Annotated in this window: 50 protein-coding genes, 1 other RNA gene and 2 pseudogenes (1 of these 53 running past the window's edge); 21 read left to right on the forward strand and 32 right to left on the reverse strand. The window is 38.7% G+C overall.

What is annotated here, in order from left to right:
* Positions 1-104: 104 nt before the first annotated feature.
* Positions 105-485, reverse strand: coding sequence for an IS630 transposase-related protein (locus tag CFPU101_RS15795; RefSeq protein ID WP_206816300.1), 381 nt, complete (start codon positions 483-485; stop codon positions 105-107).
* Positions 486-546: 61 nt separating this feature from the next.
* Here CFPU101_RS15795 and CFPU101_RS15800 point away from each other — a divergent pair.
* Positions 547-841, forward strand: a pseudogene (locus tag CFPU101_RS15800) (transposase); the annotation flags it as partial.
* 17 nt (positions 842-858) lie between these two features.
* On the opposite strand, the gene CFPU101_RS15805 reads toward CFPU101_RS15800, so the two are convergent.
* From CFPU101_RS15805 to CFPU101_RS15850, 10 genes are all read right to left on the reverse strand, one after another.
* Positions 859-1,707, reverse strand: a complete 849-nt coding sequence (locus tag CFPU101_RS15805; RefSeq protein WP_206816301.1) for a tetratricopeptide repeat protein — start codon at positions 1,705-1,707, stop codon at positions 859-861.
* Between the two features lie 42 nt (positions 1,708-1,749).
* Positions 1,750-2,073 (reverse strand): 2Fe-2S iron-sulfur cluster-binding protein, encoded by a 324-nt coding sequence (locus tag CFPU101_RS15810; protein WP_206816302.1) that lies wholly within the window; start codon positions 2,071-2,073, stop codon positions 1,750-1,752.
* A 50-nt stretch (positions 2,074-2,123) separates the two neighbouring features.
* On the reverse strand, positions 2,124-2,594 hold the full coding sequence (locus CFPU101_RS15815) for a hypothetical protein (protein ID WP_206816303.1): 471 nt from the start codon (positions 2,592-2,594) through the stop codon (positions 2,124-2,126).
* A gap of 32 nt (positions 2,595-2,626) precedes the next feature.
* Positions 2,627-3,109, reverse strand: a complete 483-nt coding sequence (locus CFPU101_RS15820; RefSeq protein WP_206816304.1) for a 2Fe-2S iron-sulfur cluster-binding protein — start codon at positions 3,107-3,109, stop codon at positions 2,627-2,629.
* A 12-nt stretch (positions 3,110-3,121) separates the two neighbouring features.
* Positions 3,122-3,790 carry a V4R domain-containing protein gene (locus tag CFPU101_RS15825; RefSeq protein WP_206816305.1) on the reverse strand — a complete coding sequence of 223 codons (669 nt, stop codon included), beginning with the start codon at positions 3,788-3,790 and terminating at the stop codon, positions 3,122-3,124.
* Positions 3,791-3,800: 10 nt separating this feature from the next.
* Entirely contained in the window at positions 3,801-4,292 is a 492-nt protein-coding gene (locus tag CFPU101_RS15830; RefSeq protein ID WP_206816306.1) for a phycobilisome protein, read from the reverse strand.
* A 10-nt stretch (positions 4,293-4,302) separates the two neighbouring features.
* Complete coding sequence (locus tag CFPU101_RS15835; protein ID WP_206816307.1) at positions 4,303-4,671, reverse strand: hypothetical protein; 369 nt, start codon at positions 4,669-4,671, stop codon at positions 4,303-4,305.
* Positions 4,668-5,393, reverse strand: coding sequence for a V4R domain-containing protein (locus CFPU101_RS15840; RefSeq protein WP_206816308.1), 726 nt, complete (start codon positions 5,391-5,393; stop codon positions 4,668-4,670). The genes CFPU101_RS15835 and CFPU101_RS15840 overlap by 4 nt, the downstream gene beginning before the upstream one ends.
* 398 nt (positions 5,394-5,791) lie before the next feature.
* Complete coding sequence (locus CFPU101_RS15845) at positions 5,792-6,625, reverse strand: pentapeptide repeat-containing protein (RefSeq protein ID WP_206816309.1); 834 nt, start codon at positions 6,623-6,625, stop codon at positions 5,792-5,794.
* A 262-nt stretch (positions 6,626-6,887) separates the two neighbouring features.
* Positions 6,888-7,769: a 3'(2'),5'-bisphosphate nucleotidase CysQ gene (locus tag CFPU101_RS15850; protein WP_206816310.1), complete on the reverse strand. Its 882-nt coding sequence runs from the start codon at positions 7,767-7,769 to the stop codon at positions 6,888-6,890.
* Between the two features lie 193 nt (positions 7,770-7,962).
* On the opposite strand from CFPU101_RS15850, the gene CFPU101_RS15855 reads away from it, so the two are divergent.
* On the forward strand, positions 7,963-9,843 hold the full coding sequence (locus CFPU101_RS15855) for a DCC1-like thiol-disulfide oxidoreductase family protein (protein WP_206816311.1): 1,881 nt from the start codon (positions 7,963-7,965) through the stop codon (positions 9,841-9,843).
* A 183-nt stretch (positions 9,844-10,026) separates the two neighbouring features.
* On the opposite strand, the gene ssrA is transcribed toward CFPU101_RS15855, so the two are convergent.
* Positions 10,027-10,418, reverse strand: a transfer-messenger RNA (tmRNA) gene (ssrA, locus tag CFPU101_RS15860).
* Positions 10,419-10,564: 146 nt separating this feature from the next.
* Between ssrA and hemB the strand changes: the two genes are divergently transcribed.
* Positions 10,565-11,551: a porphobilinogen synthase gene (gene hemB, locus CFPU101_RS15865; RefSeq protein WP_206816312.1), complete on the forward strand. Its 987-nt coding sequence runs from the start codon at positions 10,565-10,567 to the stop codon at positions 11,549-11,551.
* 74 nt (positions 11,552-11,625) lie between these two features.
* Here the strand turns inward: hemB and CFPU101_RS15870 are convergent, their stop codons facing one another.
* From CFPU101_RS15870 to pilM, 4 genes are all read right to left on the reverse strand, one after another.
* A complete protein-coding gene (locus tag CFPU101_RS15870) occupies positions 11,626-13,749 on the reverse strand; it encodes a secretin N-terminal domain-containing protein (RefSeq protein ID WP_242578032.1) in 2,124 nt (707 codons plus the stop codon).
* An 82-nt stretch (positions 13,750-13,831) separates the two neighbouring features.
* A complete protein-coding gene (locus tag CFPU101_RS15875; protein ID WP_206816313.1) occupies positions 13,832-14,629 on the reverse strand; it encodes a pilus assembly protein in 798 nt (265 codons plus the stop codon).
* Positions 14,626-15,411 carry a PilN domain-containing protein gene (locus tag CFPU101_RS15880; RefSeq protein WP_206816314.1) on the reverse strand — a complete coding sequence of 262 codons (786 nt, stop codon included), beginning with the start codon at positions 15,409-15,411 and terminating at the stop codon, positions 14,626-14,628. The genes CFPU101_RS15875 and CFPU101_RS15880 overlap by 4 nt, the downstream gene beginning before the upstream one ends.
* A 3-nt stretch (positions 15,412-15,414) precedes the next feature.
* A complete protein-coding gene (pilM, locus tag CFPU101_RS15885) occupies positions 15,415-16,518 on the reverse strand; it encodes a type IV pilus assembly protein PilM (protein ID WP_206816315.1) in 1,104 nt (367 codons plus the stop codon).
* Between the two features lie 267 nt (positions 16,519-16,785).
* Between pilM and CFPU101_RS15890 the strand changes: the two genes are divergently transcribed.
* On the forward strand, positions 16,786-17,832 hold the full coding sequence (locus CFPU101_RS15890) for a hypothetical protein (protein ID WP_206816316.1): 1,047 nt from the start codon (positions 16,786-16,788) through the stop codon (positions 17,830-17,832).
* On the opposite strand, the gene CFPU101_RS15895 is transcribed toward CFPU101_RS15890, so the two are convergent.
* Both CFPU101_RS15895 and CFPU101_RS15900 read right to left on the reverse strand, forming a co-directional pair.
* On the reverse strand, positions 17,829-18,071 hold the full coding sequence (locus CFPU101_RS15895) for a hypothetical protein (protein ID WP_206816317.1): 243 nt from the start codon (positions 18,069-18,071) through the stop codon (positions 17,829-17,831). The genes CFPU101_RS15890 and CFPU101_RS15895 overlap by 4 nt on opposite strands.
* Before the next feature lie 36 nt (positions 18,072-18,107).
* Positions 18,108-18,395 carry a DUF427 domain-containing protein gene (locus tag CFPU101_RS15900; protein ID WP_206816318.1) on the reverse strand — a complete coding sequence of 96 codons (288 nt, stop codon included), beginning with the start codon at positions 18,393-18,395 and terminating at the stop codon, positions 18,108-18,110.
* Between the two features lie 254 nt (positions 18,396-18,649).
* On the opposite strand from CFPU101_RS15900, the gene CFPU101_RS15905 reads away from it, so the two are divergent.
* Positions 18,650-19,576 carry a glycosyltransferase family 2 protein gene (locus CFPU101_RS15905; RefSeq protein ID WP_206816319.1) on the forward strand — a complete coding sequence of 309 codons (927 nt, stop codon included), beginning with the start codon at positions 18,650-18,652 and terminating at the stop codon, positions 19,574-19,576.
* Positions 19,577-19,596: 20 nt separating this feature from the next.
* Here CFPU101_RS15905 and CFPU101_RS15910 read toward each other — a convergent pair whose 3' ends face one another.
* The 3 genes from CFPU101_RS15910 to CFPU101_RS15920 are packed head-to-tail and all read right to left on the reverse strand — an operon-like array spanning position 19,597 to position 23,279.
* Positions 19,597-20,841, reverse strand: a complete 1,245-nt coding sequence (locus CFPU101_RS15910) for an NAD(P)/FAD-dependent oxidoreductase (RefSeq protein WP_206816320.1) — start codon at positions 20,839-20,841, stop codon at positions 19,597-19,599.
* The gene (locus CFPU101_RS15915) at positions 20,842-21,819 is read right to left on the reverse strand and encodes a hypothetical protein (RefSeq protein WP_206816321.1); all 978 of its coding nucleotides are present in this window, start codon (positions 21,817-21,819) and stop codon (positions 20,842-20,844) included.
* A complete protein-coding gene (locus CFPU101_RS15920) occupies positions 21,819-23,279 on the reverse strand; it encodes an MBOAT family protein (RefSeq protein ID WP_206816322.1) in 1,461 nt (486 codons plus the stop codon). Before CFPU101_RS15920 ends, CFPU101_RS15915 begins: the two co-directional genes overlap by 1 nt.
* Before the next feature lie 206 nt (positions 23,280-23,485).
* Here CFPU101_RS15920 and CFPU101_RS15925 point away from each other — a divergent pair, with 206 nt between their 5' ends.
* Positions 23,486-24,457, forward strand: coding sequence for an FkbM family methyltransferase (locus tag CFPU101_RS15925; protein ID WP_206816323.1), 972 nt, complete (start codon positions 23,486-23,488; stop codon positions 24,455-24,457).
* 46 nt (positions 24,458-24,503) lie between these two features.
* Here CFPU101_RS15925 and CFPU101_RS15930 read toward each other — a convergent pair whose 3' ends face one another.
* The 3 genes from CFPU101_RS15930 to CFPU101_RS15940 form a co-directional block, all read right to left on the reverse strand.
* Entirely contained in the window at positions 24,504-24,887 is a 384-nt protein-coding gene (locus tag CFPU101_RS15930; protein WP_206816324.1) for an acyl carrier protein, read from the reverse strand.
* Positions 24,856-26,664: an acyl-CoA dehydrogenase gene (locus tag CFPU101_RS15935; RefSeq protein WP_206816325.1), complete on the reverse strand. Its 1,809-nt coding sequence runs from the start codon at positions 26,662-26,664 to the stop codon at positions 24,856-24,858. The genes CFPU101_RS15930 and CFPU101_RS15935 overlap by 32 nt, the downstream gene beginning before the upstream one ends.
* Before the next feature lie 236 nt (positions 26,665-26,900).
* A complete protein-coding gene (locus tag CFPU101_RS15940) occupies positions 26,901-28,031 on the reverse strand; it encodes a TRAP transporter substrate-binding protein (RefSeq protein ID WP_206816326.1) in 1,131 nt (376 codons plus the stop codon).
* 106 nt (positions 28,032-28,137) lie between these two features.
* On the opposite strand from CFPU101_RS15940, the gene CFPU101_RS15945 reads away from it, so the two are divergent.
* The 3 genes from CFPU101_RS15945 (at position 28,138) to map (ending at position 30,978) form a co-directional block, all read left to right on the forward strand.
* A complete protein-coding gene (locus CFPU101_RS15945; RefSeq protein WP_242578034.1) occupies positions 28,138-28,761 on the forward strand; it encodes a TRAP transporter small permease subunit in 624 nt (207 codons plus the stop codon).
* An 8-nt stretch (positions 28,762-28,769) separates the two neighbouring features.
* On the forward strand, positions 28,770-30,104 hold the full coding sequence (locus CFPU101_RS15950; RefSeq protein WP_206816327.1) for a TRAP transporter large permease subunit: 1,335 nt from the start codon (positions 28,770-28,772) through the stop codon (positions 30,102-30,104).
* Between the two features lie 109 nt (positions 30,105-30,213).
* Complete coding sequence (gene map / locus CFPU101_RS15955) at positions 30,214-30,978, forward strand: type I methionyl aminopeptidase (protein ID WP_206816328.1); 765 nt, start codon at positions 30,214-30,216, stop codon at positions 30,976-30,978.
* A 105-nt stretch (positions 30,979-31,083) separates the two neighbouring features.
* Here map and CFPU101_RS15960 read toward each other — a convergent pair whose 3' ends face one another.
* The 3 genes and pseudogenes from CFPU101_RS15960 to CFPU101_RS15970 all read right to left on the reverse strand — a co-directional run bounded on the left by CFPU101_RS15960 (position 31,084) and on the right by CFPU101_RS15970 (position 34,330).
* On the reverse strand, positions 31,084-31,674 hold the full coding sequence (locus CFPU101_RS15960) for a DUF3727 domain-containing protein (protein ID WP_206816329.1): 591 nt from the start codon (positions 31,672-31,674) through the stop codon (positions 31,084-31,086).
* A 45-nt stretch (positions 31,675-31,719) separates the two neighbouring features.
* On the reverse strand, positions 31,720-32,544 hold the full coding sequence (gene surE / locus CFPU101_RS15965; RefSeq protein WP_206816330.1) for a 5'/3'-nucleotidase SurE: 825 nt from the start codon (positions 32,542-32,544) through the stop codon (positions 31,720-31,722).
* 59 nt (positions 32,545-32,603) lie between these two features.
* A pseudogene (locus CFPU101_RS15970) lies at positions 32,604-34,330 on the reverse strand (ABC transporter ATP-binding protein).
* 225 nt (positions 34,331-34,555) lie between these two features.
* Here CFPU101_RS15970 and CFPU101_RS15975 point away from each other — a divergent pair.
* From CFPU101_RS15975 to CFPU101_RS15985, 3 genes are read left to right on the forward strand one after another with little or no spacing between them, the layout of a single operon-like run.
* Positions 34,556-34,735 carry a hypothetical protein gene (locus CFPU101_RS15975; protein ID WP_206816332.1) on the forward strand — a complete coding sequence of 60 codons (180 nt, stop codon included), beginning with the start codon at positions 34,556-34,558 and terminating at the stop codon, positions 34,733-34,735.
* Positions 34,736-34,754: 19 nt separating this feature from the next.
* The gene (locus tag CFPU101_RS15980) at positions 34,755-35,813 is read left to right on the forward strand and encodes an AI-2E family transporter (RefSeq protein ID WP_206816333.1); all 1,059 of its coding nucleotides are present in this window, start codon (positions 34,755-34,757) and stop codon (positions 35,811-35,813) included.
* 3 nt (positions 35,814-35,816) lie between these two features.
* Complete coding sequence (locus CFPU101_RS15985) at positions 35,817-37,022, forward strand: homocysteine biosynthesis protein (RefSeq protein ID WP_206816334.1); 1,206 nt, start codon at positions 35,817-35,819, stop codon at positions 37,020-37,022.
* A gap of 81 nt (positions 37,023-37,103) precedes the next feature.
* Here the strand turns inward: CFPU101_RS15985 and CFPU101_RS15990 are convergent, their stop codons facing one another.
* Entirely contained in the window at positions 37,104-37,754 is a 651-nt protein-coding gene (locus CFPU101_RS15990; RefSeq protein ID WP_206816335.1) for a hypothetical protein, read from the reverse strand.
* Between the two features lie 485 nt (positions 37,755-38,239).
* Here CFPU101_RS15990 and CFPU101_RS15995 point away from each other — a divergent pair, with 485 nt between their 5' ends.
* The 3 genes from CFPU101_RS15995 (at position 38,240) to CFPU101_RS16005 (ending at position 41,930) form a co-directional block, all read left to right on the forward strand.
* On the forward strand, positions 38,240-40,210 hold the full coding sequence (locus CFPU101_RS15995; RefSeq protein WP_206816336.1) for an AarF/ABC1/UbiB kinase family protein: 1,971 nt from the start codon (positions 38,240-38,242) through the stop codon (positions 40,208-40,210).
* A gap of 77 nt (positions 40,211-40,287) precedes the next feature.
* On the forward strand, positions 40,288-40,740 hold the full coding sequence (locus tag CFPU101_RS16000) for a DUF29 domain-containing protein (RefSeq protein ID WP_206816337.1): 453 nt from the start codon (positions 40,288-40,290) through the stop codon (positions 40,738-40,740).
* Positions 40,741-40,841: 101 nt separating this feature from the next.
* Complete coding sequence (locus CFPU101_RS16005; RefSeq protein WP_206816338.1) at positions 40,842-41,930, forward strand: hypothetical protein; 1,089 nt, start codon at positions 40,842-40,844, stop codon at positions 41,928-41,930.
* A gap of 50 nt (positions 41,931-41,980) precedes the next feature.
* On the opposite strand, the gene hflX is transcribed toward CFPU101_RS16005, so the two are convergent.
* Entirely contained in the window at positions 41,981-43,615 is a 1,635-nt protein-coding gene (gene hflX / locus CFPU101_RS16010) for a GTPase HflX (protein ID WP_242578038.1), read from the reverse strand.
* A gap of 313 nt (positions 43,616-43,928) precedes the next feature.
* Between hflX and CFPU101_RS16015 the strand changes: the two genes are divergently transcribed.
* Complete coding sequence (locus CFPU101_RS16015; protein ID WP_206816339.1) at positions 43,929-44,531, forward strand: exopolysaccharide biosynthesis protein; 603 nt, start codon at positions 43,929-43,931, stop codon at positions 44,529-44,531.
* A gap of 51 nt (positions 44,532-44,582) precedes the next feature.
* Here CFPU101_RS16015 and CFPU101_RS16020 read toward each other — a convergent pair whose 3' ends face one another.
* Positions 44,583-45,446, reverse strand: a complete 864-nt coding sequence (locus tag CFPU101_RS16020; RefSeq protein ID WP_206816340.1) for a branched-chain amino acid ABC transporter permease — start codon at positions 45,444-45,446, stop codon at positions 44,583-44,585.
* A gap of 112 nt (positions 45,447-45,558) precedes the next feature.
* On the opposite strand from CFPU101_RS16020, the gene CFPU101_RS16025 reads away from it, so the two are divergent.
* The 4 genes from CFPU101_RS16025 to CFPU101_RS16040 all read left to right on the forward strand — a co-directional run bounded on the left by CFPU101_RS16025 (position 45,559) and on the right by CFPU101_RS16040 (position 51,724).
* Positions 45,559-46,062 (forward strand): pentapeptide repeat-containing protein, encoded by a 504-nt coding sequence (locus CFPU101_RS16025; protein ID WP_206816341.1) that lies wholly within the window; start codon positions 45,559-45,561, stop codon positions 46,060-46,062.
* A 2-nt stretch (positions 46,063-46,064) separates the two neighbouring features.
* Positions 46,065-47,195 carry a 5-(carboxyamino)imidazole ribonucleotide synthase gene (locus CFPU101_RS16030; protein ID WP_206816342.1) on the forward strand — a complete coding sequence of 377 codons (1,131 nt, stop codon included), beginning with the start codon at positions 46,065-46,067 and terminating at the stop codon, positions 47,193-47,195.
* Positions 47,196-47,345: 150 nt separating this feature from the next.
* The gene (locus CFPU101_RS16035; RefSeq protein ID WP_206816343.1) at positions 47,346-48,803 is read left to right on the forward strand and encodes an arylsulfatase; all 1,458 of its coding nucleotides are present in this window, start codon (positions 47,346-47,348) and stop codon (positions 48,801-48,803) included.
* 386 nt (positions 48,804-49,189) lie between these two features.
* A complete protein-coding gene (locus CFPU101_RS16040; protein WP_206816344.1) occupies positions 49,190-51,724 on the forward strand; it encodes a glycogen/starch/alpha-glucan phosphorylase in 2,535 nt (844 codons plus the stop codon).
* A gap of 34 nt (positions 51,725-51,758) precedes the next feature.
* On the opposite strand, the gene CFPU101_RS16045 is transcribed toward CFPU101_RS16040, so the two are convergent.
* Positions 51,759-52,250, reverse strand: a complete 492-nt coding sequence (locus CFPU101_RS16045; protein ID WP_206816345.1) for an ureidoglycolate lyase — start codon at positions 52,248-52,250, stop codon at positions 51,759-51,761.
* Positions 52,251-53,119: 869 nt separating this feature from the next.
* Here CFPU101_RS16045 and CFPU101_RS16050 point away from each other — a divergent pair.
* Complete coding sequence (locus tag CFPU101_RS16050; RefSeq protein ID WP_206816346.1) at positions 53,120-56,308, forward strand: DUF4347 domain-containing protein; 3,189 nt, start codon at positions 53,120-53,122, stop codon at positions 56,306-56,308.
* 107 nt (positions 56,309-56,415) lie between these two features.
* Here CFPU101_RS16050 and CFPU101_RS16055 read toward each other — a convergent pair whose 3' ends face one another.
* Positions 56,416-57,671 carry the 3' portion of a ferredoxin--nitrite reductase gene (locus tag CFPU101_RS16055; protein WP_206816347.1) on the reverse strand. The gene runs 286 nt beyond the window's last position, so 1,256 of the gene's 1,542 nt are visible here — the last part of the coding sequence; its start codon lies off the right edge, out of view; it ends in the stop codon at positions 56,416-56,418.

Below are 57,671 nucleotides of genomic sequence, written 5' to 3' on the forward strand. Positions count from 1 at the left end.
TTTAATGAATTGGTATAACTCCCGTCTCATCGATGAAAACCAGATTCTCGAGGGAGACTTCACCAATGGTTGTCCAATATTCCCGCCTCAAGTTCTGCACTCGCTCACTTTCGGACTCGGAGCGCGTGAAGCGTCTTTTTTTTGCGGTTTAACTCCAATTTTTGTAAAAGACGGCACATCGTCGGTACACTGATTTTTACCCCAGTTTTCTCTTCTAGACGAATACACAATTGTTGTAAGGTAGCATCATTATCCTCAAACACTAATTTTTCAAGTTCGCTTCTGTTAATTGCTTTAGCTTGGCCTGCGCTCCTCCTCCGTGATGCGAATGGCTCTACAGTTCGTTCCTCTTCATAACGTTTCAGTAATTTTTGGACAAAACTATAACTAACGCTGGATAGCTCGGCTGTCTCCTGAATTGATTCTCCAGTTTTCTGCTTTGTTTCTAAAATTTTTTGGCGAAAATCCGTTGAATATGGCTTCATCGCTACTTAAAAGTGCAAATTTTCTCTTTCTTTCACTTTAATCTATTCATCCGAAAACCGCTCTCAAGTTTTGCATGAGAAATTGCTGCACGATTTTGGCATTGAGTTTTTTGCTAAACCAAAAAGAAACATGAAAAATCGATTAATGCGCCTTCATGATAAACTTCTATCCCGTAAACGGTCAATTGTTGAGACTATCATCGATCAATTGAAGAATATTTCCCTTTCTCGTGCATTCTCGTCACAGAAGTCCCGTCAATTTTTGCGTCAATCTTCTTTGTAGTTTAATTGCTTATTGCCATCAGCCTAAAAAACCCTCTCTTCAGATGAAGTGGGCTTTACCTCAATCTGCTTAACCCGAACTCACGTTATTTTAGTTAACTTCAAATAAATGATTAGCTGTAATGGGTTCAAAGTTTTCTTGGTTGATGGTTGGGGCATCTAGTTCGCTTTCGTTTTCTCCATCACAATACGCTTTACTTAAGCTTCGGGTTTCTTTGTAGTTTTCGAGATCTCCTTGATCGAAATAGTATTTAGCGGCATAGCGTAAGTCAGAAACCGCCCCACGATAATCGCCAAGATTAGCTTTAATGAGTCCTCGTAGATGATAGGCTTTTGCATAATGAGGATTAATTTGAATGGCGTTGGTGAAATCTGCGATCGCTCCTTTTAGATTTCCTAAATGTTGATGGCTTAAGGCTCTTTCGTAGTACATTTCAAAGGCATTTTGATGATGCAATAAGGCTTGAGAGACGTTTTCAATTTGTTTAAGTTCATCGATAATATACTTTAGCCCTTGTTGTTTAGTTTCTAAGTTTTGCATCTGTTCTTTGATACTGTAAATAAGCTGTTGCAGTTGTTCTGATGCTTCGAGTTGTCTTTCAACATGAGTTAAATAATTTTCTTTTTGTTGCTGAAGTTGACTAGAAAAAGCACTTTGGTTCTGTTGTAATTTTTCATTTAACAAAACGATTGTTTCTTGTTGATTATCTCTAAATTGATTTTGTTGTTCAATAGATTGAAGATTATCTACGATTTCTTTCACATTGAACCTATGTTTATCTAATTCTTTAACGAGTTGTTGGCGGTTAATAATTTGCAGCATTACAGCACCCGCTAAGGGTACAGCCATCGTCGCCACACTATTGGTGATCGTCGCCGCGATCGCTCCGCCAATTGCACTCAGGGCAGCTACTCCATCTAATAATGATTGATTATTCATAGTTTTAAAAATTCCTTGATTGATAACTGTAATTCAATACTTTCACTCTTCGCCAAACATTTCTTCAACTTGATGGGTGAGAATGATACAGTTTGAGCGAGGAGACGCGGCACACAACAAAATATAGCCTTCTTTTAGTTCATCGGGTCTTAAGAATTCGAGGGCTTTTTCTGTTTGTTCTACTTTCCCTGTTATAACTTTAGCCAAACAGTCAAAACAAGCACCCGCACGACAAGAATAAGGAAGTTGTATATTAGTTTCTTCTGCAATATCTAAAATATATTCATCAGCTTTAACATCAATTGTTTGCTGAAGTTCTTTTTTTTCATTGAGCAAAGTAATCGTATAATTTTGTTCACTATTCATAATGCAAAGCCTTTAGTTAAGAGGTTAAACTTCAAAAAATATTAATCTTATCAACTCGATAAAATTGTCTGATTAAGCTGAAAAATAGGAATTATTAACTCCGCTTCATCAAAGCTTAAATAAAGACGAATCACATCTTGAATTAAAAGATAATTAACTTTAGCATAAGCTTGATATTTATAAGATTTAACAATTGTTTTATACCAAATTAACAATCCTTCTCGAAATCGATCCAATTCATCTAATAACATTGCTGTGGCTGCCAATCGCAAATTATTTGTCTGATCTCGGTGGCATATTTCGGTCATATCATAATCACCCATATGAAACAAATTTTCTTTTTGGTTTCGTTTAACGACTTCCCATCGTTGAATAATTTCTGTTTCTTGATCTCGTATTTTCTCATAAGCATTGATCCGTACTTCAACAGAATCAAGATAATCTTTAAGAAACTTTAATTCTGTTTCTGTCGCATAACGTGCATCTGCTTCAATACTTAAGTTAGTCAATTGTTTTAACATGAATTTCTCCTAATAAATAATTGCTTTTTTATTTATGCGTCTGTCGTTTTCCTTAAATAGTCCGAAACCTCGATTTTTGTATCTTTAAGTTGAGTAATCATCGAGCGAGTAATTAATTTTCCTGTTTCGACTAAAACTTTACTTGTAATGGGATGAAGGATGGGTTGTTCAGCACGACGACCGATTAAATCTTCAATATTTTCAATTTCATCGAGATACATTCCAGAGGGAATTTCAATAATGACACCTTGACCTAAAACTCGCGCTTGACAAGCTAGACGAGAATAACGATTTGCGTTTGTAATCACTTCTAGGGTGCGTTGTTCTCGACGGTTAAGCGGTGATAAGCTGTCCATGCCATCTTTAATATAAATGTGGCAAGTTGAACACATTCCCCGACCTCCACATTCTTCTAAGATATGAAGATCTTTTTTTAACAAGGCACAGAGCAAATTATCATTGGTTTGAACCACTACTTCTTGATTAATGGGATCAAGTTTGACCAGCTTAGTCATGCTATTTTCTCCTTATGCAGTTTGATGACGGCAAAGTAATTCCATAATGGTTGTATGGTCGTGTCCTTCAGCTATCCAAGCGGAGGCAGCTTTTAACCGTTCAGTGATTCCGACAACAAAATAATTACACTCAGCTTCTAGAGACTCGCAAGCAGTTTGAACACAATGTAATTCTTGTCCCGTCAGTTGACTAAAAAAGGCACTTAAAAGACCTGCTTCTAATGCACCCATCGGTCGCTTTCCGTGAGATGCTGCTTCAACAAAGGGAGAATTGACGATTTTTAGTCCTAAAAATCCTTGATTATAGTATTGCAAGTCCACATCAAGGACACCCCAGCCGTGAGTTTTCCAGCATTCTTTAAGACATTGGAGAAACTCAATCATTTCCATCTGTCCTAAAGGTTTACCATAGTATTCTTCTAATTCTCTGACAAATCGTCGATAGAAACTTTTGCCCCACCAACGACCACAACTAAAAAGTGCAATATTCGCACTAGGGCCTAATTCTTCTTCGAGTCCACTAAACAGTCCTTGTAAAAGTGTTTCGGGTAAAGCCAGCAGTCGAGAACCATTACGATTTTCGATTAAGCCAAATTCTACATCGCCCTGTACATAGACATCGGGTGAAAAATAATTACCCCTGATGGGTTGTTGGTCTATCAATTCAGCAACATTAATCATTTGTCATCTCCTATGTTAAAATTTCAACTTTACTAGGAATTGTTTCAGTCAAGAGGGTTTGTTGAGCTTGTTGTAGGAATGGTTTAATTAGCTCATTTTGTCGCGGGGGGAGTTTTTGAGTTAGTTGGTCGGATAAAAGTTCATAGAGAGTTTGTTCTAGTATTTGGATTTGATGCGCTTTAACGATGTCTGTCAGCCATTCTAGGAGTCGATGTTGCAGAAATTCAGGATTATTGAGCAACATGGCAAAAGCACAGTAACGCATTATTAAAATCCAGTGTTTTAGTGCTTTTCCTATTTGTTTTGTTGATTCTGTGGGACAAGCTTCTTCAAGTTGGTCGGCAACTCCTTGAAAGATTTCGAGTTCTTTATTGCGTAATGCTTCATAGGTCGCTAAACGTTGACGCAGAATTCCAATATGTTGTCTAAATAGTAGGATTTCTGATTTTTGTAAGTAATGATGTTCAGAACGATGAAAAAAATCTTCAAAGTCAGTTTGCATTGAATTTTCCTTAAAATAAATTAGATAAATCGGTTATTTGAAATTTTTGCGCCGTTTTTGTTTTGGGTTTTTCATCTTGGACTTGAGGGACTACCGCTATAGCAGGTTGACTCGACCAGAATTGGCACTGAAAATAGGCTTCAACAGACAGAGTTAAAGATAAACCTTGTTTAGTTTGATTATGATTGGGTTGAACTAAATTCCGAGAACCGTTCCAGTTATTTTGGCTGAAGAATTCTTCTAGGTTGAGTCGAAGTTGAGCAACTGGATCGATCGCTTTTTGAGAAAAATGTTGTAATTGAGGAGGTTGAGCGAACCAATTAGAGTCATGAAAAAAATCTGCAACTTTTAATCGAGCTAGTATAGTGTCGTTGCTCATTTGAGGTATTCTCCATGAATCAACTGTTTTTCAATGTCTCTAGCAGTTGCTCCTTCGTTTTGCCAAAAGGTTGCTGCATCAATGCGATCTTGTTTACCTAAAAGAAATTTACAGTAGTTTTCTCCCATTGAATAGCATTGAATTTCAATACAGCTAAGAGGTTTTTTGATTAAATCGCTAAAAAATCCCGCCATCAAACCTGCATAGAGATGACAAACAGGTTTACCTACATCTCCCAAGGTACGAGCGACGGCAGAATCATAGATATTAATAAACATAAAACCATTTTTTTGTTCACCCATATCTATATCCCAGTTGCCCCAGCCTTGACTGGTAAACGGCCACCACCAAGCCTCTAAAACATAGGCTAGATTAAGTTGATGTAGCTCTTTTTCATACTGGTATTCTTCCATAAACCATTTACGGAAAAATGCTGCGTCTTTTAGTCCCCATTGTTTGCCAATTTGATACATAACAACCGCAGAGGCGTTACCCACTTCAGCTTCTAAACCTTCGATTAAACCAATAATAAAATCTTCACTGGTTAAAGTATTGCGGCAATCGTTCCAATCCACGATCGTTCCGCTTGCTGTATGGAAGGCAAAAAAGTCCTCTAGTCGGTAATGGTGATGTTTTTGGGGATACTTTTTTTTCAGCCAATGTTCAGGACGAGCGATCGTTTTTTTTTCAGTTTTTAGGATTGGATTTTGAGTAAATACCATTTTTAATCAAATCCTTTTTTTATTTAATAATTCCTATTTTAAATGATGATTTATAACTCAATATATGATGAATCTACGGATTAATATATTTAATTTATTTTATTTTTTATAAAGCTTGAGTGTATTTACTTAAAAGTAATTAATTAAAAAATATAAATATTAATAATCTGCTTAAAAGTTTTAGGTGTGAGCTAGATCAATACTCAGCAGGATAAATATCACTGTTAGGTTATTTTTTTTTATCTATAATTTGAGCTACATCCAAATTTCTCTCTTTGATTTGTCTCAATCTCTTATTCTACACTCTGCTCAATTTGATGAATTTTAACTTTTTTAAACTTATACTTTATGCTTAAGTTACTATCTATCCTTGTCACTTAAGAATAGCTAGAAGATATTTATGAATCTAAAATTGGAAAAGCAAGCTGTTTAGAATCTATCATTTTTGGAAAATCTTGAATAATCTTAGAGCAAGATTTAATAAAACAGTTTGTCCATTCTTGAACAACTTCTATTTGCTCCGAGTTAATCGATGTTTTGAATTCTCCAGAGTAAGTAATTTTAGAAAAACGATTAAACTGAAATTGAGTGAGCCATTCATGATTAGGTCTAGCGAGTTCCCAATAGCGCGTTGTTAGGGTATGACCTAAATAGTGAATACTAATCTGACTTAAATAGTTAAAAGTTTGAATTACATCAGTTACGGTTGTGTCCAATTCTGTAATGACTTGAGTTTGTGGTTGAGACGTAATTTTTCTCAAGTCATTTTTGAGGGGATCAAAGTCAGTATCAAAATGAGTGGTCTGATCATAATAAGTTCCAGTCATAATGGTACCAGTAATCTTACTATTATTGAGATAAGCACCACTTAGATTAGCTTGACTAACATCACTTTTGGTTAAATAAGCTCCAGTTAAATAGGCTTTAGTCAAATTCGATTCTTTAAGGTTTGTTTTAATTAAATAAGCTTTAATTAAATAAGCTCCCTGTAAATTTGCCTTTTGTAAATTAGCTCCAGTTAAATCGGCTTCATTTAAGTTGGCTTCGCTTAAGTTGGCTCCTCTTAGATCAATCTCTCTTAAATTAGCATTGCTTAAGTCTGCCCCTGTTAAATCGGCATAACTTAAATTAAGACCTCTTAGATCAGCCCGTCGCAGTTCAATTTTAGAGAATTGTCGTTCACCTGAGTCATAACTTTTTTGTAGTTCAACAATAGTCGCACTTTTAAACATAATTTCCTTTTCAGTTCATGGATTAAACATTACAGATTACCCGTTTAGGTAAAAATTCTTATTAAAAGAGGTAAAAGATAGAATGGAAAAGCAGTTGGGAGCAGAAGATATTGCTAATCAGATTAATTTAAGCTTAATAATAATAATAACTGAAACGAAAAAAAGATAGCTATAAACACGGTCACACAATTGTTGTGATCATGATCACACAATGGAAAATACAGATAAAAAAAGGTGGGAGTGACCCACCAACTCTGATTAATTATTTTTGATCAATCTCTGCTAAGGTTTGTGTAGCTCTTTGGCATAGCATTTCATGACATTGACCATTACTTGCCATGATACCGCCCCATTGTCTAACGTCACCTCGATTATACTGAACGGGTTCGCCGTTGAAATAGGTAAATTTACCTCCTGCCTCGGTCAAAATTAATTCTGGTGCGGCAAAGTCCCAGTCTTTCGGTGCAGATTTTCCAGATAGAGAGATGTAAACATCCGATCGCTGTTCTAGTATTGTCGAAATCTTACAACCGACGCTACCGACATAATTCACTCCTTTAAAGGGCAAACTCTCGATTAATTTTTGAAAACGTTGATCTCGGTGAGTTCGACTAGCGACAAAGTACAATTCTTCAATTGAATTTCGTTCTGAGACGTGGATCGGTTTTATTTCACCTTGTTTGGTTTCGACAAAGGTTCCCTGTCCTTTTGCGGCAAAATAAATTTTGGATGATTCAGGTACAGCAACCACCGCAACAACGGGTCTACCTTGATAAGCTAAGGCAATATGAACGGCATATTCACCTGTTTTGTCAATAAAATCTCTTGTGCCATCTAAAGGATCGATGATCCATACCCAGTCTTGAGGAATGGGATCTGTACCCTGATGCGTTTCTTCACTGAGGTAGCCAAATTGTTCAGTGCTAAATGAGTGCTGTAATTTTTCTAAAATATAGTGATTTGTTGCTAAATCGGCTGCGGTGACTGGCCCATCCTTTTTATCTTCATTAATATCTAAATCTCCTTGATTCGCTTTCCCTTGATAGTAAGATTGTAAAATTTCGGTAGCCCCCCAACTGACGGAGCGTACGATCGCCAAAATCTCTGTTAGTTGGTTTTGATCTTGAATCGTTAAGGATTTCATGAATAAATCTCTCTGGGCATAGTTTCTAATGTGCAATTCTATCGGATCACCGTAGAAAGTCATCTGATTGTTTTATAAGTCTGTTTTATCTAATAATCATTAATTTTATTTATACTATTTTAATTTTTACTCTTTCTTTCTAGAGAAAAGTAAAGTAATGTTATTAACTAAATAAATTTATGTAAAGCATCCTATGGCTGCCAGTGAACAGAGAAAGAAGTCAGTATGGTCTAGTTTAGAAACAGTAATCGGATTTGATTTACGATCGCTCGGTCTGTTTCGGATTTGCTTGGCTTTTGTCGTTTTAGCTGATTTAATCATCCGTATGGCGGGAATAACGGCACATTATAGCGATCAAGGAATTGTCCCTCGTAGTGTTTTAGCTAAAATTGGCTCTAGTCCTTTTTACTGGTCGTTTTCTAATCTCAGTGGTGAGCCTTGGGTACAGTTTATTCTATTTTTACTGGCAATTGTTATTACCCTTTTTCTCCTCGTTGGTTACCGAACCCGTTTGGCAACGATCGCAACTTGGGCGATGATCATCTCAATCCACAATCGTAATCCTGTTGTGCTGTTTGCTGCAGATGATGTTTTAAGAGCAATTTTGTTTTGGTCGATGTTTCTTCCTCTAGGGGCAACTTATTCGATCGATAGCGCGTTAAATACTTCCCCTAATCTTTTACCTAAAAGGGTTTGGTCTGGTGCGACATTTGCCTTTATGGTGCAAGTGGCGTTTATTTATATGTGGTCTGCTGCTTTTAAAACAAAAAGTGATTTATGGTGGCCTGACGGAACGGCTGTTTATTATGCTCTTAGTTTCGATCAGTATGCGACTCCTTTGGGTCAATTGCTGCTCAAACTTCCTCAAAATCTGCTCAAACTGATGACCTATGGTGCGTTGAGTTTTGAATGGGTTGGCCCACTTTTGATGTTTATTCCCATTCGCAATAGTTTTTTCCGTTGTGTTGCGATTCTTTCGTTTATATTTCTACATCTGACGTTTGGATTAGCGTTTCGGATCGGGATATTTCCTTTCTTAAGTATTACTCACTGGTTGCCTTTAATTCCTAGCGAAGTTTGGGACGGACTCAACAAACGTTTAAGTACACCAGAACGGAAAGGGTTAGTGATTAACTATGATGCAGATTGTGGATTTTGTAAAAAAGTTGTTTATCTTCTCAGAACATTTTTGATTTTACCCGGAACTCCTTTAATTAAAGCGCAAGAAAATCCAGATCCAACCGTGTATGAGGATATGCAGAGAATTAATTCTTGGGTGGTCGAAGATTGGCAAGGACAACGACATTTTAAATGGGAAGCGATCGCCTATATTTGCAGTTTATCGCCTGTTTTTGGGTTTCTGGCTCCTCTTTTAAGATGGAAACCTTTAATGAGTATTGGCAACAAATTTTATGAAAAAATTGCCAGTAACCGACGTTTTGCAGGAAATTTCACTAAACCCTTTAAATTCCGTCCTCTAGAAGTTCGCTCTTCACCACCAATCGCTTTAAGTTTAGTTGCATTATTATTACTTGCTTATACATCGGTGTGGAATTTAAGAGGTTTTATTAAACAAAGTGTTGCTCGAAAAGATGCTGAGGGGGTTTGGGTTGAACAATTGGATAAACTGTTGTCTAAAAAAACATTTAATATTTTAGATCCTCTAGCGCGTGTTACTCGTTTGGATCAAGCATGGAGTATTTTTGCACCTAACCCACCCAGAGATGATGGTTGGTATATTGCCGAAGCAACGCTAAAAGATGGCAGTAAAGTTGATTTATTTAGAAATGGTAATTCTGTTAGTTGGGATAAACCAACGATGAGTGAGCGAGATCAACTCTATCCTAATATGCAATGGAGAAGTTATTTTATTAGTCTCTATCGCGCTACGGGAAAACCGCTTTATCCTTATTTAGGAGATTATTTTTATCGTCAATGGAATCAAAAACATCCACCCTCTAAACAAATCGAAAATTTGACTATCTATTTTATGGATGAAAGAACCGCCCCGCCAAATCAGAAACAAACAGTTACAAAAAAAGAAATTTGGACTCAATCAGGAAGTGTAAATTAATCGTATTTTTTCTAATAACCTAACCGTTATGCCATCAGATTTTTGTGTTTTGCTAACGCCTGAAAATGTATAAAAACAACTAAGCAAAACTCGAATTGATCACGAAATCTAGCTAGAAAGATATCCTAATGAAGCTCAGTTAGTGCTTCAAATCTGGCAAAAACAAACCAAGTAGATAATGTAGAGTGGAGCCGAGCAGAGTCGAACTGCTGTCCAAATTGGGTATTAGCTGTTCGATCATTCACAGGTTTAGTCTTTTTAACCCAAAAGACGGGGACTATCTCTTATCCCTGATAGTGGGATTCTCTAGTAAAATCTTAACTCAATAGTCAACTAGAGGTAACTATAGAGGGCATCCGTTGGGTTTATGTCCGTAATCCTTAACGGAGTCGAATTACAGACGCTCGAATCTATATGAGATTATTAGGCTGCTACAGGAGCGGCTTTACGAGCAAAAGGTACGATATTGTTCGCATTTACTTTTTTGTTTGAGCCTTTGATTTACGAGAGCCGACTCACTCTCGACCTGCATCACGGGATAGGGTTCGCCAACCTGTCGAAACCGTTACGGCCCCATGTGTATATATATTATACTTGTAGTCTTCCGAGAATGACAACATTACAAAAGATTGAGTAATCTTAAATTCAGTGTGGATCGGTAAAACGATCGCATTACACTAAATTGAGGTATATATCTAATTAACTATTAATTGTCTAGACTATGTTTCCTATTAATCGTCCTCGCCGTTTACGCACCTCGCCTCAATTACGCCGTATGGTGCGTGAAACCGTATTAACCGCTAATGATTTAATCTATCCTTTGTTTGCCGTTCCAGGGGACAGCATCGCCCATGAAGTAAAATCGATGCCAGGGGTTTTTCAACTCTCTGTCGATAAAATTGTAGCCGAAGCAAAAGAAGTTTATGAATTAGGTATTCCAGCGATTATTCTGTTTGGTATTCCAGAGACTAAAGATGCTGATGCAACTGGGGCATGGCATGATCACGGTATTGTACAACAAGCGGCTACTGCGGTAAAAGAAGCTGTCCCCGAATTAGTAGTTATTGCCGATACGTGTTTATGTGAATATACGAATCATGGGCATTGCGGTTATTTAGAAGTAGGTGATTTGACGGGACGAGTTTTAAATGATCCGACTCTATTATTATTAAAGAAAACAGCCGTTTCACAAGCCAAAGCGGGGGCTGATATCATTGCGCCATCGGGGATGATGGATGGTTTTGTCAAAATCATTCGAGAAGCATTAGATGAAGCAGGGTTTCAAGACACGCCCATTTTATCCTATGCCGCAAAATACGCCTCAGCTTATTATGGCCCATTCCGTGATGCTGCCGATTCTACTCCCCAATTTGGCGATCGTCGTACTTATCAGATGGACTCAGGAAACTCTAGAGAAGCCCTCAAAGAAGTAGAACTAGATATTTTAGAGGGGGCGGATATGCTAATGGTTAAACCCGCTTTGTCTTATATGGATATTATATGGCGAGTCAAGGAAATGACGAATTTACCCGTCGCTGCTTACAATGTGTCTGGAGAATATTCCATGATTAAAGCGGCTGCCCTTAATGGTTGGATCGATGAAAAACGTGTTACTCTCGAAACTTTAACCAGTTTTAAACGAGCAGGGGCGGATCTAATTTTAACGTATCATGCTAAAGATGCTGTTCGTTGGTTAAATGAACAATAGCCCACCGTGAAATATTAGTTGTAGGGGTTTGGTAACCAAACCCTTACATCAATTTAACATTAATGCAATCATCATTAAGGCATCGGTTGAACTGGGAAACCTTGACGCTTGAGAATTTCTGCTGCATCTTTCCCTGGTTGATAGTCATAGCCAAAAGCCGACTCAGCATTATCATCAAGAATCTTGGGTGTTAAGATAATCACAACCTCATTACGTCCTGTTTGATTGCTTCTTCTTCTAAACAACGCACCTAAAATCGGAATATCGCCCAAAATCGGTACTTTGCTTTCTGAGGTTTGATCAGACTCTTGAATAATTCCAGATAGAATCAAAGTTTGACCATCCCGCAGACGAATTAAACCCGAATTTAATTGACGTGTATTTAAAAGAGTAATTTGGTTAACTGCATCATTTCCACTATCAAAACTAACGGTTGGGCCGGGAGATGCGATCGTTGGATTGACCGAAAGACTGATAAATCCATTATCATCGACTTGATTCAAATTCACATTGAGAATTAAACCTGCATCCGCTAAAACAGGGGTCGTTGTTCTCACACCACTAAGGGGATCAACTTCTGTTTTGATACTGCCAATCACTTTTTCAGTAACGGATATGTTAGCTTGTTGTCCTTCTTGAACAACAATCGAGGGATCAGTTAGAATTTTTGCGTTACCACTCGTAATCTGAGCTTCTAGAGAAAGTAAGAATTTTTGAGGATATTGGAACAAGCCGGGTAATTCGTAGGTATAAGTTCTCTGTCCAGTAGCGGGATCGATATCTATATCACTTAAACCAGGTTGAAAAGGATTATTGAAAGTCCCAAAATTAGGACGTGAGTAGGGAACCAGATTATTACTAAACTCCTCAAAGCCGCGTCTTGCATCACTAAACGGCCCACTTTGAATATCAAAAAATGGGGCGAGAGTTGCGGCACCACCAACAATGGTATTAATCAAAGGTATCACAGGTCTAGAGAATGCACCCCCCGTAACCTCTGCCCGACTGGGTGGGTTGACTCCACCAAAGTTTAAGACAGCCGCCCCGCCATCTTGTAGGAAAAATCCGTTATTGAAGCCAAAGGAAAAACTACTGTTAAAATCATCTGTATTTAAGAGGTTAACGTCAATCACTTTCACATTAACCACCACTTGACGACGACGTGCATCAAGCTGTAAGAGCATCGATGAGGCAATTTGTACCAATCGTGGCTCACCAATGAGTGTAACTGCATTGAGACGATCATCGGCTACCACCTTCAGGCCTTGTAGCAAAATTGCGGCGGTTGAACTTTCGTCTGGTTTAATGGTTAAAGGTCTAAACTCTGGTGTTTTGGTTCGTGTACCGATCACACGTTGGGTCAATGGATCGATAATTTCTTCAATTTCAGTAACTAAACGGGGATATTCTGCCCCTTGCGCTGCTAAATAGGATGCAGCATCAACCGCTTTGACTTGGTTTACCCGTAGTGTACGACTAATGAGATTACGGGCTGATGAAGGTAGAACTGCACCTACAAAAATGGTTCTGCCTCGTACATTTGCACTATATCCAGAAACCATCAAAACGGAGTTGAAAATATCTTCGACTGATTCATTGTTGAATTCTAATGAAACAATTTGCGCGGCTTTTGCTGCATTTTGTTCGCTTTGACCTCCATCGATAAAGACAACGTTGTAACCAGCATAATTCGCTAAAGTCATGAGAACTTCACGAACCGAAGCATCTCGCAACAAAACACGGGGAATGACGACAGAACCTGTATTAAATTTGACTTTTTGGGAACTGGCATCAATATTAGAAATTGCTATGTCACCGACTGGTGGCGCAACGGCGCGGGGCAATACTGGTGTATTAGTTTCAGGAGCATTAGCAGTAGGCGGCTCGAATGGATTGCCTTTATTATCTTCAATGGTAATTTTCGGATTAGGCAACATTGGGGCCGCTTGAGCGATTTCGGTGGGTATTTTAGGGGTTGCTATTTTGATGGCTTCTTCGACGGAAACGGGGTTATGATTGACTTCCGAAAAAGATAAATTTTCTATCTTCGAGTTGACCGCGCTTATTTCTTTAAATTCCAGTTTAGATTTACTATCTAAAACAGATTGAGTTTCAGTAGTGGCTTGGCTCGGTTGTGCTACTAAAAAGAGGAAAGCTGTACCATGAATAAGCCAAGAAAGATGAATGTAATTTCTCACAAATTGCTCCTTGCACCGATGCTAACTTAAATGTTAATTTTTTGATGGGTAGTATTTACTTTTTGTCAATAAGTAATAAAACTTATTTTTTTTCTGCTGGCGGTTGACCCTGTTGGTCTGGGGGTGGTGGTGGGGGTGCCAGTTTCGCTAGTTCTTCGGGAGTGAGAGGCATGATCACGTCTAATCTCATTGTTGTGTCTACCTTCTGGTTTGATGAGGGAATCACTTTCGAGGTTTTAAGCGCGGGATTGACCACCAGTAAAGCGACGGCTTTTTGTTCCTCATCCAAAGTAGTTTTCAGAGCTTTAACCATTACTAAAGGCTGTAATCGTTCTAAATCTCTGATAATCGATTGTGTTGGCTCAAATGCGCCTTTCATCGCTACGTTATAGCTTTGACGTTTGAGTTTTTTATTAACTGCTGTGCCTAATGAGCTATCTTCAATAATTTTTGTCCCTTCCTTGTTGGGTTCAAAACTTATTAATTCAACGTTTCTTTTTTTAAAGAATTGATTGACATCAAGCAGAATCGTATCAAGGGAAGATTCATTGGCAAAAAGAGCTAAAACTTGAGATTTCAGGGCTTCTTTTTGTTTGAGTTGCAGTTCTAGAGTTTGATATTTTTCATCTAGCTTGCCGCTTTTTTGTTGTTCTACCTGCTGTTGTTTGGCTTGCTCATCAGCTTTGAGTTTTTGATAGGATTCGTTAAGTGGTAAAACCCAATTAGTAGCTAAGGCCGCAGAACCAAGGATACCCCCAAGTGCTAAAGCAATACCGCTTACTTTTGGGGTAAAAGTTATGCCAAAAGCGGTCGGATAATTACTATCATCATCTAAACCTTGATCCTCTTGGGGTAAGTATTCCTCAGTATAGGTCGTCATCGTTGAATACCTCCTTTTTGTTCTAAGGTTTTGATGCGTGTGACTAAACCGACTGCACCATCACGAGCAAGAGATGGTAAGAGCTTTGAGGCTGGAAAATCACTTAATTCAGTCGTGATGACATACTGTATCGCTTGAGGTAATTCAACCTGAATTTTTTGTTTTTCTAGATCAGCTTTGGCGGTGGGTTCTAATTCCAGAGGAAAATTGTCTCGTTTCGCGCTTTCGATTCGTGTTTGATTCGCGTTAAAAAGCTCTGAATTCTGCAACGCCAAAATAAAGTTATTGACATCATCATAGGTACGGGCATAACCATTGATTTTTATTTGTACTTTCGGTTGTGCGCTACCTGCATCGGCTGTTGCTGGCAATGCACTTTCTTCAATGCTTGATATCTGTACGCTTGAAGGTGTGCGGCGGCGAATATTCTGAAGAATCGCTGACCAAGGCTTAATTTGGTTGAAGACGGTCACTAATGCGGTTACTTCTTCGTCAATCGCTTGAACCTTTGCTTCCATTTCTTGTAGGCTTTGGTTTCTGGCATTTAATTGACTAATCTCAGCATCTAGTTGTTGGATGTTGGCTTCAGTTTTTGCCTTTTGCAAATTCAGCATAGTTCCTAAAAGCGCAGTCAAACCAATTAAAGTGGCTCCAACCCCTAAACCAATGAAAAGCGGTGTTTGTTGTCGCCAAGAAATCGGAGCGGCTTTCCGAATGGGTGTCGCTTTGAGGGATTCTTCTAATTTGCGATCTTTAAGAAAGTTAACATCTAAGCTATACATCTATTAAATCCCCCGCAATCCTAAGCCTAGCACTGTTGCCATTCCAGGGCGTTTGATCGCTGGTATTTCTTGCTCTAAATCGAGAGATAAGGCTGAAATCGGATCAATTTGCATCGTAGGAACACTTAATCTTTGTGTAAAAAATTCATCGAGTTGAGCGAGTCCACCACCTGGCCCTGCTAGGAGTAGTTGCACGATTTCTAATTCATCGCTTTGATTAAGATAGAAATTAATTGATCGTCGTAGCTCATCGGTTAATTCGCCTAAAACTCTTGTCAGGGCGGTAATTCCAGGGTTGACGGCGGCTCCTGCGGTACTTAAGCTATCTAAAGCGGTCACGGGAATGGTCATACCTTGTAGAATTTCTGGGTTTCTAGAAGCAGGTAGATTCATGGCTCGTGAAAGGGAATTCTGTAACTGAAATGTACCGATGGGAACGGTTCGAGAAAATTGGGGGACTCCATCAACAATGATCGCAATTTCGGTATTATCGAATTCAATATCGATTAAGACGGCCGCTTCATTTGAGCTAAACTGTCTGAGTTGTTCCCGAATGGTGCGAATTAAGGCAAAACTATTGATCTCCAAAATATCGACTTGTAATCCCGCTTGTTGGCAGGTGTCTACATAAGAATCAGTCACTTCGCGGCGTGTGGCAACGAGTAAGACTTGTACTTTCTCGATGCCGTCTTCGTCTTGAAAGTATCCTAATTTTTGGTAGTCGAGATCAACTTCTTCTCTGGGATAGGGTAGATAAAGACTGGCTTCATGATTTAAAACCATATCCCGTAATTCTTGGTCGTTGAGTTCGGCAGGAATAGGAATGATCCTGATGATCGATTCTCTCATCGGTACTCCAGTCGCCACTTTTCGCGTTTTGATTTTGTTTTCTGCCATCAATTCTTGAATCAGTTCGGCTAATGCTGGCGAGTCGATAATTTTTCCTTCTTCAAAGATGCCTTCAGGAATATCAACTGAGCAGTATTTACCAAGCTTATAGCTCTGTCCCTGTTTGGACAGTTGAACGAGGTTGACTCGCTCTGGAGTAATTTCTAAACCGATTCCTTTTGATTTTTGAGCAAAAAGATTTTTGAAGACATTTGCCATGATTTAGATGTGACTTTATCAGAAAAGTCAGAAACTAGATTAAGAAAAGCTTTCTGTTCTTAGCATTCCCCAATCCATCTCAAGAATTAGCTTTAGTAGCGCAAGAAGTTCAAAAAAAAGATTAAGTTATGTTACAAGCTGTGATTTAGAGGAATTTACTTAGGAATACTAGGGCAACGAGATTAAAAACCAGATGTTAAATTGATAAATTATTCTGGGAATACTGATATACATATAGCCTGCGTTTGTGTTGTTGAGATTGATGCTATGTCTTCTGCTCATGATTTTTCCATAGCCGCGTTGCCACCGTTTGTTAATCAATTACTGACAATCGGCTATCTGACTCTACCCCAAGTCCAACAAGCTTTGATTGAGAAACGTCAAAAAAAGCGATCGCTGACCGAAATTATTGAATCGATTACAGGGCAACGTCTTCCTCAAGACATCCTCAAACAATATCGCACTGAACAGCTTTTTATCCTAAAGATTTTACATGGTCTTGATGTCTTTGATCCCGAAGCTCATCCTGACATCTGGTCACACATTGAACCGCTTTTCAATTCTTTGATTCCTGTTGAGTTTTGTCGTCGTCATCAAATCTTACCACTCGCCAGACGTGATGAAGTCTCAACCATAATTACTCTAGCAATGGTTAATCCAGATCAGATACAAGTATTGAATTATTTAAAACAGATGTTAAAACTGAGTCATGTAAAGTTTGAACGTAAAGTTATGTGGCGACAAGATTATCAGAATCTATTAACACAATACTTCTCGACTCTTGCTTTCAAACGTCAGCTATCCTTACCAGAGTTAGAAACATCCATTGATATGAATGAAGTTCCATCGTTTATCGAAGATCAACAACGAGCCATCCTGAAAACAAAAATGACTGTATTAAATCAATCTCAACCCAAATCGAGCGTTATTCAACAAATGTTAAGCGAAAAGCTCGAAAAAACTTCACAATTATCTAAAGCTCAAAGTCGCTCAGATTCTCAAAATATCACTGTACGCTTACAGGAAGTAGAAAAGTTAATCTCGCTTTTGGATCAAACATTTCAGTCACTCAAGCAAGAGTTTGAAAGTTCGTCACAACTCGATGTCAATGAGCCGACAACCGAAAACTTAGAAGATGCTCATCATTGGGAAACTTTAGTCAAAGAATTTATTTCCGACCAAGAAACGATGGTTGCTGATTCCTATGAAGAATTGACCGATCCTGGGGAATGGGAAAAGTTACGAGAAGATCTCAAACCTGAGCAAAATACAATCGTGAATGAGCAGCGATCGCTTCTTGATCCTTGGTCTTAATTAGAGGCGAATTTCTGATTAATTTTTTTGACCACCCAACTGAGGAGCGCACCCAAAACTAAAATACCAATCGCTGGATTAAACAATGGGAGCCACAACTTATACCAGATTTCCCAACCCAAAGATAAACCAAGCGATCGTCCTAATACTGCAATTGCAAACCACACAAAGCCAATGATGACTAAAAAAACATCAAACATCAAAATACGGTCTAGCCACTTTAAAAAAGTCTCTTTCATCGATAATTTTTACCTCGTTATGAACAATCTAATTATCTAATTCTTCTCAACTTGAACACCTTTCCAAAAAGCAATATAGCCTTTGATGTTATTCGCTTTTTCTTTAGGATTAGGATAATACCATGCAGCATCTTGATTCGTCTTGTTATCAACGACTACCGTATAATAACTGGCTACACCTTTCCAAGGACAAGTGGTATGAGTATTACTGTTTTGAAAATATTCTCGATTGAGCGATTCTGGAGGAAAATAGTAATTTCCTTCGACAATCTCACACCGATCGCTTTGAGCTAGAATTGCGCCATTCCATATTGCTTTAGCCATCTATATATCCCTCAAATGAAAAATCTATGTTGTTCAAGGTTCCCTAATACACACAAAACACAGGAATTTTTTAAAGTACAGGTTGACTGTCTCGCTTAAACGTACTTTTTGGTAATCCTGTTTTCGTCTAATAATAAGATAAAACCTATGTTGTCTCTCAAAAATTACAAAATATTGCAAATTTAGGCATTTTCTCTTATTCTACTAGATAAATCTATAGCTTAACTTTAAATCATAAAACTTCATAATCATTCATGTTCTCTATTTACATTTTGACCTATAACGAAGCCACAGAGATTGCTGATTGTATTCAATCCGCTTTACGCTCAGATGATGTAATAGTAGTTGATTCTTATAGTACCGATCAAACAGTTGAAATTGCGTCTAAATATCCTGTGCGAATTGTACAGCATCCGTTTGAAAGTCATGGCAAACAGCGTACATGGATGTTAGAAACGATTCCAACTAAGTACGAATGGGTTTATCTTTTAGAAGCAGATGAGCGAATGACTGATGAATTATTTGCCGAATGTGAAGCTGCCATTCAACAAAATCAATTTATTGGTTACTATGTCGCCGAACAAGTAATGTTTATGGGCAAATGGATTCGCTATAGTACACAATATCCTCGATATCAATTGCGTCTACTCAAAAAAGAAAAAGTCTGGTTTACAGATTATGGACACACCGAACGTGAAGTTTGTAACGGTCAAACGAGCTTTCTAAAAGCAACCTACCCTCACTATACCTGTGGTAAAGGTTTAAGTCGATGGATCGATAAACATAACCGCTATTCAAGTGATGAAGCTAACGAAACGCTTAGGCAACTCGCTGATGGTCAAGTTGAATGGAGTAAGCTGTTATGGGGATCTTCGGAAGTAGAAAGACGACGCGCTTTAAAAGATCTATCTCTACGTCTTCCTTTCCGTCCTCTTTTGCGTTGGTTTTATATGTATTTTCTTTTGGGTGGGATTTTAGATGGACGCGCTGGTTTTGCTTGGTGTACTTTACAAGCTTTTTATGAATATTTGATTCTCCTCAAAGTTGAAGAAATTCAAAAGGGTTTATTACCCGAAAATCATTTACAGGAAACATCCGAAAGTCAAAACGGATTTATCAAAACTCATAAAAATACCTCTCAAGCTTTCTCAGTATCAGGTTCGGCAGAATGTGAAAAGTAAGGATCACCTAAAAGAGAGAACTAATAGGGTTTAGCTGGTTTTTCAGCAAATAGCTGCTGTTTTTGCCAACGTAACCAGCGACCTAATTTAATTAATGTATTTTTGACCCAATGTTTAAGAACTTGTGTTTTATGTCGTTGGGTAGGTAGCCGTAAAATATAAATAAATCGTCGGCTAATATCAGCAATTCGGCCATCAATATTAATACTAAAGCTAGAAATAATCGCCGATCTTTTACCCAAGGTTAACATATCCCCCAGATGGAGATAAAAGAACGGTTTAGGGCGATTTCTTTTAATCATGGCTTTAAGATTTTTAGCCGCGCAACTAGCCTGTTGAAAAGCCGCTTGTGCAGTAGCAGGAATATTTTGACGAGTTGAAGCCATTTGAGCAATATCACCCAAGGCCAGCACTTCGGGATAATCGAGTAATTGTAGTGTTGGATGAACTAATAGTTTACCTTGATCCGTTTGTTGACAGTCTAATTCACTTAACCATTCTCTAGATTGAGTCCCTGCTGTCCAAATCACTAAATCAATAGGTAAATCTTGTGCCTGTTGCTGCTCAGTAATCCTCAGAGAATCGGCTGTAATCTTTTCTACATCACAATCATGATGGATCGCAATCCGACGAGCCTTTAAAGCTTTATAAGACGCTTTACCAATAGCTTTGGAGAAGTTTTTCAGTAGGGCATCACCCCGCTCAATCAGATAGACTTGACCGCGACTTCCAAGACGATCAGCTATCTTACAAGATAATTCTACGCCATTCGGGCCGCCCCCAATGACAGCGACCTTAAGATGTTGCCGTTCTGAGTTTTCTAAGATATGAAGTTGGGTTTGCAGACGCTCTAAATCAGCTAGAGAACGGAAGGTTAAAGCATAGTCTTTTAAACCAGGAATATTAGCCCAACGGTTCTGGGTACCGACAGCCAAAACCAAATAGTCATAGGATAATGTTTCATCATTCATTAAACCAACACAGCGAGCTTTTAAATCAATAGTTTTGACCGTTTGCTGGCGTAGCTGAATCTGAGTTCCCTGGAGTAATTTAGAATAAGATGGCGCAATTTCCCACCGTTGTAACTCTCCTGTAAGCAATTCATACAAAAGAGGCGTAAACAAAAAGTGATCATTGGGTTCAATGAGAGTAACTTGGCATTTTCGGTTCTTTACCAAGTCAAAACGACTAAAATAAAGAGCCGTATAGAGTCCGCCAAATCCGCCACCTATGACACAAATCTTAATCGGTCGATCGGTATTCATCTATTTTGAGGTCTGTAACTCAGGTTGCTTGATATATTCAGCTAAAAAGGGTTTAAGTTGATCGACCAATTCTTGCGATCGCACAAGCCGAGCATCTGGTAAAAGATGATAGTGAGTATCAGCAAACATTGTACTATCGCTTTGAATATTCAAGTTTTCGGGATTATAAATAGTTGGTACAATTTTTGATAACTCATCAGCACTTTTTTTGAGGCTAGCCACTGTTTTTGGATCGGTATTAGCATAAACCCAAGGTAAAGCGACAATTAAATGCGCTCCTTTGGCTTCAAGATCTTTGCGAAACTGCTCAATGACTTTTAACGAATGGGGGGAAACTGGTTCTTTAAAACTTAACTTCCACCATTTCGCTGTACGTTCCTTAACTTTTGTCGGGTCGCCATGTTCGGTGATCGGATCAGATAAATATCCAGTCATCCGACCTTTTTCAATGACATCAATGGTTGATTTGGTTGCAGCACGTAATGTCGTCACTCCTAATAACCAAGTATCCTCAATAAACTTTTTCGGTGGGATATTCCCTAAACCAGGTTGACCTACAGCCCAACCAAAAGGAGCCGAACCAAATAACCCATCACCATCCCCTAAACCATCTTTATCCATCAACATGAGGTATTCAGGAATCAGAACAATAATATCGCCTTTGCGAGCTTGTTCTAGCATCAAAGGTGTAATGACATTAAGTCCCATGTCTCCCTGTAATCCATAATTAAATACTGGAACACCAAGTTTTTTTTGCATCCATTCCGCATTAATACTGTAATGTACGCCAGAGCCAGCAGCAAATATGATACGGTGAGGTTTTTCAATCTGTGACGCATAAGCCGCTTTTTGCTCATACATTCTTCTTAACCAGCTTAGTTCACCACCATAGTAGACATTATAAATACAGCCAATCGTCCAAGCGATACCCGCCGATAGGAACCAAGGAAAAAGTTTAGTAATATTATTTTTACTCATTAGAATTCAAAATAAATAAAATCAGAATTAGTATTTGCTGCTAATAGTATAGTTAATCCTAATAAAACAGGTGATAGCCAACGCGATAGTAACCATTCATACTCAAATTTCTTTTGCCAAACCGCCAGATGTTCTAAAAATAAAACGCCCAAAGCTAGAACTAAGGTGACGATTAAAGCGGTTCCTTGATTTAGGCTATAGGAACTGAATAAGGCTCCCAAATTAGCCAAAGAGTAGTTCCAAGGCGTAATAATGGCTTGTAATTTAGTGAGAAGGCGTGTCATATCAGATTCCATAAAAAAGAGACAGCCCAATGTGACTGAACCGAGGGTTAAAGCCCAAGAAACAATTTGCGGCTGAGAAAAGTAGCGACCGACAAAGCCATAAAAAGGACGACCAAGATAACGTAAGACTAGCAATAACGCGCCATGATAAGCCCCCCAGATAATAAAGTTCCAAGCGGCTCCATGCCAAAAACCCGATAAAGTGAAGGTAATAAATAAATAGAAGGGGGCCCATTTTTTATTTGAACCCATTAAAGGAATAAATACATAGTCTCTAAACCATGTACTTAGGGTAATATGCCAGCGTCGCCAAAATTCGTTAATACTTTGGGAGGTGTAAGGGGCTAAAAAATTAATTGTTAAGCGAACACCCAGAAAATAAGCTAAACCTAATGCCGTAAAACTATAACCTGCAAAGTCAAAATAAATCCTCAGAGTAAATAGTATGGTAAAAAACCAAATCGCCCAAGGATTGTCGATTTGTTGATTTAGTTCAATGTAAGGAGCTAAGTTATCGGCTATAACGAACTTCATGAACAGTCCTAGAGAAAGCCAGCGTAAGCCTAGTTCAATATTTTCGAGGGTAAATTTTAAACGAAAATTTTCGATCTGAGGTAATAAATCGCTTCTACGCTCGATCGGGCCTGCGACTAACTGAGGATAAAAAGAAATAAAGTTAATATAATCTAAAAAACCAATGGGCTTTTTCTTACGTGCTGTAAAAGAGTCAACGACAAAAGCAATCATCTGGAAAGTATAAAAAGACACTCCAGGGGGTATTCTTCCTTTAACCGCAATTGGTAAAGACTGTTGCCAGTTAGCAGGAATAGTCACGAATAGACCAATAATACCTTCAACAAAGAAAATCAGATATTTAAAATAAGCCAAAATCGCCAAATTGAAGATGATGGTCACAGTTGCGATCGTTTTTGCTTTAGTCCCAGTACAGCGCAGCATCCACTGCACCATTAAGTAATTAAAAATGAGTTCAAATATAAAGATGATAAAGCTAGAGGGACTAGCATTGCGAAACATTGTTAATGAGACAAAGGCTAATCCAATTGCATCAAAAATATCTCGCCACAGATTAAAAGACTTGGCTATATGACGAACTGTTAAAAACGGAATGCCAAAACCTAATAAAATCCACCAAAAAGAAAAATCTGAGTAATTCAAGGCTTTCTCTTAAATAAAAGGTTATAGAAACTAAAATACTCTATCTAATAAATTTAGCTGACCTTTCCATTTTTCAATAGACTTGATAACCTTCTCTTCTGGTTATCTTTACGAGGCTGACTAAATTCTTGACAAGTCTACCAAATTTTGTCAAACTTGTCCATAACTTTAATTGCTTTATTTTTTAACCTTGGGAGTTGCTAAAAATGCTTTACCAAAAACTGACTGATATCTATAAGCAATATCAAAAATTTAAGAATTTCTCTCATATTTCTGACTCCTATTGGTCAGAGCGTTTATCGAATAATAATATTAGTCCTAAATCAGTAGAATTTGATACAGCAAGTCAGCAATTATTTTTGAAGCCACTTAATCTATTCTTAAGCAAAGACAAACATGATTTTCTCATTAAAAGTAAGGTTTTAGACAATGCTAAAATTTTACAAAAAGCTTTAGATACTAAATTTTATCTGGACAAAGAGCAAAATTTAATCGCGGAATTGCAAGGTACAAAATTTATTGTCGAGAATGAACAAGACATTGATATTATTAAAGAAATCTATTTTTATGGCATTTATAATTTTGTTTATGACAAGCCAGTTGTTGTTGTCGATATTGGAATGAACTTAGGATTTGCGAGTCTTTATTTTGCCAGCCGTAGTAATGTCGTTGCTGTTTTTGGTTATGAACCTTTTAAAATTACTTATCAGCAAGCCTTAAAGAATTTCGCGCTCAATCCAGAGATTTCTCAGAAAATTACGCCTTGTCAATACGGAATTGCTGAACAAGAACAAACCTTAATGATTGAATTTGACTACGATGTTAAAGGCAGTATTGGTATGGAAGGCATTGACAAAAATTTTAAACCTTCGCCAGATAAAAAATTAGCAACCGCAGAAATGAAACTTAAGGCGACTAAAGATGTTTTTCAGTCAATTTTAGAACAGTATCCAGACATTGATATTGTAGCTAAAGTTGATTGCGAAGGGGCGGAGTATGAAATCTTCAAAGTTTTGAGCGAAACGGGTCAACTAAGCCGTATTAAAATGATAATGATGGAGTGGCACAAAAAAGGCCCAGCACCTCTACTAAATTATTTGAATAAAGCTGGATTTGCAACTTTCTCGCGCCTCCCCGCTAGTAAGAATGTTGGATTATTGTACGCCGTGAGAGCCTAAAAAATTTAGAGACGTGCGTGCCATGGCGCGTCTCTACCCTACACATTTAACGACCAAATAAACCCCAGCCTTTTTTCCCGTTAGTGGGTTCGCTTTGGGCAACCACTTCAGCTTTAGCGTCACCTAAAGAAGCAGTAGAAACCTCGCAGTTTTCGGTAATATAAAGAGATGATTTTTCAATGGTTGGATGATCCCAGAAAAGAGTCGAGGGTAACTCAACATCTAGCCAATCTTCTAAATCACCAACTAGGGTAACTGCGTCAATGGAGTCGAGTCCATAACGAGTTAAAGGTTCAGTGACATTAATGGTTTTTGCGTCTAAAGATAAAAGTTGAGATAACTGTTGTACTAACCAAGCTTGAATCGCTTGAGTTGCATTGATTTCGTCATTTTGCTCATTAAGCTTGAAGCTGGAGTTCTGGGTTTGCATAAGTTTTATCCTGTGGTTGATTGAATTGGGCGTGTTGGAAAGGAACAATTGAAAAATGCTTATCTTCTTGATAGAGATTGAGTAGTTCTTGAGCAACGTTTTCTACATAAGATTCAGAGATTGTGTAGGGCATCGGTCGCACAGTGCGTAACAATCTATGTAAGCTAAGAACTAGCCATTCTCCTTTTGCAAAAAAGTCGCCGAGAATTTCTCGATTATAAATCCACATATGTAAACAGGTTGCGGCTGCATGTAAAGTGCAGTACTTTTTAGCAATTTCAAAGAGTTCTGGTGATTGCTCATGACCATACTCAAATTTAGAATTGCTAATCTGTTCATCATGAGCATTTAATTCTTCTAAAACTAAATCACTCAAATCTAACAATTTTTCTAAAACGGTTGGCTCAACATCAGCCTGATTTTTTAAAGCTTTAAGTTGTTCAATCGCTATTTCTAAACCCTGTAAAGGATCATCAATGCCACGCCCAAAAAGTTCGAGTTTTTGCGGCTGGAATGGAGGTACATTTTGATTTAAAGAAAAAATAGCCTCTAAGCGAGATTGAATTTTCTCCATTGTTTCTGCTTTTCTGCGAGAGCGATATTTAGTCAACTGACGCAACTGAAGAATCAGGGCATGGAGATTTACCACTGTACTACCATCAAACATACTGATGATGGAGTTATCGCGTAAAACTTTTTGAAAAATACCTGCTTCGTGTTCTTCTCGCATATAAAAGCGAGATCCCAAAACCACATAAACATTATTAATCATGGTTTCGAGTTGAGTTGTGACGAAATATTTCACCACCGAAGCCCAGACGCTAAATTGTTCGGGAATGATATGGAACCCTCTAGCAGAACCGATCGTCTCACAATCACAAATTAGGATATCTAAAAACGCATCAACTAACGTTTTACGAGGTTGGGGCAGTTCCACCACCGTTTTATTATAGACAATACGCTTAGTGGCAAATCCTAGCGTTGTTCTAAGGGCGGTATCAGCAGCACCATGAGAAAACGTTGCACAGAGCATCCGCGTAATTTGGAAGCCTTTAAGAGCGAATTCTAAGCCATCTCCTTCTTCTTTAATGCGATGGGAGTCAGGAACAAAGCACTCTTTAAAGCCAATGCCACTCATATCCGAACCGCGAATCCCGTGAGTTAGAATCTTCGGTAAGTTATAGTATTGATTCGGATCTAGTTCACGCTTATCTACCATAAACAGCGTTAAACATTTTGGCCCACCATTGGGATCAGTTTTCGCCAAAATATAACTTACTCCAGAGATTGTAGCGCGGTTAATCGGCCATTTTTCCCCATTGAGAATATATCCCCCTGGAACTTTTCTGGCGGTGAGGTCGCCTCCTACTAAATCACTTCCGTGAGCGCGTTCTGAATAGCCTAAACACATCGCCCCGTTTTCGTTTTTGATGTAGTGAGCGAGTTTTTGCTTTTGTTCCTCGGTTCCAGCCATCCAAGTAATAAATGACCAAAAAAGAGTAGTGAAGCTAATTCCAATGGTTTGATCTCGACGACTGAGAACCCGAACGAAAGCGACAAACTCTTCAAAGGAGGTAAATTCACCGCTACAGTCAGCAGGGACGTAGTAATGTTGTAGTTTCCAATTGTAGAGCCAGTTTAGTTCTTGTTCTGGAAATGCCTCTTGTTCATCTAGTTCGACAACCCGTTTGTATGACATCACACTATCGGGGTTGAGAGGATCTCCTAAATCTTTTTCGAGTGCTTCGGCAATCCAATATTGCTTGAGCTTGTGCATAAACCCTCATCGGTTAGATCAACTTTTTTTGTAACTATCTTCAACACAATCACAAAGCAAAAGGCTCGATAGTTTACAAAAATTAGCATACATTCTAGCTACATTTATTCAAAGGCGCAAGCGGAACATTAACGATTTTGATTGATTATTATTAGATTTCCCAAGGTAAAGGTCTTTCTTTGACAAAAAAATTAAAAGTGTCGAAAATACGCGATAACCCGTAGTTAAAATCTATCTTACTTTAATTGAGAATAGACAAAATTCGTAAAACTACCCTCATTGAGTTTGTGCCAAGCATAAATTCTAGTTCGGAACTGTTTCCACTCTTCATATACGGCTTTAAAATCGGCATCTTTGGCGGCAAACTCGTCATAAATAGCAAAAGCGGCTTGCTCTGCTGCGGTTAAAATTTCTGGACTATAAGCACGGACTTGGGTTCCACTGGTTAAAAGTCGTTGTAGGGCTTCATTATTACGAGAATCATAACGAGCTAACATGGTTGTATTCGCTTCAAAAGTGGCTGTATAAATCGCTTCTTGATATTGAGGGGGCAACTTTTTCCATTCATTCAAGTTAATTTGTAGCTCTAAAGTGGCTCCTGGTTCCCACCAGCCAGGATAATAATAATACTTAGCAACTCTATTTAGTCCTAGTTTTTCATCATCATAAGGCCCAACCCATTCAGCAGCATCAATAGCACCTGTTTGCAAGGCCTGAAAAATCTCGCCACCAGGTAAACTTTGGACGGTTACGCCTAGTTTTGACATGACTTGCCCCCCTAAGCCTGGAATCCGCATTTTTAAGCCCTTGAGGTCATTCACAGATGAAACTTCTTTACGAAACCATCCCCCCATCTGCGTTCCCGTATTACCGCAAGGGAACTCAATCACATTAAATTTATTGGCGTAGATTTCCTGTAATCTCTTTAAACCGCCTCCCTCATACAACCACGCGTTCTGTTGTTGTGCGGTTAAGCCAAAGGGAACAGTTGTACCAAAAGCGAGAACAGGACTTTTACCAACATAGTAATAGGATGCAGTATGCCCACACTGTACTGCTCCTTGGGAAACGACATTAAGAACTTCTAAGGCGGGGGCTATTTCTCCAGCAGCACGCGGCGTAATCTTAAATTTACCGTTCGTGAGGGCAGCAACCCGATCAGCTAAAACAGTTGCACCCCCAAAAATTGTATCGAGTGAAGGGGGCCAACTGGTCGCCATTTGCCATTGAATATTAGGTAAATTAGCAGTGTCTGCTGTTTGTCCTGTAGTTTGATTTTGAGCCGCTTGACATCCACCGACGATCGTAACTCCTGTAGCAGCCATCGCACTCCTTGAAAAAGCCCTCACCAACGCTCGACGTTTCATATGTTAAGTAACAGCACAGATTCACAATAAGATTTTTTCAGAATATCATGAGATGATCCTTCAAGAACGGTAGAATGGGGTATTTGCTTAATCTGTATTATGTGGTATGCGCGACTCTCGAAGATTCCCTAAAATTCGTTCGCTGCTAAAATTATCGAATGCGATCGATACTTTTACTGATAAGTTAGAAGGGCTTTTGAATTGGCTTGTTTTATTAACGGTTGGTGTGGGTTTTTATAACGTTATTGCTCGCTATATTGGGCGTTTTATTGGTGTAACGTTATCTTCTAATGTTTTTATTGAGCTTCAATGGTATCTATTTTCGATTGTTTTTTTACTCGGCTTTGCTTATATCCTAAAACATGGCGAAAATGTACGAGTCGATTTTTTATATGCTAATTTTACGGAAAAACAGCGATCGCTTATTGATTTTTTAGGAACAATTCTTTTTTTAATCCCGTTTTGTCTAATTGGAATTTGGGTCACTTTTAATCCCGTTTTACAATCTTGGGGATATTTACCGAATGGAACCTGGGGAGATTGGGAAGTGTCTTCTGATGCTGATGGTTTACCCCGCGCACCGATTAAAACCATGCTTCCTATCGGTTTATTTTTGCTGCTGATTCAAAGCATTTCTCAAGCGATCAAATATCTTGCCGTCTTACTGGGCTATCAAACAGTTGCAGAACGGATTCGTCTTGAAACTTCCGAAAACATTAACATCGAATAGAGGAAAAAATGGGCTTTGAATGGCTGGCGATTTTAATGTTTGTAGGCTTTTTCATTATTTTAATGAGTGGCTATCCCGTCGCTTTTTCGTTTGCAGGAACAGCGATCGTTTTTGGACTCATTGGTTTAATGGTAGGAGCTTTTGATCTAAATCGATTACTGTTGTTACCGAATATTTGGTTCGGTACGATGTCTAATTTTACGCTCCTAGCAATTCCTTATTTTGTTTTTTTAGGAGCAGTTTTAGAAAAATCTGGATTAGCCGAAGAATTACTAGAAACCCTTGGTATTATATTAGGACGGTTACGGGGGGGACTTGCTTTAGCCGTTGTCATTGTGGGAACTCTGCTGGCTGCGACTACTGGTGTTGTTGCTGCTACTGTGATTGTAATGGGAATGCTGTCACTTCCTGTCATGTTGCGATATGGTTATGATAAGAAGTTGGCGGCGGGTGTTATTGTTGCTTCAGGTACCCTAGCCCAACTCATTCCCCCCAGTTTAGTTTTAGTAATTCTCAGTGATCAAATTGGGGTATCAGTCGGCGACTTATTTCTAGGGGCATTAATTCCTGGTTTGATGCTATCGGGTTCTTATTTGCTCTACATTGTCGGTTTAGCTGTGTTTAAACCTGAAATGGTTCCCGCATTACCCTCTGATTTAGTCAATCTTAAAAGAAAAGATTTAACACAAAAAATATTAAAAGCTGTTATTCCACCGATTTTATTAATATTTATCGTTCTCGGTAGTATTTTCTTTGGTTTAGCCACTCCCACTGAAGCGGGTGCTGTCGGTGCCGTCGGTGCTTGTCTACTGGCTTTTTTCAACAAACGTTTAACCCCTCAACTACTGCAAGATGCTGCCCATGCAACGGCTGTGATTACTGCTTTAGTTTTGATGATTTTGTTTTGTTCTTCTTTATTTGGCTTAGTATTTGATGCTTTGGGTGGAAAAACCTTAATTACTAGCTTGCTGACTGGTTTACCTGGGGGATATTTGGGCTTTATCATTGTTAGTAATATTGCGATTTTTCTGTTGGGTGTTTTTCTAGAATTTATCGAAATTTGTTTTATTGCAATGCCTTTATTTGTTCCTGCAGCACAAGCATTAGGAATTGATATGGTATGGTTTGGCGTGGTAATGGCAATTAATTTACAAACGGCTTTTATTTCTCCTCCAGTAGGTTTTTCGTTGTTTTACCTGCAAAGTGTCGCCCCCAAAGAGATCAGTACATTAGAAATTCATAAAAGTGCGCTTCCGTTTATGGTGCTACAGTTTATTGTGTTAGTCATTGTCATGATCTTTCCACAAACAGTACGCTGGTTAATCGATCTTTCTTCTGTTTAAAAGGATCAAAACCCAGATTCATCAACTGTAACCACTGATGACGATAGAAACTGCTAGGATCAAAAAAGATTAACCAATTCTCTACTAATCACAATTTAACTAAAGACGAATGGGAAGCGATACGATTACCTTACTCTCAAAACGAGAAATTGAAAAAATGCGCCGCGCTGGAATACTTGCCGCGCAACTTTTAGATCATTTAGCCCCGATGGTTCAACCTGGTGTGAGTACCCTAGAATTAAATGATGAGGCCGAACGCTGGACACAAGCACATGGGGCAAAAAGCGCGCCGTTAGGATATCATGGCTTTCCTAAGTCGATTTGTACAAGCGTTAATGAAGTGATTTGTCACGGTATCCCCAATGAAAAACAAATTTTACAAGATGGGGATATCATTAATATCGATGTGACACCGATTTTAGATGGTTATTACGGTGATACTTCCAAAACTTTTTTTGTGGGTACTCCTTCCTCAACTGCGAAAAAGTTGGTAGAAGTGACAGAAGAATGCCTTAGACGGGGCATCGCAGCAGTTAAACCTAATGGTAAAATCGGCGATATTGGGGCAGCCATTCAGGAATACGCCGAAGCACAAGGTTTTTCAGTGGTACGAGATTTTGTCGGACATGGGATTAGTAATATTTTTCATACTGCCCCACAAATTCCTCACTATGGAACAAAGGGAAAAGGAAAGCGTTTACGCCCAGGAATGGTCTTTACCATCGAACCGATGATTAATGAGGGGACTTGGGAAGCAATGATTTTAGAGGATAAATGGACGGCCATTACTAAAGATGGTAAATTATCAGCACAATTTGAACATACTCTCGCTGTTACAGAAGATGGCGTAGAGATTCTAACTTTACCCGAATAAAAAAAGGGTTTGGCGACCAAACCTGTTACAGTCATCAGTCCTTAGTTACCAGTAATCAGTATGAAAGTAGATTTGACTGTTTTACTAATTACTGTTTACTGATTCTTAGTTTTCCTCCATTTCATCGAATAATAATTCCTCCAGAATGGTTTGCATTCGCTCGTCTTCTGGAGAAACGAGTTCAACATTTCCCGACGCGTCACATTTAGCGAGAAATAGAAGAGGATCGAGAGGGGTATAAATAGAGTACTTTTGTTCTTCAGAGTAGAAACTGGCTAGATCTTGTAACTCTTCGGGTTCAGAGGTGGGCTGTCCTTCTAAATCTATTTCTAAAGTTAGAATTTTATCTTCTTCTAGTGGTGGCAATTCTCCACTCACCGTTAGGGTATAGGCGGTATATTTTAAAATCAAGTTTTGTTCAGCTAAAACGGCTTTAGCATCAGCAAAAATCTTTTCTATTTCTTCGTGATCTTCTATTAAAAAAGCGTCTGATATGTCTTCTTCTTCGCTGTCTTCATCATCCCACGCGAGGATAACAACGGGGATATCTACAGGCATCAACAGAAGATACAAAAGATCGTCCGTTTCCTTAGAATTTTCGATATAGCATTCTAACGAGCGCCCATATTCATCCTTGAGAGTAACTTTTTCAACATCGTCTAGTTCATTATCTTGGTTGAATTGAGATGAGGACATAGAATTCTAACTTAACAGTGATTGAATCAGATTATCATAATGTGGCTAAAGATTGGGAAACCAACCTGCTTGATTCAGATATTCAAAACTTTGTACATCAGTCAGATTATATTGTAAAGGAGTAATACTAATATAATTTTCTCGAATCGCTTCAACATCAGTGAGAATATCAGGATTTAGATGAAGATGATCGGGTTGTTTTAAGTCTTCAATGGCTTCACCCACTAACCAGTAATAACATTTACCATGAGGATCGAAGCGTTTTTCAAAGGTTTCGACATAACGACGGATTCCTTGACGTGTTATCTTAATTCCTGCTATTTTTTCGGCGGGAATGGCGGGAATATTAATATTAAGTAAAGTCGCTTCAGGGAATGGAGAATCAGTTAATTTTGTCAAGAAATTTGTGACAAAATCAGCAGCCGTCTGAAAATGTCGATCGGTATAACTTGCTAAACTGACAGCTACGCTAGGAATGCTATAAAATAAACCTTCCATTGCGGCTGAAACAGTACCCGAATAGAGAATATCTGTCCCTAAATTGGAACCGTGATTAATTCCTGCTAAGACAAAATCAGGACGATAATCTAAAACGGATTGGACACTTAAAGCAAATTTAACACAATCAGCAGGCGTTCCCGAACAAGACCAAGCGACAACACTGGGATGAAAAATATCTTGTACTGTTTCGACGCGGATCGGTTGATGTAAGGTTAAACCATGACCTGTAGCAGATCTTTCTCGGTTGGGACAGACGATCGTAATTTGATGCCCTGCTTCTGCTAAAGTATTGGCTAAGGCGCGAATACCTAGGGCAAAAATACCATCATCATTACTGATGAGAAGTTTTAAGGGTTTCTCTTGGGACATTCAAGATTGAGATTTGCTGAGGGTCTATACATCATTGATCATGACACATTTTTTAATAATTAATCTTGAAATTGTCTTGTATAAAACTGAGCATATTTACCATTATGTGCTAGTACTCCTCATGGGTTCCAGATTCAATAATTTGTCCTCCTTCAAGTACAAAAATTCGGTCAGCCCTGCGTACTGTTGCTAATCTATGGGCAATCACAAAAACCGTTCGCTCTTTCATGATCCGTTCTAAGGCTTCTTGTACTAAAGCTTCTGATTCTGAATCTAGAGCAGAAGTCGCCTCATCTAAAATTAGAATTCTTGGATTAGCTAAAATCGCCCTAGCAATCGCTAGTCTTTGTTTTTGTCCACCCGATAAATTAACGCCTCTTTCCCCTAAATAACTGTAATAGCCTTGCGGTAATTCACTGATAAATTGATGGGCATTTGCAATTTTTGCCGCTTGTTCAATGTCTTTTATATCTATCTCTGTTTTACCAAAAGCAATATTATCTAAAATAGTTCCAGAGAAGATCACATTATCTTGCAAAACCATCGAAATTTGTTGTCTTAAACTTTTTAAAGTTACATTTTTGATATTAAAGCAATCGACGAAAATCTCGCCCGCAATGGGATTATAAAAGCGTGGTAATAGATTAACCAGTGTAGTTTTACCTGCACCAGAAGCACCGACTAAGGCAATCATTTCACCAGGATATGCGATAAAATCAATGTTTTTTAAAACAGGTCGTTCTTCAGTATAGGCAAAACTCACCTGACGGTATTCTACTTTACCAGTCAGGGATGGTAAAGAGATCGCGTCTTTAGCTTCAGTAATTTTCGGTTGAATAGCGAGTAATTCAAAAAGACGATCGCTTGATGCTTGACCTTCTTTAAAAATACTATAATCATTGGTTAGATGAGCAATGGGATCAAGTAACATCGCCACCGCAGCAATATAACTTAAAAAATTAATCCCTGTCAGGTTTCCGAGTGAGATTTGCCAACCTGCTAGAAGGAATAACACAACAATGCTCATTGCTTCAAGAAAACCCACAATAACAAACTGCAAAGCCTTAAATTTTTCGGCTTGATATTTAGCCCGTCGATTGGATTCAGATTCTTGTGAAAAACGTTGAGCATGATAATCTTCAGCCGCAAAAGCTTGTACTAAACGAATTCCGCTAAAAACTTCAATTAATAAAGCTGAAAGATTAGAAATTCTTTTTTGAGAACGTCGTGAAATTTCTAATAATTTTTCACCAAAAGCAGTAATAATAACCCCCATCAAGGGCGCAATGATCAACGCACCGAGCGTCAGTTGCCAGTTGATAAAAAACATATAGCCCATGACCACAATTAGCTGTAAAGTCGAAGGTATAAAATCATGAAAAAACTTTCTAACGACTTCACCAACTCGATCAACTTCTTCGGTAAGACGATAGGCAAGATCTCCTGTTTTATTGATTTCAAAATAATCAATACTTAGTTTTTGGACATGGCTATAGACGGCATTACGAAGATCTAATGTTATTTTTAGGGCTGCATAGGACATCATCGAATCTTGACCAAATTGAGCCACGCCACGAACTAAGAAAATAATTGCTGACACCCCTGCAAGATATGCGATCGCACCAACATCGCCAGCACCAATATATTTAGCCATTCGTCCGACTAACCAGGCTAAAATCGGCCAAAAAATGGTAAATATAATTGTACAGACTAAAGCCAGACTAATTCTTTGAGTCTGCGGACGAATATAGGGAATTAGTTCCCAATAACTAGAACGAGTTTTCACGCGTGGGTTAATGTAGATTCAAAAATATAGATTAAACTACAGTATATGTGGTCTGGGCGAATTTGCCAGAAAGATGTGCTGTCTAGATTTTTTGATTTTCTAAAGCGGTGGGAACGTTGATCGCTGTATACTGCCATTCGGTGTTAATTTTCTGCAATATTAGTACGGGTGAAAGTTTGATCGCGCTTGATCTTGTGGAAAATGTTATTACAATCAACTAGAGTTATGAATGATCGATTTAGTTTTATTTTTAAAATCTTGATTTTTTCGGCTATTCTTTCCTATGGGGTCAAGTATGGAGGTCGCTTATTACCCCTTGAACCGAGTACAATTAATGCGTTGCTAGGAATTTCTGTTCCTCCTGCAATAATGGGTTTAGCTCTCTGGTGGCGTAAAAAAAGCTAATGGTTGCAGTATATCGTCTATGACATTTCCCTCAAATGACACTAAATCGAATTTTGGTAAGTGGATTGGTTTTGCCATTATTGTAATTTGTCTGTATGTTGCTTGGCAAATTCAACAAATTCTCCTCGTTTTATTTATGGCAATTGTTTTAGCGAATGCTCTTGATATTTTGGTTGAAACAATGCGACGCAGAGGAATTAAAAGAGGAATAGCAATTTTATTAACGATTGTTTTATTGTTGATCAGTTTAGTAGCAATTGTTAGTATTATTATTCCTTCTTTTATCGGACAATTTCAACAATTAGTAAATTTAGTGCCTCGCGGGTTTAATCAATTATCAATTAATATCAATCAATTAATTACCCGTCTTGATCCAAGTTTAGTCGCAGTTTTACCCAGAGTTGAGCAGCTTATTGCTCAGTTACAGCCGATTTTACAACAAATTGCTAGTCGTGGTTTAAATATTTTTTATAGTTCATTGGGGACGTTATTAAGTTCTGTACTTTTACTGGCTTTAACACTGATGCTTTTAGCAAATCCTACACCTTATCGTCAGTGTCTAGTACGTTTATTTCCTGCCTTTTATCGCTCCCGCGTCGATGAAATTTTAAAAATGTGTACTCAAGGGTTACGAGGTTGGCTCAAAGAAATTACCTTTGATATGTCTTTGATGACCATTTTAAGTTTAATTGGTTTAACGATTTTAGGAATTCCTTTAGCCTTTACTCAAGCCATTTTGACGGGGTTTTTAACATTTATTCCTAATATCGGTATCGCCCTAAGTGTGATTCCTCCGTTTGCGATCGCACTCCTAGAAGAGCCTTGGAAACCCCCTGCTGTCTTACTATTGTATTTTTATTGTTATTTTGCAACTCAAAAGTTAGATGATAACCCACGATTTTCTAAACTAAGTACTTATCCCGCCGTCCTCTTACCTGGTTTCGTCTTATTAGGTCAACTTTTCTTCGGGACACTTTTTGGTATTTTAGGGTTATTTTTAGCTGTTCCTTTATTAATTGTCAGTCAAATATGGTTAAAAGAAGTTTTGATTAAAGATATTTTAAACAAGTGGGAATAATCCATGAGAACCATAGCTGAAATTAATGAGAAAATCCAAAGTAAAAAAGTAGTCGTTTGGACAGCAGAGGAACTAAAAAGTAAAGTACTAGAAATCGGTGTAACACAAGCCTATAAAGAAGTTGATGTCATCTGTACGGGAACCTTTGAACCGATGGAATCTTCAGGGGCTTTAATCAATTTAGGTCATACAGATCCCCCAATCAAAATCCGTCAATGTTGGTTAGATGGCATTCCTGCTTATGCGGGTTTTGGTGCCGTTGATATTTATTTAGGTGCGAGTGCGATGGGAGATTATAGTAATATCCCTGAGCAAATGGAAATCGAAAACCGTCAGAACTCTGAACGAGGTGGGGGACATATTATTGAAGATTTGATCGCTGGAAAAACAATACAATTAAGAGCGAGCGGACAGATGACAGATTGTTATCCTAGAGGTTCTTTTGAAACAACAATTACCAAAGATTCAATTAATCAATTTTATCTTTTTAATCCTCGAAATCTCTATCAAAACTTTATTGTTGGCGTGAATGGCGGTGAGAATCCCCTTTACACCTATTTAGGTCTACTTTATCCCAGATTAGCAAATGCAGTTTATTCTAATCCTGGTGCTATTTCTCCTTTATTTAATGATCCAGATTTACAAATCATTGGAATTGGCACGCGAATCTTTTTAGGTGGTGGAATTGGTTATATCGCTTGGGAAGGAACACAACATTTTCCCCTGCAAAAACGATTACCTAATCGTACACCGATTGGCCCTGCGGCGACACTTGCTTTAATTGGTGATGCTAAACAAATGGATGCGCGATGGGTCAGAGGTTGTTATTTTAGAAACTATGGTGCATCTTTGATGTTGGGTGTGGGTGTGCCGATACCAGTTTTAAATGAGGAAGTGATCCGACATTGTAGTGTACAGGATCTCGAAATTGTTGCCCCAGTAGTCGATTTTTCCATTCCTCGCCGCGTTCGTCCGACCTTTGGACTGGTGACTTATGCTCAACTTAAAAGCGGTAAAATTACAATAGAAGGCAAAAGCGTTAGAACTGCATCATTAGCAAGTATTTCTTTTTCTAGACAAGTTGCAGTCGAGTTAAAACAGTGGATTGAAGCAGGAGAATTTACCTTAACTGAATCCGTTGCCTCGATTCCTATGGAGCGTACTTTTGTACCACAAGATCGTTGGGGTTCTCCGTTGATGATGGAATAGTTTTTGGTTTTAAAAATATAAACCTCTAGCATATGGGCTAAAGGTTTAATTAAATGGGCAAGAAAACTAACTTAATTTGAATTAGTAGCGAGATCCGACAACATTAGCCGCAGGAACAGCAGTACGAGGACGACGAGTACCAGCAGACGCACCGATGAGTGATGCGACTAATCCTAAAAGAGAACCGAGGGCAAAAGACCAACCGACTCGAGCGGCATTGCCAGCAATATCTCTGGCTTCTTGCGCGCTTACATTAGGAGCATTAACTTGAGGTGTCACGCCACTTTGCTGTGCTTGGTTAATAATTTCACCTGCATTTGATGCAGCAACGCCAAAAGCACCCGATACCCCACTAGAGAGTAACCATGCGCTAATTGCAAGCGTGGTAGCCCATAAAATTGCACCGTTGAGTAAAGCTGTACTTTTATTTAAAGTTCCGCAAGCACGTGCAGTAACCCAACCGCCAATGAACAGAGAAATAAATAAACTAATAATCGCCCAAATTCCAACAGCCGAACCCACACCGCCTGCATCGGAACGAGGTGAGCCAGAGCCAGCAATACTAGATAGACCAATTGCTGCACCCAAAGCACTTAAAACGAGTTGAGAACTGAGTGCAACTACTAAACCTGCTAAAATAGGGCCCCAACGAACGCGATCGTGATAGTCCATTCCTTGAGGTGCTACGGGATAATCCACAACCCGTCCTTCTGGATCATTAGCGTAAACCATAATATTTTTTCTCCTATTCCTATACTGTTAGGTTTAAATTTTTTTTGAGCAACAGCTTTTAAATATTCACTTGCTGAATTGATAATAATAAGAGATTTCATTACTTTTCATCTATCTTTAGAAACAAATATTGCTTGAAAAATAGAATATTTGATTAATTTATATAAATTGTTAAAATTTTGATTATACCTATTTTCATTGAAATTATTAATCTAACTTTTTATCTATTTCTTTTAGTAGATAGATTGCTCAATCATGTTTTAGCCTTGATGTGATGTGGATCACCCTACCTCATTAAAGGTGATTAAGAGGGTTATCACGCTCTTGTACAAAAGGTTTAAAGTTGATTAAGCTAAAAGAAGTCATCGCTACACCGCCGTCTCACAGCAGTGTTTGCGATCACTGCCTTCCGTAGTAAAAAATAAAGCTTTTGAGTAGATCTGTTACAATAGTTTACAATAGCTTGTCTTCTGACCTAAACGATTATGACTCAAACTCCCTTACTTCCTCCTGCTGAGACTTTCGACGATATTACAGTTGAGGTGCGACCTGTTCAAGGTGTCCCTAGACATGATGTAGAAGAATTAGGGCCAATGAGTCAGGTATCACCCGAAAACTGGCAATATGATCCAGATTTGATTAAATCCTACTACCGTCAGCGACCTTTGCAGGTGTTGGGACGTTTATTAAATCTAATTATTCCAATCAGCTTTTTTGCATTGGGGATCTGGTGGGACAAAGTTACGAGAAAAATCGACAAAAATCAGAAAAAGCGAGCCATTCAGTTTAGAGAAATGCTCACACAGTTGGGCCCAACTTATATCAAAATCGGTCAGGCTCTCTCAACACGTCCTGATTTGGTTCCGCCCACTTATTTAGAAGAATTAACTACTCTACAAGACCAATTACCCTCATTTCCGAATGAAATTGCTTATCAATTTATTCAAGAAGAATTAGGATTATCGCCACAAGATATTTACGCTGAAATTTCGTCAAACCCAATTGCAGCAGCCTCATTAGGTCAAGTTTATAAAGGTCGTTTAAAAACAGGTGAAAAAGTAGCGATTAAAGTGCAACGTCCTGATTTAGTCAAACGCATTTCTTTAGATGTTTATTTGATGCGCGGTTTAGCTGGTTGGGCGCAAAATAATCTTAAACGGATTCGCTCAAACTTAATTGCAATTACTGATGAACTAGCGAGTCGTATTTTTGAAGAAATGAACTATATTCAAGAAGGACGCAATGCCGAACTTTTTGCCGAACTCTATGGACATTTACCTGAGATTTATGTACCTAAAATTTATTGGGACTACACAGGTAGACGTGTTTTAACAATGGAGTGGATTGATGGCATAAAGTTAACCAATGTTCAGGCAATTCAAGCGAAGGGAATTGATGCCACACACTTAGTAGAAGTAGGTGTTAATTGTTCTCTCAGACAACTCTTAGAACATGGTTTCTTTCATGCAGATCCCCACCCTGGAAACTTGTTAGCGATGGATGATGGTCGATTAGCTTATCTCGATTTTGGGATGATGAGTCGTATTCTACCTCATCAAAGATATGGCTTAATTCAAGCGGTTGTACACTTAGTAAACCGCGATTTTGAAGGATTAGCAACCGACTATGTTAATTTAGAATTTTTAACGCCTGAGACTGATTTAAGTCCGATTATTCCAGCACTAAGTCAGGTTTTTGGGAATGCTTTAGGTGCGAGTGTTGCTGAACTCAACTTTAAGAGTATTACCGATCAAATGTCGCAAATGATGTATGATTTTCCGTTTAGGGTGCCTGCTTATTATGCGTTAATTATTCGCTCGATGGTTACTCTAGAAGGAATTGCGATCGGGATTGATCCAAACTTTAAGGTTTTAAGTAAAGCTTATCCTTATATTGCCAAACGTCTTTTAACAGATCCATCCACTGAGTTAAGAACTTCTTTAAAAGATTTACTATTCAAAGATGGAAGTTTCCGATGGAATCGTTTAGAAAATCTCTTACGAAATGCCAAAAATTCTCCAGACTATAACTTTGATAATGTACTAAATCAATCAATAGATTATCTTTTTTCTGAAAGAGGTGAGTTTATTCGAGAACGCTTGGTTACTGAAATTACGAATGCACTTGATATTTTTGGTAGAAGAACATTCTTTAATTTTTCTAGCACCATTAGAGAACAAGTAGGATTAGCGGTTCAAGAAACACCATTAGAATTAAGAGATAGTTCTAAAACTTTTGAACATATCAAAAATATTCTCGGAATTCTTCAAGAAACAAAAGGTTTTGATCCAATGCGTTTAGTTCCCGTTCTAGCAAAACTCATTATTAAACCCGAAACACAACAAATGAGTCAGAAAATTGTTGAAGGATTAGTCCAAAAAGCTTTAGCTAGAGTCATTCGGAATTTAGTTTTAGATGGAGAAACAAACAAAGCTTTACCAGCAGCAACAAAATAAAAGATTAAGTTTTAAGAATAGATCGTCAGAGTCTTTCTGGCGATTTTTTATAATTATGTTTAGGAGCGAGAAAAACGATGACTACTCAGCTTAATTATAAAACCCTTTATGAGACTGATTTTGTTGAATGGTTAGAAACGACCACCCAATTATTGCGTGATGGAAAACTAGATCAGTTAGATATCAATAATTTGGTGGAAGAACTAGAAAGCATGGGGAGAAGTGAAAAACGGGAACTGAGAAATTGCTTAACAACTATTATTGAGCATTTATTGAAGTTAAGTTATTGGGAAGCTGAAAAAGCAGAAAATTTAAGAGGATGGCGTAATACAATTATTGAACAAAGAAACCAGATTGAGCGTATTTTAGAAGATAGTCCTAGTCTTAAAAATCTAATTCCTGATTTTTTTCCTCTTTGTTATCAAGATGCTCGAAAATTAGTCATTAAAAAAACAGGTTTAGCGAATATTCCTTCATCTTCTCCCTATACTATTGAACAAGTGCTAGATGAAGACTTTTTGCTCGATTAAAATCATTCATGCAACAAAATAAAAGATTAAGTTTTAAGAATAGATCGTCAGAGTCTGGCTGGCGATTTTTTATAATGATGTGTCAAATGAGGAAAAAGTTCATGATTACTAGCACAACTTTAAAAGTTACATGGCTCGCTTTTTTGACTACGACTGTAATCTCTTCAATTTCTTCAAAGGTCGTTGCTGCTAACTTTAATCCTAATCCTATTTATAGTAATTCAGGAAGATACACAACTGTTATTCCCGTAACAGGTAGTAACTCAGGTTTGGATTCCACTGATATTTATTATCCGATTACTCCATCTTCTGAAACAACCCTCCCCGTAGTCCTTCTTTTGCAAGGAGCTTTAGTAGAGCGAGATGATTATGCTAATTATGCCAGTCGGGTTGCTAAATATGGCTTTGTTGTTGTAGTGCCTGACCATACTAGAACTTTAGTTGGCCCGATGGGTTCTTTTACAGGTTTTTTTCCCGATCAGCATTTAATTAATGATGTCTTAAATTTTATGGAGGACGAAAATCGTAATACAAATTCTCCCCTAGCGGGTCAGATTGATTTTAATACGGCGGGTTTATTAGGACATTCTTTTGGAGGAGCAGTAGGTTTAGCTTCTATGGCTAATATCTGTTTACCTGTTCTGTGTAATGCTACTCTTGGTTTTTCTCGTCCCACAGCCCTCAAAGCTGGAATTTTTTACGGAGCAAGTCTAAGAAATCAAATGACAGGAGAGTCTATTCCGATTAATAATTCAGGAGTTCCTACAGGTTTAATTGCTGGAGAGCGAGATGGAGTAGCTTCTCTTTTATCAACGATTACAACTTATCAGAATATCCATCCAGATACGAAGTTGTTAGCGACCTTACAAGGGGCAAATCATTACGGCATTACGAATGAAGATAGTTCTAGAGATCCTGTACGCCCAACTTTAGACCAAGCAACGGCGACTGAAACGATTGCGCGTTGGAGTGCTTTATTCTTACAGGCTCATCTTTTAGATAATCAAGAGGCTTTTGATTATGTCTATCGAACTGGAGATAATTTGGATATTAATGTAATGGTCAGAAGTTCAATTCCTGAACCTTCTTTAAAATTGAGCATTATTGTATTAGGTGGGTTAGGAGTTCTAAGCATTTTCAATTCTAAAGTCAATCGTAAAATCAGCAGTCACTTTACTAAAAAGCACTAATTAACAATATACTTGCTCTAAGTCTGTAGTTACTTTTTGCTCGATTAAAATCATTCATGCACTAAGTAAATTAACTTTTGCTTGAGATTTTCGATCCCTAACTGACGAGTTGCTGAAATAAATACCGCATCAGGAAACTTTTCTTTAGCTTCTTCTAGGGTTTCACTTCCGACTTGATCGATTTTATTAAAAGCCATTAAAGCGGGGCCAGTTGCGATCGGCATATCTGATAAAATTTTCTGTACCGATTCAATTTGACTTAACCACGCGGGATGAGAAAGATCAACCACATGGAGTAAAGCGTCTGCTTCAGTGACTTCTTCTAAGGTTGCTCGAAACGCATCGACTAGAGACGGTGGTAACTCATGAATAAAACCCACTGTATCCGTAATTAAAATATTATGGTTTTCACCTGTTAGATGATCATTGATGGCTAAACGGCGTGTTGTAGGGTCTAGAGTCGCAAAAAGTTGATCGGCGGTATAAACTTCTGCATTGGTTAACGCATTAATTAAAGTTGATTTTCCCGCATTCGTATAACCAACCAACGACACCGAGGGAATATCCTGTTTTTGGCGTTGTTTGCGGAGTCTGGAACGATGAGCCTGTAGTTGATCGACTTCTTGCTGTAAACGGGTTAAACGACGCTGAATGACTCGTCTTTCTGTTTCTAGCTTCGTTTCACCAGGGCCTCGTGTTCCAATACCACCGCCCAAACGCGACATAGTTTGACCCCGACCACTTAGACGCGGCAACATATATTCTAATTGGGCTAATTCTACTTGTAATTTACCTGCCTGAGATTGAGCGCGTTGTGCAAAGATATCTAAAATGACTTCAGTTCGATCAACAACTCTAACCCCTATTTGAGATTCTAAATTTCTGATCTGTGCTGGAGAAAGATCGCGGTTAAATACCACTAAATTCGCGCCGAGTGTTTGAACCAACAAGGCTATTTCTTCGACTTTTCCGATACCGACAACAGTTTGCGGATGAGGATGGGGTCGTTTTTGTTGAGCAACTTCGAGAACATCTCCTCCTGCGGTATCGACAAGACGGGCTAATTCTGCAAGATTATCTTCAAACTGCACTTCTGACTCATTGGTCATTAAACCAACGATTAACACCCGATCGTGATCTGCGTCAACCTGTCGGGCGGTAAATTCCCGTCGAAACTCTGCTTCTAAACCTTCAACTAAATCTAAAAAATCTTGTTGACTGAGTGCGTCTAAACTTTGGGGGGGTGAAACGAACCAATAGGGGCTATCAGTTTCGGTTTGGGGCAGTAAATGGGCTAAATAGCTATCTGCAACATATCCAGTCGCACCACCACCACGCCGTACCATCCCTTCACCTGTAAGAGTTAGAATGACGAGTGCGTCTAAGCGTTGTAAGACCATTGCGGTTAAACTGGACTCACTGGGGGGATCTTGTTTTAATTTAGTGGCAATACAACGTATCCCGCAAAGTCGTTCTGCACCATAGCGAGGCAGTTCTAGAGGAGGTATTTGAGTCTGACGAGGGGTTCCTACGCCAACCCGAATGACTTGCCCTCTGCGGTTGATGTAGGCGCAAACGGGTTGATTGATTTCGGTGCTGATAGCTGCTAACCGTTGGGCAAACTCAGATGTAGTCAAGCGATCGCCTGGTAAACGCTGATGATACAGTCGTTGTAGCTGCTTGATTTCGCTAGTTTTTAACCCTTGTTGGTTGCCGTAGATGGTATCGATAGGCCGTATTCCAAATGACAGTTTACTTACTATTGTAGCGGGCAAATTTATTAACTTTGAGGGTAGATCACCGAAGGGCGTGATCGTACAGCATCCCGACTTTTGTAGAACAATACCGAGCATCATTGTCTGGCGTAATTGAGGTTATTGATAAAATAGTGATGCCATCTAATTTCACTTTTCTCTTTGTAGGTGAAGTTTCCAAAATTATGAACTCTGGAGTGCTTTATTGATGTCTTCCTACAAATCAATAGACTCAAATCAAAACTTGCACATCTCGAACCTTTTGCGGCGTTTTTTAGAGCAGCATCAAGAAGATGAGATCTGCTTGCAGGATTTGTTGCTGAAAATGGGTGATCGTGCATTTGGCCCAACTTTACTAATTTGTGCTTTACCAGAAGCCTTACCCCTTCCCGTAGTGGGTCTTTCTGCCTTTGTCGGAATTCCTTTAATGCTGGTTTCGGCTCAATTGATGCTAGGATTTAGACAACCTTGGTTACCTCGCTGGATTCTAAAGCGTTCGTTCAAGCGTCAGCATTTTGAGAAGCCGATCTACAGAGTATTACGTCATCTGGAAAAGCTAGAACGCTTTTTCAAACCCCGTTGGCAATTCTTCACTCATCCTGCTTTTGAGCGTTTAATCGGACTGCTGTTGGTAGTTCTTGCCGTCATCATTGCCCTACCGATCCCCTTTGGTAATATGTTACCTGCGATTGCAGTTGTGCTAGTTTGTCTTGGCATGATTGAGAAGGATGGTTTAGTACTTGCCATTAGCAGCGTGATCATCTGTCTAATTCTGATGGTGGCAATTGGTGCGATCGCTACCGTTGCTCCAATCCCTACTATTTTGCAACCCCAAAAAACTCGTTAATCGATTCAATAAAATCGTTATCTATATTTTTAGCTCATCTCATCTTCGAGTCTACATCGTGCCTCTAAATAATCCTTGAGGACGAACTAATAAAATAAAAATCATTACTAATAAAGCAACTCCTAATTTATAATCCGAACCCAACCAAGGGACACTTAATTCTTGAACAATACCAATCACTAAAGCACCTGCGATCGCACCATAGGGATTACCAATACCGCCTAAAATTACTGCCGCAAAAATCGGTAAAATTAAAAACCAGCCCATATTTGGACGTACACCACCTGTAATTAAACCAAACATTGCACCTGCTAATGCTGCTAAAACACCTGTAATAATCCAAGTCCAAAAAACGACCCACTCGACATTAATTCCTGTCACTCTCGCTAAATCCGTATTATCTGAGACTGCTCGCATTGCTTTACCGATTTTAGTTTTTTGTAAGAGAAAATGGAGCGCAACCATCGCAATAATCGCCAAAATCATCACAATAATGCGATCATAAGCAATTTTCAGCATTCCGAATTCAACAGCAGGTACAATCGGTAAATCATAGCGTTGATTACTACCACCCCAAATAAATAAAATCCCATTCCGAATAAATAAGGCTAAACCAATCGATAAAATAATTAAAGAAGTTGAACTCGCTCGTTTATTTCGCATCGGTTTCCAGAGCAGTTCTTCACAGAGTAACATCGCCGCGATCGTTCCTGCTATTCCAACGAGCATCGATAACCATAAATTAACCCCATGAGTATTCGTTAACCACGTTAGATAAGCTCCCAGTGTCATGAAATCACCATGAGCAAAATTAGATAAACGCAGAATTCCGTAAGTGAGTGTTAGCCCAACCGCCGCTAAAGCAATAATACAACCGATCGCTAAACCATTAAATACCAGTTGCGGGATATCCATTTGATATGTACTAAATTGAATTAATTTCTCAGATTACTATAAATCAGGACTGTTCCCGATTCCCTGTTTAAAGATACAATCGGAAATGCTGATTATGTAGAGATTGTTTTTAATGAGATATTTATTCAGACTCGCTATTATTTTAGTCATTTTATTTTCCCTTGCGCCGTTACCTGTGATGGCGGCAAGTTCATCATCTGTTACAGGTGCCATCGGTTCCTATGAAAATCAAAACTTGAGTGGTCAAGATTTTTCGGCAAAAAGCCTACAAATGGTACAGTTTACTAATGTCGATCTCAGTAACGCAAATCTGAGTAATTCAGATCTACGAGGTGCTGTTTTTAATGGATCAGCCATGATGGGTGTAAACTTACAAGGAGCCGATCTCACCAATGGGTTAGCCTATTTGAGTAGTTTTGAGGGAGCGAATCTCAGTGATGCAGTCTTTACTGAAGCCATTATGTTACGCACCATATTCAAAGGTGCAGAAATTACGGGGGCAGATTTTAGTTATGCTGTCCTTGATGGCGATCAAATAACACAGCTTTGTAAAAATGCGTCGGGTATTAATTCTAAAACAGGTATAGCCACACGCGAATCTTTAGGATGTAAATAAAAATGATACAACGGGTTGGAGTCATTGGCGGAGGTCAACTTGCTTGGATGATGGCAGGTGCGGCAAAACAATTAGATCTTGAACTAATTGTACAAACACCTCATGCTGATGATCCAGCCGTAGGCGTGGCAACTGAAGTCATATTAGCCCCCGTTGGGGATGCTCAAGCAACAGGTAGACTTGCCCAAAAATGTGATGTGATTACATTTGAAAATGAGTTTGTAGATTTAGAAGCACTCTTTTACCTCAAAAATCAAGGTGTACGATTTGCCCCGTCTCTAGAGTCTTTAAAACCCCTTTTAGATAAATATCATCAAAGAGAATATCTTGCCTCCATTGGTTTACCCGTTCCCCTTTTTACTGCATTAGTTGATCCCACAGAACCATTAGATTTTACTTTTCCTCTGGTTCTCAAAGCTCGTCGTCATGGCTATGATGGTCAAGGAACATTTATCATTAAATCATCCGATGAACTGATCAACACTTACAATCAACTTAAATCCGTTCCTTTACTGATCGAAGAATTTATCCCCTATACACAAGAATTAGCGGTTATTGCTGCGCGTAACGATTCTGGAGAAGTTGTAGTCTATCCTGTTGTCGAAACCCAACAAAAAAATCAAGTTTGTCATCGTGTTATTGTTCCTGCACAAGTTTCTTTGAAAATTCAATCTCAGGTAGAAGACTTATCCCGTCATCTGTTGAATGAATTACAAGCAGTCGGAGTGTTTGGGATTGAATTATTTTTAACCCCAGATGAGACGATTTTAGTGAATGAAATTGCGCCACGTACTCATAATTCTGGTCATTATACCCTTGATGCTTGCAAGATCTCACAATTTGAAATGCAGTTACGCTCAGTCGCAGGTTTACCTTTAGGCACGGCTAATTTAAACTGTGATGCGGCGGTGATGGTTAATTTGTTAGGTTATGAAGAAGCTCATCATGATTATGCCGAAAAACGAAAGACACTCGCCTCTATTCCAAATGCTTATGTACATTGGTATGGTAAAACAGAATCACGTCCAGGGCGTAAATTAGGACACGTAACTGTTAAAGCGACAGGAAATCAGGCTAATTATTCTAAATTATTAAAAATAGCCGATACGATTGAGAATTTGTGGTACTCGTAAAATCAAAACAGAAAAAAGCTTGATTATAAAGATTTAATAACTAAATTAATACTGCTCAAACTTCAATTTAGATGTTTGAAATTTTTTTTAATTGTTATTGCTTAACTCGATTATAGTAGGAACATAGATGATATTAAAAACGAATAAGACATGAAATTTCGCACGAATTCTGTAGTACTTTTAATGGTTCTCCTTGTAGCACTTTTTTTAATTTGTTTTAAAAGGTTGCCATTAGTTTTAGCTCAACAGCAACCCTCCCGTCCCCATATTTTATACATAATGTCGGACGACCAAGGTTGGAAAGATGTCGGGTTTCACGGCTCCGATATCAAAACACCAAACCTTGATCGGCTTGCCCAGAGCGGGGCGCGACTTGAACAATATTATGCCCATTCTATGTGTACACCATCAAGAGCCGCACTAATGACTGGCAGATACCCTTATCGTTATGGTCTACAAACAGCCGTGATTCCCTCGTCGGGTCGGTATGGTCTTGCTACCGATGAGTGGCTGCTTCCCCAAGCCTTGAAAGAAGTAGGCTACAAGACTGCGATCGTAGGTAAGTGGCACCTTGGTCATGCAGAGCGCAAATACTGGCCCCGACAACGGGGGTTTGATTACCAATACGGCCCGCTCCTTGGCGAGATTGACTACTTCACTCACATGGCACATGGAAAAATTGATTGGTATCGCAACAACGAGTTAGTTAACGAAGAAGGCTATGTAACTACATTGCTCGGTCAAGAAGCAGTGAAGCTGATTGAAGAGCATGAGCCAAAAACTCCACTTTTTCTTTATCTGGCATTTACCGCACCCCATGCTCCCTATCAAGCACCGCCAGAGTATCTCGACCAGTATCAAACTATAAGCGATCCGAACCGTCGCGCTTACGCTGCCATGATTACAGCAATGGATGACCAGATTGGTCAGGTGCTGGCTGCGCTAGATAAGCGTGGGATGCGTAACAATACCTTCATCTTCTTCCAAAGCGACAATGGCGGGCCTCGCTCTGCCAAGGTGACGGGCGAGGTCGATACTTCTGGAGGCACGATTCCTGCCGATAACGGCCCCTTCCGCGATGGGAAGGCTTCACTATACGAGGGTGGTAATCGGGTCGTTGCTCTTGCGAACTGGCAGGGACACATCCAGCCAGGTTCAGTAATCGACCAGCCGAGCCATATAGTAGATATGTACCCAACTTTTATCGGCCTTGCTGGCGCGTCGTCTGAAAAGAGTAAACCGCTCGACGGATTAAACATCTGGCCTGCCCTTAGCGGAGGAAAGACCTCTAAGCGCAATGAAATTGTTTATAATGTCGAGCCTTTTCGTGCTGCTCTCCGTCAGGGAGATTGGAAACTTGTCTGGCAAGTAACGCTACCACCTCGTGTTGAACTCTTCAACTTAGCGCATGATCCTTCGGAGAAGACCAACCTCGCTGATAAAAAACCAGATATTGTATCTAAGCTGAAGCAACAGATCGAAGTGCTGTCTCGTGATGCTGTCTTCCCGCCTCTGTTCTTAAAAGAAGCAATTAGTGCAGTCAAGAGCGTACTTTTTACGTCTGTTTCCACGCCTGATGAAGCGGAGGCTATTGAAAATCAGCCGTAATCGTTAAAGCTAAAAGATAGATGAAAAGAGGCTTTTAACTATCAATTCATTTATCTTTTACCGTTTATAAATTTTTAAATGTAGCTTTATTATTTAGTATTTTTTTCTTTTCAGTTGTCTTCTCAAAGCTTTGAAAAGTTTAAATGGGTCATTATGTAGTTTATTAGTTGAAATTGATGAGAAGAGAGTTTAATAACTCTTAAAAACTCATGAGTTTGTGCATTCAACTATATATGTCAAATTAGATACAGAAAGATTTGCTTAATCAGTTATTAATATTGGGTCAACCATCTTTTAACAAAAGTGAAATTTTAATCTTTTCTTGATGGTTAATATAAACTTGTGATCTTAGACTATTGGCAGAATCTAAATTATTTAGAGTAGTTATGAATCCACCGATTACCATCCCCCTTGATCAATGTCCCATCATAGTAGAAGACGATCGCACAGGGCTAAGTATTGAAACGATTAGACGTGCATTGTTAGATAATCTCTATTATGTTTTGGGTAAAACCCCAGAAACCGCCACCAAAAACGATCTATACATGGCGTTAGCTTATACTGTACGCGATCGCTTGCTCAAACGCTGGTTAAGTACTCAACTTACCTACCGAAAATCTCCAGTAAAAACCGTTAGTTATCTTTCCGCAGAGTTCCTTCTAGGGCCGCATTTAGTCAATAATCTAATTAGTTTAAATATTTACGATCCATTCAAAAAAGCGATCGAAGAATCAGGATTAAATTTTCAAGAACTGGTAGATCAAGAAGAAGAACCAGGACTCGGAAACGGGGGTTTAGGACGTTTAGCTGCTTGTTATATGGATTCTTTATCAACTCTCGAAATTCCAGCTATTGGGTATGGAATTCGTTATGAGTTTGGGATTTTTGACCAAGAAATCAAAGACGGATGGCAAGTCGAAATCACCGATAAATGGCTACAATATGGCAATCCCTGGGAAATTGCTCGCCCTGAATTTGCTAAACTCGTTAAATTTGGAGGTCATACCGAATCTTATTACGATCAAGATCATGTTTATCGCGTCCGTTGGGTTCCTGGTTATACGGTGAATGGAATTCCCTATGACACTCCGATTTTAGGCTATAGAGTGAATACTGCGAATACGCTACGTCTGTGGAAAGCGGAGGCATCTGAATCTTTTAATTTTGAACGCTTCAACGTCGGTGACTACTATGGTGCTGTCCGTGATAAAGTTTCTAGTGAGACGATTACTAAAGTTCTCTATCCTAATGATGAACAAATTCAAGGTAAAGAGTTACGTCTAGAACAGCAATTTTTCTTTGTTTCTTGTTCTCTACAGGACATGATTCGGATTCACTTAAACAAAAATGTGAGTCTAGACAACTTCTACGAAATGTGGTCGGTTCAACTTAATGATACACACCCTGCGATCGGTGTTGCTGAATTAATGCGCCTCTTGATCGACGAAAATAACTATGATTGGGATAAAGCGTGGAATATTACCAAAAATACCTTTGCTTATACCAACCATACTCTATTACCTGAAGCTCTAGAAAAATGGCCTCTAAGTATTTTTGGCCGAATGTTACCCCGTCACCTAGAAATTATCTACGCGATTAATGAACGATTCCTAGATGAAGTCCGTATTCATTATCCAGGGGATGTTGATAAATTAACCAAATTATCGATTATTGATGAAAGTGGTAATAAATATGTACGGATGGCGCATCTTGCTTGTGTGGGATCGTTTGCCATTAATGGAGTAGCAGCATTACATACAGAACTACTCAAATCTGATGTGTTACAGGACTTTTACGAACTTTATCCCGAAAAATTCAGCAATAAAACGAATGGAGTTACACCGCGTCGCTGGATGGTGTTAAGTAATCCTCGAATGTCCTTTGCTATCTGCGAAAAAATTGGCGACAGTTGGATCAAAAATCTTGATCATCTCAAACAACTTGAAGGTTATGCAGAAGATGGAGGATTTCGACACTATTGGCAACAAATTAAAAAAGAAGTTAAGCAGGATTTAACATCGTATATTCACTCAAAATTAGACATCATTGTTAACCCTGATAGTCTTTTTGATGTTCAAGTCAAACGCATTCATGAATACAAACGGCAACACTTGAATGTTTTGAATATTGTTACTCTCTATCATCGGATCAAAAATAATCCGAATTTAGATCTAACTCCGCGTACTTTTATTTTTGGAGGCAAAGCGGCACCAGGTTACTTTATGGCGAAGTTAATTATTAAATTAATTAATTCGGTTGCTGATGTCGTCAATCATGATCCAGCAGTCGGCGATCGCATCAAAGTAATTTTTCTCCCTGACTATAATGTAACCTTTGGTCAACGGGTTTACCCTGCTGCCGATATTTCCGAACAAATTTCCACCGCAGGGAAAGAAGCGTCTGGAACAGGAAATATGAAATTTTCTCTTAATGGCGCATTAACAATTGGTACTCTTGATGGTGCTAACGTCGAAATTCGTGAAGCGGTAGGGGCTGAAAATTTCTTCCTGTTTGGCTTGACAACTGAAGAAGTTTATGCGGCTAAAGCACAGGGTTATGTACCCAGAGATTATTACAATAGCGATGAAGAGTTAAAAGCAGTGCTTGATCTAATTAGTACAGGCTTTTTCTCACACGGTGATGCTGAATTATTCCGTCCGATCGTTGATAATTTGCTCTACGGCGATCCCTATATGCTATTGGCTGACTATCGTTCTTATATCGATACTCAGGATGCTGTTGGATGCGCTTATCGAGATCAAGATCATTGGGGACGGATGTCTATTCTCAATGTTGCGCGGATGGGTAAGTTTTCTAGCGATCGTTCTATCCAAGATTATTGTAATGATATTTGGAAAGCAAAACCCCTTCCTATTGAAGTTCCTGAATATTTTCAATCTCAAGCGATGTTAAAAGTTTAATTTAATGTGTTGTAGGGGTTTGATATCCAAACCCTTACAGAATTTCAAATTCAAGATGCTGACGAGTGCGAAAATTATGAGTAAAATGATCAACCGCATTAGTATCACTTAACTCTAAATTATAAAAATCAACTACAGTATGATCAAAATAAGGCCCCGCGTGCCAAGTTCCAACATCTAGCTTAATAAAACAGCTACCTGGAATCCGAAACGCCATCATTTTCTCTAAATCAGGTTCTGATGCTTCATTGGGTGGGGCAACTGCAATTAACCATTCTTTACCCTCTAGAGAGCCTAAACACTGGGTACATTGATTATGACGGGTAATGGTATGAAATTTGCGTCCTCTGTTTTCTAGGCGCATGATATAAAAACGAGGAACACCATTTTTTAGATTTAATTGGGCATCAGTTTGATCATAGGTTTTGCCATCGACTGATGCGGTGATCACTTGCCCGTAGAGTTGAAAGCTTTCAGGTGTAATAATTTGTGCGGGAAGTTGTTTTAAGAGAATAGATGAGTTCATAGTATCCATTATATAACCAGATTACTCGCACGATATTTCTCATTTTTTCTGTATATTTTAATACAGATTTACAAATTAAAAAATTCTATCTTTTGAAAGAGGACAACTTAGTATTTAAAAGCTAAATCAGTCAATTACTAAACATAGATTTAAAGTCAATAGCAACGTTACAGGTTGTTTGAGAAGCCACCTTTAGAGTGAACTTGAATAATGCAAAGTGCCATTTCAAGGCTTTTTTAGTAGCCACGCTGTTGAAAACTGTAAGAGCAGACACCACAGAGTGAACTTAATCAGTTTTAGGAAATTAAATCATTGCATTAAGCTTTTTAAATGGAAGATTGATGATTAATGCAAAGGTTCTAAAATTTCCTAGATGTTTAATTAATTTGTCATAACTTTGTCTAATATTTTTAGCGAGTAACTTTTTGTAATATTTCTGCTAAAACAGCAATAAATTATCTATTTTGCTGATTTTGTTAAGAAATTACTATAAAGCCGTTCGTTTATTTCTTTTAGTCATTGTTTTAGACATAATCTTATTGACTAAAGTTTAGATGATCCACTTTTAAAGCTCAATTGATACTCAGACACCAATTTGGCTCAAGCACAAAGTAGTAATTTTTCTAATTCAACTAACTTCGTAGAATTTTTTTTAAGAAGAAAAGCTGATGAAATTAGTTTTTGAATCATCGAGATAAATTACGCTATTTAGGGTTGATATATTTTTTTTCTGACTCAATTGAGCTTTAATTTTCCGAATTATCATTAATTATTTTTTCTGTTGTCTATCAAAGCTGTATCGAACTTAGAAAATCGATATAGATGTATTTTGTTGTGTAAAATTATCTTGGTTTTAAGGAAATTTAACAATGACCATACTAGAAAATCATGCAACCGAAGAAGCCTTATTAAACAGTTTAGTTTTTATCGATCCTACCATTGCAGATTATCAAAGTTTAATCTCAAAAGTTAAAGCATCTAATGTCATCTTACTTGACTCATCTCGTGATGGAATTGAGCAGATTACCGAAGCATTAGCTAATAAATGTAATGTAACAGATATCCATTTGATTTCTCATGGTCAAGCGGGTAGTGTGCAGTTAGGCTCAACTATACTCAACAGCAATACTTTAGGCTCTTATACTAATGAGCTTCATAACTGGTCAAAGTCTTTAACTCCTGATGGTGATATTCTTTTTTATGGATGCAATATAGCCAGTTCTGAAGCAGGAACACAATTGCTGCAAAGAATTGCTCAGTTAACCGATGCAGATTTAGCTGCCTCTAATGACTTAACGGGAAGTGCTACTCTAGGTGGAGACTGGGATCTAGAAGTGACAACAGGTCAGATAGAAGCATCAAATCCCTTTGAGTTTGAAGCAATTGAGACTTATGATTCTGTCTTAGATTTAGCCTTTAACTATAATACTTTTTCTAGTATAAATGGACTAACTCTAAATGGTACTGCGGCAAAAGTGGGAAATTCTTTACAACTAACCCCTGCTGCTGCAACTCAAGTAGGTAGTGCTTTTTACAACAATGCCATAACAATTGATGACAATACCTCTTTCCAAACCCATTTTCAATTTAAACTTCAAGGCGGTCAAGGCACAAATGGTGCAGATGGTTTTGTATTCATGTTGCAAAACAGTCCAAATAATGTTAAAGCATTAGGCAAACATGGCGGTTTTGTCGGTTATGGTCACTATCCTTCGTCCCCTTCTTTAATTCCTCAAAGTCTAGCTATTGATTTTGATACTTATAAGAGTTCTTGGGATACCAATGGAAATCATGTGGCTGTGTTGCGAGATGGAAATGTTATAACAGCTTTAGCACAGGCTAGTCCGTCTTTTGATCTTAATAGTGGTAATCCGATTAATGCCTGGATTGATTATGATGGACAAACCAATCAACTCAAAGTTTTCGTCTCAGGAAGCACCACTAAACCGACTACAGCATTAATCACCCACTCAATCGATTTAAGTGCGGTTGTGGGTAATAAAGCTTATGCTGGCTTTAGTGCAGGGACAGGAGGAAACTTTAATGCTCAAATGATCGATAATTGGGAATTTAATCAAACTCAATCCAATAGTGCAGGTGCGATCGCTTTAGCAGGAAATCCGCTTATTGTCAGTGAAGGAAGTCGGACAGTGAATGTAACCTTTGTTCGCACGGGTGGCAGTAGCGGGCCTGCATCGGTTAACTATACCACTGCTAGTAACACAGCGAATGCAGGTGAAGACTATATAGCCAGTAAAGGTGTGATTAATTTTGCTGATGGTGAAACCAGTAAAATGCTTACCATTAATCTAGTCGATGATACGCGACCTGAAAATGCTGAGACATTTAATGTTGCCATTGATACAGCCATCGGCGCGACATTAGGTACAAAACGAACTACCTTGATTACAGTCGTCGATAATGATCGCTCTACTCGTCAAGTATTTTTTGAACAACCGACTCTTTCGACTCGAGAAGAGGCTGGTCAGGCTACACTTAATGTTATTCTCAATGGTCAACCAAGTACTTCACGAGTCTTGGTTAACTATACTACCAATGATGGTACAGCTAAAAAAGGAGTTGAGTATCAGCATACGACTGGAACTCTCATTTTTGCACCTGGGGAAATTGTAAAAACCATTACTGTTCCACTCATTAATAACAATATCAGCACCAATGCACCCAATAGAAGTTTTAATGTATCGCTCATGTCTCCTGTTAATGCTGAGTTAGGAACGCAGGAAAATATTATTATCGATGTTGCTGATGATGATCAAGAGTTCACTCGAGAGGCGATCGTATCTGGCTTGAATCAACCAACATCTTTTGCTTGGACACCGAATAGCAGTCGGATGTACATTGCTCAGAAAAATGGACTTGTCAAAATTTTCGAGAATGGCGCATTACGAGCCGCACCCTTTATTGATATCTCAAGACAAGTAAATTGTGTCAGAGATCGAGGACTACTCAGTATCGCCGTCCATCCTGAGTTTTATTCGGGTAAACCTTATATTTATTTGCTCTTTACCTATGATCCCCCAGAAGTATATAACACTAATAATGTCAATAATCCAAATACCCTAGCAGGGCCCGATGAAATAGGAAATCGTCCTAGCCGTCTGCTACGGGTGACAGCCGACCCTAGTACAAATTACACAACTGCGTTGGCTAATAGTGAAGTGGTTTTATTAGGAGCAAATAGCACTTGGGCTAATACCAGCCGACCCGATTTAGATAGTACTAGTGATATTTCGATTCCGCCTTCGGGGATTACGAGTACTGGTGTCAATATTCGAGATTATCTTGCCACAGATAGTCAAGGTCACTCGAATGGAATGGTTCGGTTTGCTCCTGATGGTTCTTTATATGTTAGTAATGCTGACGGTGTGTCTTATGGCAGAGTCGATCCGCGAGCCGTTCGGGTTCAAGATATTGATAACCTGTCAGGTAAGATTATACGAATTGATCCGCTTACGGGGCAAGGTTTAGCAGATAATCCCTTTTACGATGGTGACCCCAATAGCAACCGCTCAAAAGTCTATGACTATGGACTCCGCAACCCGTTCCGTTTTACTTTCCATCCAACGACACAGCAAATCTATATTGGTGATGTTGGTTGGTATAATTGGGAAGAAATCAACATAGGACGGGGAGCTAACTTTGGTTGGCCGTATTATGAAGGTGGCAACGGCACAAGTCTTCAGCAAAATAGTTATGCTACGCTACCTGAAGCACAAGCATTTTATAACAGTGGTAATACGGTTACTGCACCACTTTATGCACTTCAACATAGTAGTAGCGTCAGTGCGATCATCATGGGAGATTTTTATCGAGGAACTACCTTCCCATCAATCTATCAAGGAGCTTTATTCTTCTCTGATATAAATAACGGTATAGTTAGTGCAGCAACCCTTAATGCGGCAGGCGGAATCCAATCTGTACAACAATTTGCAACTGGGTTATATGGTATTGTTCAAATCGCGAGTGGCCCAGATTCTAGTCTATATTATGCCGATATTATTCAAGGAAGAATCTACAAATGGAGTTATAACGGTTAGTCACGCTTAATATCTTAATCTTGTAAAGATGTGACGACCCTCAAAGTGAAAACAATAGGGGTGAATCTAAAACTCACCCCCATTTACTAAATATTTTAGTTAAATCATTACGATTTCAGTTTTGCGCCAAACTGTTCGACTAGAATCTGTTTTAAGAATGGAATCAGATCATCACAAGCAATGCCTTTTTGCACACAAGTTCCTAAATGAGCATCTTTACCGACTTTTCCGCCCATATATAGATCCACACCTTCAACGGTTTTACCATCTTTGCGAACTTTTGTCCCCATTAGTCCAATATCTGCCACTTGGGGCTGTCCACAGGAATTAGGGCAACCTGTCCAATGAATGCGAACATTTTGCGTCATTTCTAATTCTTGATCTAAATCTCGAATTAGATTTAAAGCTCGATTTTTGGTTTCAATGAGTGCAAAGTTACAGAATTGCGCCCCAGTACAAGACACTAACGCCCGTGCTAAAGGTTCGGGATGAGTAGTAAATTTTTCGAGAAGCGGTTCACTCAGGAATGCTTCTAAATTCTCATCTGGAATATTGGGAATAATGACATTTTGCTCGACAGTCAGACGAATTTCGCCAGTTCCGTAAACTTCGGCGATACGGGCTAGATCAAACATATCTTGAGCATACAACCGACCGATGGGAATATGAAGCCCTACCAAGTTTAAACTCGCTTGCTTTTGTTTAGAGACACCAATATGATCGCGTTTTTCCCAGTCAATTTCGTCTTTAGGAGCAGCCGTAGCTAAAGGACGACCATAATGAGTTTCAACCGCATCACGAAACTTTTCTAGACCCCATTCATCAATTAACCACATGAGACGAGATTTTTGACGATTGGAACGTAAACCATGATCTCGATAAACTTCTAAAATTGCCCGACTCAGATCCACTACATCATCATTAGCACTAACCCAAGCATTAAGCGGAATGGCAGCCTCACAGCGTTTAGCGGAGAAAAAGCCACCGACTAAGACATTAAAACCGAGTTCACCGTCTTTATAGGCTGGAACATAGGCAATATCATTGATTTCGGCATGAACTGAGTTATCGCGTCCCCCTTCGATCGCAATATTAAATTTACGCGGTAAGTTCGTAAATTCAAGATTTCCTTCACCCGAATTTGTGATCATATCTTGGGTTTTTTGCACCAAGTAGCGGGTATCAATCAATTCATCGCCATCGAGTCCCGCAACTGGGGAACCAGTAATATTGCGTACATTATCCATTCCCGACTGTACAGAAGTTAACCCAACTGCCCTGAGACGACGGAAAATATCGGGAACATCTTCGATGCGTACTCCGCGTAATTGTAAGTTTTGTCGGGTGGTGATATCCGCGTTGC

The organism is Chroococcus sp. FPU101 (assembly GCF_017312365.1).
Taxonomy (GTDB): Bacteria; Cyanobacteriota; Cyanobacteriia; order Cyanobacteriales; family Microcystaceae; genus Chroococcus.

What these genes read in the sequence shown, in the direction of transcription:
- CFPU101_RS15825 (WP_206816305.1), bottom strand. Translation starts at nt 3,790, where the DNA reads ATGATTAATGTTGCTGAATTGATAGACCAACAACCCATCAGGGGTAAT.
- CFPU101_RS15850 (WP_206816310.1), bottom strand. Translation starts at nt 7,769, where the DNA reads ATGAAATCCTTAACGATTCAAGATCAAAACCAACTAACAGAGATTTTG.
- CFPU101_RS15795 (WP_206816300.1), bottom strand. Translation starts at nt 485, where the DNA reads ATGAAGCCATATTCAACGGATTTTCGCCAAAAAATTTTAGAAACAAAG.
- CFPU101_RS16045 (WP_206816345.1), bottom strand. Translation starts at nt 52,250, where the DNA reads ATGAACTCATCTATTCTCTTAAAACAACTTCCCGCACAAATTATTACA.
- CFPU101_RS16035 (WP_206816343.1), top strand. Translation starts at nt 47,346, where the DNA reads ATGAAATTTCGCACGAATTCTGTAGTACTTTTAATGGTTCTCCTTGTA.
- CFPU101_RS15905 (WP_206816319.1), top strand. Translation starts at nt 18,650, where the DNA reads ATGTTCTCTATTTACATTTTGACCTATAACGAAGCCACAGAGATTGCT.
- CFPU101_RS16025 (WP_206816341.1), top strand. Translation starts at nt 45,559, where the DNA reads ATGAGATATTTATTCAGACTCGCTATTATTTTAGTCATTTTATTTTCC.
- CFPU101_RS15980 (WP_206816333.1), top strand. Translation starts at nt 34,755, where the DNA reads ATGACATTTCCCTCAAATGACACTAAATCGAATTTTGGTAAGTGGATT.
- CFPU101_RS16040 (WP_206816344.1), top strand. Translation starts at nt 49,190, where the DNA reads ATGAATCCACCGATTACCATCCCCCTTGATCAATGTCCCATCATAGTA.
- hemB (WP_206816312.1), top strand. Translation starts at nt 10,565, where the DNA reads ATGTTTCCTATTAATCGTCCTCGCCGTTTACGCACCTCGCCTCAATTA.
- CFPU101_RS15875 (WP_206816313.1), bottom strand. Translation starts at nt 14,629, where the DNA reads ATGACGACCTATACTGAGGAATACTTACCCCAAGAGGATCAAGGTTTA.
- CFPU101_RS15910 (WP_206816320.1), bottom strand. Translation starts at nt 20,841, where the DNA reads ATGAATACCGATCGACCGATTAAGATTTGTGTCATAGGTGGCGGATTT.
- CFPU101_RS15840 (WP_206816308.1), bottom strand. Translation starts at nt 5,393, where the DNA reads ATGGTATTTACTCAAAATCCAATCCTAAAAACTGAAAAAAAAACGATC.
- CFPU101_RS15935 (WP_206816325.1), bottom strand. Translation starts at nt 26,664, where the DNA reads ATGCACAAGCTCAAGCAATATTGGATTGCCGAAGCACTCGAAAAAGAT.
- pilM (WP_206816315.1), bottom strand. Translation starts at nt 16,518, where the DNA reads ATGGCAAATGTCTTCAAAAATCTTTTTGCTCAAAAATCAAAAGGAATC.
- CFPU101_RS15930 (WP_206816324.1), bottom strand. Translation starts at nt 24,887, where the DNA reads ATGCAAACCCAGAACTCCAGCTTCAAGCTTAATGAGCAAAATGACGAA.
- CFPU101_RS15855 (WP_206816311.1), top strand. Translation starts at nt 7,963, where the DNA reads ATGGCTGCCAGTGAACAGAGAAAGAAGTCAGTATGGTCTAGTTTAGAA.
- CFPU101_RS16005 (WP_206816338.1), top strand. Translation starts at nt 40,842, where the DNA reads ATGATTACTAGCACAACTTTAAAAGTTACATGGCTCGCTTTTTTGACT.
- CFPU101_RS16030 (WP_206816342.1), top strand. Translation starts at nt 46,065, where the DNA reads ATGATACAACGGGTTGGAGTCATTGGCGGAGGTCAACTTGCTTGGATG.
- CFPU101_RS15945 (WP_242578034.1), top strand. Translation starts at nt 28,138, where the DNA reads ATGCGCGACTCTCGAAGATTCCCTAAAATTCGTTCGCTGCTAAAATTA.
- CFPU101_RS15995 (WP_206816336.1), top strand. Translation starts at nt 38,240, where the DNA reads ATGACTCAAACTCCCTTACTTCCTCCTGCTGAGACTTTCGACGATATT.
- CFPU101_RS15985 (WP_206816334.1), top strand. Translation starts at nt 35,817, where the DNA reads ATGAGAACCATAGCTGAAATTAATGAGAAAATCCAAAGTAAAAAAGTA.
- CFPU101_RS15830 (WP_206816306.1), bottom strand. Translation starts at nt 4,292, where the DNA reads ATGCAAACTGACTTTGAAGATTTTTTTCATCGTTCTGAACATCATTAC.
- CFPU101_RS15960 (WP_206816329.1), bottom strand. Translation starts at nt 31,674, where the DNA reads ATGTCCTCATCTCAATTCAACCAAGATAATGAACTAGACGATGTTGAA.
- CFPU101_RS15835 (WP_206816307.1), bottom strand. Translation starts at nt 4,671, where the DNA reads ATGAGCAACGACACTATACTAGCTCGATTAAAAGTTGCAGATTTTTTT.
- CFPU101_RS15810 (WP_206816302.1), bottom strand. Translation starts at nt 2,073, where the DNA reads ATGAATAGTGAACAAAATTATACGATTACTTTGCTCAATGAAAAAAAA.
- CFPU101_RS15890 (WP_206816316.1), top strand. Translation starts at nt 16,786, where the DNA reads ATGTCTTCTGCTCATGATTTTTCCATAGCCGCGTTGCCACCGTTTGTT.
- CFPU101_RS15845 (WP_206816309.1), bottom strand. Translation starts at nt 6,625, where the DNA reads ATGTTTAAAAGTGCGACTATTGTTGAACTACAAAAAAGTTATGACTCA.
- CFPU101_RS16000 (WP_206816337.1), top strand. Translation starts at nt 40,288, where the DNA reads ATGACTACTCAGCTTAATTATAAAACCCTTTATGAGACTGATTTTGTT.
- CFPU101_RS15925 (WP_206816323.1), top strand. Translation starts at nt 23,486, where the DNA reads ATGCTTTACCAAAAACTGACTGATATCTATAAGCAATATCAAAAATTT.
- CFPU101_RS15880 (WP_206816314.1), bottom strand. Translation starts at nt 15,411, where the DNA reads ATGTATAGCTTAGATGTTAACTTTCTTAAAGATCGCAAATTAGAAGAA.
- CFPU101_RS15915 (WP_206816321.1), bottom strand. Translation starts at nt 21,819, where the DNA reads ATGAGTAAAAATAATATTACTAAACTTTTTCCTTGGTTCCTATCGGCG.
- CFPU101_RS15900 (WP_206816318.1), bottom strand. Translation starts at nt 18,395, where the DNA reads ATGGCTAAAGCAATATGGAATGGCGCAATTCTAGCTCAAAGCGATCGG.
- CFPU101_RS16020 (WP_206816340.1), bottom strand. Translation starts at nt 45,446, where the DNA reads ATGGATATCCCGCAACTGGTATTTAATGGTTTAGCGATCGGTTGTATT.
- CFPU101_RS15975 (WP_206816332.1), top strand. Translation starts at nt 34,556, where the DNA reads ATGAATGATCGATTTAGTTTTATTTTTAAAATCTTGATTTTTTCGGCT.
- CFPU101_RS15990 (WP_206816335.1), bottom strand. Translation starts at nt 37,754, where the DNA reads ATGGTTTACGCTAATGATCCAGAAGGACGGGTTGTGGATTATCCCGTA.
- CFPU101_RS15815 (WP_206816303.1), bottom strand. Translation starts at nt 2,594, where the DNA reads ATGTTAAAACAATTGACTAACTTAAGTATTGAAGCAGATGCACGTTAT.
- map (WP_206816328.1), top strand. Translation starts at nt 30,214, where the DNA reads ATGGGAAGCGATACGATTACCTTACTCTCAAAACGAGAAATTGAAAAA.
- CFPU101_RS15940 (WP_206816326.1), bottom strand. Translation starts at nt 28,031, where the DNA reads ATGAAACGTCGAGCGTTGGTGAGGGCTTTTTCAAGGAGTGCGATGGCT.
- CFPU101_RS15805 (WP_206816301.1), bottom strand. Translation starts at nt 1,707, where the DNA reads ATGAATAATCAATCATTATTAGATGGAGTAGCTGCCCTGAGTGCAATT.
- CFPU101_RS15820 (WP_206816304.1), bottom strand. Translation starts at nt 3,109, where the DNA reads ATGACTAAGCTGGTCAAACTTGATCCCATTAATCAAGAAGTAGTGGTT.
- surE (WP_206816330.1), bottom strand. Translation starts at nt 32,544, where the DNA reads ATGTCCCAAGAGAAACCCTTAAAACTTCTCATCAGTAATGATGATGGT.
- CFPU101_RS16050 (WP_206816346.1), top strand. Translation starts at nt 53,120, where the DNA reads ATGACCATACTAGAAAATCATGCAACCGAAGAAGCCTTATTAAACAGT.
- CFPU101_RS15895 (WP_206816317.1), bottom strand. Translation starts at nt 18,071, where the DNA reads ATGAAAGAGACTTTTTTAAAGTGGCTAGACCGTATTTTGATGTTTGAT.
- CFPU101_RS15950 (WP_206816327.1), top strand. Translation starts at nt 28,770, where the DNA reads ATGGGCTTTGAATGGCTGGCGATTTTAATGTTTGTAGGCTTTTTCATT.